At 68.8% G+C, this 56292-nt stretch carries 51 protein-coding genes and 1 pseudogene (1 of these 52 only partly in view); 31 read left to right on the top strand and 21 right to left on the bottom strand.

Annotation, left to right across the window (positions count from 1 at the left end; all coding sequences use genetic code 11):
- The 3 genes in view from IV088_RS04945 to IV088_RS04935 are tightly spaced (at most 32 nt apart) and all read right to left on the bottom strand, a layout consistent with a single transcriptional unit that may run on beyond the window.
- Positions 1-356 carry the 5' portion of a zinc ribbon domain-containing protein gene (locus IV088_RS04945; protein ID WP_291098541.1) on the bottom strand. 712 nt of this gene lie to the left of the window's left edge, so only the first 356 of its 1068 coding nucleotides appear in the window; its start codon is at positions 354-356; its stop codon lies off the left edge, out of view.
- 13 nt (positions 357-369) lie between these two features.
- Positions 370-1449, bottom strand: a complete 1080-nt coding sequence (locus tag IV088_RS04940) for an SPFH and helix-turn-helix domain-containing protein (protein WP_291098539.1) — start codon at positions 1447-1449, stop codon at positions 370-372.
- Positions 1450-1481: 32 nt separating this feature from the next.
- A complete protein-coding gene (locus IV088_RS04935; RefSeq protein WP_291098536.1) occupies positions 1482-2822 on the bottom strand; it encodes an aspartate aminotransferase family protein in 1341 nt (446 codons plus the stop codon).
- Between the two features lie 122 nt (positions 2823-2944).
- Here IV088_RS04935 and purU point away from each other — a divergent pair, with 122 nt between their 5' ends.
- Positions 2945-3793: a formyltetrahydrofolate deformylase gene (purU, locus tag IV088_RS04930; RefSeq protein ID WP_291098533.1), complete on the top strand. Its 849-nt coding sequence runs from the start codon at positions 2945-2947 to the stop codon at positions 3791-3793.
- A gap of 30 nt (positions 3794-3823) precedes the next feature.
- Positions 3824-4693, top strand: a complete 870-nt coding sequence (locus IV088_RS04925) for a LysR substrate-binding domain-containing protein (RefSeq protein WP_291098530.1) — start codon at positions 3824-3826, stop codon at positions 4691-4693.
- A gap of 137 nt (positions 4694-4830) precedes the next feature.
- Here the strand turns inward: IV088_RS04925 and IV088_RS04920 are convergent, their stop codons facing one another.
- Positions 4831-5259, bottom strand: coding sequence for an Hsp20/alpha crystallin family protein (locus IV088_RS04920; RefSeq protein WP_291098527.1), 429 nt, complete (start codon positions 5257-5259; stop codon positions 4831-4833).
- 184 nt (positions 5260-5443) lie between these two features.
- Between IV088_RS04920 and IV088_RS04915 the strand changes: the two genes are divergently transcribed.
- The 3 genes from IV088_RS04915 to IV088_RS04905 are packed head-to-tail and all read left to right on the top strand — an operon-like array spanning position 5444 to position 11295.
- Positions 5444-6946, top strand: coding sequence for an FAD-linked oxidase C-terminal domain-containing protein (locus tag IV088_RS04915; protein ID WP_291098524.1), 1503 nt, complete (start codon positions 5444-5446; stop codon positions 6944-6946).
- Positions 6947-6997: 51 nt separating this feature from the next.
- A complete protein-coding gene (locus IV088_RS04910; protein WP_291098521.1) occupies positions 6998-10813 on the top strand; it encodes a PAS domain S-box protein in 3816 nt (1271 codons plus the stop codon).
- Positions 10810-11295: a response regulator gene (locus IV088_RS04905; protein WP_291098519.1), complete on the top strand. Its 486-nt coding sequence runs from the start codon at positions 10810-10812 to the stop codon at positions 11293-11295. Before IV088_RS04910 ends, IV088_RS04905 begins: the two co-directional genes overlap by 4 nt.
- A gap of 32 nt (positions 11296-11327) precedes the next feature.
- Here IV088_RS04905 and IV088_RS04900 read toward each other — a convergent pair.
- Both IV088_RS04900 and IV088_RS04895 read right to left on the bottom strand, forming a co-directional pair.
- Positions 11328-13145: pseudogene (locus IV088_RS04900) on the bottom strand (carboxyl transferase domain-containing protein); the annotation flags it as partial.
- Positions 13146-13209: 64 nt separating this feature from the next.
- Positions 13210-16185 carry an L-glutamate gamma-semialdehyde dehydrogenase gene (locus IV088_RS04895; RefSeq protein WP_291098513.1) on the bottom strand — a complete coding sequence of 992 codons (2976 nt, stop codon included), beginning with the start codon at positions 16183-16185 and terminating at the stop codon, positions 13210-13212.
- Positions 16186-16290: 105 nt separating this feature from the next.
- Here IV088_RS04895 and IV088_RS04890 point away from each other — a divergent pair, with 105 nt between their 5' ends.
- The gene (locus tag IV088_RS04890) at positions 16291-16764 is read left to right on the top strand and encodes an Lrp/AsnC ligand binding domain-containing protein (protein ID WP_291098510.1); all 474 of its coding nucleotides are present in this window, start codon (positions 16291-16293) and stop codon (positions 16762-16764) included.
- 53 nt (positions 16765-16817) lie between these two features.
- Positions 16818-17372 carry a DUF3617 domain-containing protein gene (locus tag IV088_RS04885; protein ID WP_291098507.1) on the top strand — a complete coding sequence of 185 codons (555 nt, stop codon included), beginning with the start codon at positions 16818-16820 and terminating at the stop codon, positions 17370-17372.
- Positions 17373-17375: 3 nt separating this feature from the next.
- On the opposite strand, the gene IV088_RS04880 is transcribed toward IV088_RS04885, so the two are convergent.
- Positions 17376-18077: a YggS family pyridoxal phosphate-dependent enzyme gene (locus IV088_RS04880; protein ID WP_291098505.1), complete on the bottom strand. Its 702-nt coding sequence runs from the start codon at positions 18075-18077 to the stop codon at positions 17376-17378.
- A gap of 38 nt (positions 18078-18115) precedes the next feature.
- On the opposite strand from IV088_RS04880, the gene IV088_RS04875 reads away from it, so the two are divergent.
- From IV088_RS04875 to IV088_RS04865, 3 genes are all read left to right on the top strand, one after another.
- Positions 18116-19159 carry a type IV pilus twitching motility protein PilT gene (locus IV088_RS04875; RefSeq protein ID WP_291098502.1) on the top strand — a complete coding sequence of 348 codons (1044 nt, stop codon included), beginning with the start codon at positions 18116-18118 and terminating at the stop codon, positions 19157-19159.
- 155 nt (positions 19160-19314) lie between these two features.
- Entirely contained in the window at positions 19315-20451 is a 1137-nt protein-coding gene (locus tag IV088_RS04870; protein WP_291098498.1) for a PilT/PilU family type 4a pilus ATPase, read from the top strand.
- 150 nt (positions 20452-20601) lie between these two features.
- Complete coding sequence (locus IV088_RS04865) at positions 20602-21504, top strand: NAD(P)-dependent oxidoreductase (RefSeq protein ID WP_291098495.1); 903 nt, start codon at positions 20602-20604, stop codon at positions 21502-21504.
- Positions 21505-21655: 151 nt separating this feature from the next.
- On the opposite strand, the gene IV088_RS04860 is transcribed toward IV088_RS04865, so the two are convergent.
- Genes IV088_RS04860 through IV088_RS04850 form a run of 3 tightly spaced genes read right to left on the bottom strand, consistent with a single transcriptional unit; the run spans position 21656 to position 23346 of the window.
- Complete coding sequence (locus IV088_RS04860; RefSeq protein ID WP_236963428.1) at positions 21656-22273, bottom strand: BON domain-containing protein; 618 nt, start codon at positions 22271-22273, stop codon at positions 21656-21658.
- Complete coding sequence (locus tag IV088_RS04855) at positions 22270-22890, bottom strand: SIS domain-containing protein (RefSeq protein WP_291098489.1); 621 nt, start codon at positions 22888-22890, stop codon at positions 22270-22272. The genes IV088_RS04860 and IV088_RS04855 overlap by 4 nt, the downstream gene beginning before the upstream one ends.
- A gap of 27 nt (positions 22891-22917) precedes the next feature.
- Entirely contained in the window at positions 22918-23346 is a 429-nt protein-coding gene (locus IV088_RS04850; protein ID WP_291098486.1) for a YraN family protein, read from the bottom strand.
- Here IV088_RS04850 and rsmI point away from each other — a divergent pair.
- Complete coding sequence (rsmI, locus tag IV088_RS04845; protein WP_291098484.1) at positions 23346-24260, top strand: 16S rRNA (cytidine(1402)-2'-O)-methyltransferase; 915 nt, start codon at positions 23346-23348, stop codon at positions 24258-24260. The genes IV088_RS04850 and rsmI overlap by 1 nt on opposite strands.
- A gap of 4 nt (positions 24261-24264) precedes the next feature.
- On the opposite strand, the gene IV088_RS04840 is transcribed toward rsmI, so the two are convergent.
- Entirely contained in the window at positions 24265-24591 is a 327-nt protein-coding gene (locus IV088_RS04840; protein ID WP_291098481.1) for a hypothetical protein, read from the bottom strand.
- Between the two features lie 160 nt (positions 24592-24751).
- On the opposite strand from IV088_RS04840, the gene IV088_RS04835 reads away from it, so the two are divergent.
- From IV088_RS04835 to IV088_RS04815, 5 genes are all read left to right on the top strand, one after another.
- Positions 24752-25360, top strand: a complete 609-nt coding sequence (locus tag IV088_RS04835) for a DUF502 domain-containing protein (RefSeq protein ID WP_291098560.1) — start codon at positions 24752-24754, stop codon at positions 25358-25360.
- Positions 25357-28032 (top strand): bifunctional acetate--CoA ligase family protein/GNAT family N-acetyltransferase, encoded by a 2676-nt coding sequence (locus IV088_RS04830; RefSeq protein WP_291098478.1) that lies wholly within the window; start codon positions 25357-25359, stop codon positions 28030-28032. The genes IV088_RS04835 and IV088_RS04830 overlap by 4 nt, the downstream gene beginning before the upstream one ends.
- Before the next feature lie 38 nt (positions 28033-28070).
- Positions 28071-28712, top strand: a complete 642-nt coding sequence (locus IV088_RS04825; protein WP_291098475.1) for a protocatechuate 3,4-dioxygenase — start codon at positions 28071-28073, stop codon at positions 28710-28712.
- Positions 28713-28719: 7 nt separating this feature from the next.
- Entirely contained in the window at positions 28720-29829 is a 1110-nt protein-coding gene (locus IV088_RS04820; protein ID WP_291098472.1) for a metal-dependent hydrolase, read from the top strand.
- Positions 29830-29924: 95 nt separating this feature from the next.
- The gene (locus IV088_RS04815; protein ID WP_291098469.1) at positions 29925-30245 is read left to right on the top strand and encodes an EthD family reductase; all 321 of its coding nucleotides are present in this window, start codon (positions 29925-29927) and stop codon (positions 30243-30245) included.
- A 27-nt stretch (positions 30246-30272) separates the two neighbouring features.
- Here the strand turns inward: IV088_RS04815 and IV088_RS04810 are convergent, their stop codons facing one another.
- From IV088_RS04810 to dinG, 3 genes are read right to left on the bottom strand one after another with little or no spacing between them, the layout of a single operon-like run.
- On the bottom strand, positions 30273-30566 hold the full coding sequence (locus IV088_RS04810) for a YciI family protein (protein WP_291098467.1): 294 nt from the start codon (positions 30564-30566) through the stop codon (positions 30273-30275).
- A gap of 7 nt (positions 30567-30573) precedes the next feature.
- Positions 30574-31044, bottom strand: a complete 471-nt coding sequence (locus IV088_RS04805; RefSeq protein WP_291098465.1) for a CopD family protein — start codon at positions 31042-31044, stop codon at positions 30574-30576.
- A gap of 58 nt (positions 31045-31102) precedes the next feature.
- Positions 31103-33442: an ATP-dependent DNA helicase DinG gene (gene dinG, locus IV088_RS04800; protein WP_291098463.1), complete on the bottom strand. Its 2340-nt coding sequence runs from the start codon at positions 33440-33442 to the stop codon at positions 31103-31105.
- Between the two features lie 119 nt (positions 33443-33561).
- Here dinG and IV088_RS04795 point away from each other — a divergent pair, with 119 nt between their 5' ends.
- The 3 genes from IV088_RS04795 to IV088_RS04785 are packed head-to-tail and all read left to right on the top strand — an operon-like array spanning position 33562 to position 37208.
- Positions 33562-34680 carry a patatin-like phospholipase family protein gene (locus tag IV088_RS04795; RefSeq protein WP_291098461.1) on the top strand — a complete coding sequence of 373 codons (1119 nt, stop codon included), beginning with the start codon at positions 33562-33564 and terminating at the stop codon, positions 34678-34680.
- A 60-nt stretch (positions 34681-34740) separates the two neighbouring features.
- Positions 34741-35097: a hypothetical protein gene (locus tag IV088_RS04790; protein ID WP_291098459.1), complete on the top strand. Its 357-nt coding sequence runs from the start codon at positions 34741-34743 to the stop codon at positions 35095-35097.
- Complete coding sequence (locus IV088_RS04785) at positions 35094-37208, top strand: hypothetical protein (protein WP_291098456.1); 2115 nt, start codon at positions 35094-35096, stop codon at positions 37206-37208. The genes IV088_RS04790 and IV088_RS04785 overlap by 4 nt, the downstream gene beginning before the upstream one ends.
- 3 nt (positions 37209-37211) lie before the next feature.
- Here the strand turns inward: IV088_RS04785 and IV088_RS04780 are convergent, their stop codons facing one another.
- Complete coding sequence (locus tag IV088_RS04780; protein ID WP_291098454.1) at positions 37212-39296, bottom strand: ATP-binding protein; 2085 nt, start codon at positions 39294-39296, stop codon at positions 37212-37214.
- Between the two features lie 410 nt (positions 39297-39706).
- Here IV088_RS04780 and IV088_RS04775 point away from each other — a divergent pair, with 410 nt between their 5' ends.
- A complete protein-coding gene (locus IV088_RS04775) occupies positions 39707-40885 on the top strand; it encodes an MFS transporter (RefSeq protein ID WP_291098451.1) in 1179 nt (392 codons plus the stop codon).
- Positions 40886-40894: 9 nt separating this feature from the next.
- Here the strand turns inward: IV088_RS04775 and IV088_RS04770 are convergent, their stop codons facing one another.
- The 5 genes from IV088_RS04770 to IV088_RS04750 all read right to left on the bottom strand — a co-directional run bounded on the left by IV088_RS04770 (position 40895) and on the right by IV088_RS04750 (position 45801).
- Positions 40895-41935: an EamA family transporter gene (locus IV088_RS04770; RefSeq protein ID WP_291098448.1), complete on the bottom strand. Its 1041-nt coding sequence runs from the start codon at positions 41933-41935 to the stop codon at positions 40895-40897.
- Positions 41936-41940: 5 nt separating this feature from the next.
- Entirely contained in the window at positions 41941-42291 is a 351-nt protein-coding gene (locus IV088_RS04765) for a DUF6488 family protein (RefSeq protein WP_291098445.1), read from the bottom strand.
- 50 nt (positions 42292-42341) lie between these two features.
- The gene (locus IV088_RS04760; protein ID WP_291098442.1) at positions 42342-43136 is read right to left on the bottom strand and encodes a HupE/UreJ family protein; all 795 of its coding nucleotides are present in this window, start codon (positions 43134-43136) and stop codon (positions 42342-42344) included.
- Between the two features lie 108 nt (positions 43137-43244).
- A complete protein-coding gene (locus tag IV088_RS04755) occupies positions 43245-43640 on the bottom strand; it encodes a hypothetical protein (RefSeq protein WP_291098439.1) in 396 nt (131 codons plus the stop codon).
- A 73-nt stretch (positions 43641-43713) separates the two neighbouring features.
- Positions 43714-45801: an ATP-binding protein gene (locus IV088_RS04750; protein ID WP_291098437.1), complete on the bottom strand. Its 2088-nt coding sequence runs from the start codon at positions 45799-45801 to the stop codon at positions 43714-43716.
- Between the two features lie 309 nt (positions 45802-46110).
- On the opposite strand from IV088_RS04750, the gene IV088_RS04745 reads away from it, so the two are divergent.
- The 8 genes from IV088_RS04745 to IV088_RS04710 all read left to right on the top strand — a co-directional run bounded on the left by IV088_RS04745 (position 46111) and on the right by IV088_RS04710 (position 52977).
- A complete protein-coding gene (locus IV088_RS04745; protein WP_291098434.1) occupies positions 46111-46743 on the top strand; it encodes a TetR family transcriptional regulator in 633 nt (210 codons plus the stop codon).
- Complete coding sequence (locus IV088_RS04740; protein WP_291098431.1) at positions 46740-47948, top strand: efflux RND transporter periplasmic adaptor subunit; 1209 nt, start codon at positions 46740-46742, stop codon at positions 47946-47948. The genes IV088_RS04745 and IV088_RS04740 overlap by 4 nt, the downstream gene beginning before the upstream one ends.
- On the top strand, positions 47945-49135 hold the full coding sequence (locus tag IV088_RS04735; RefSeq protein ID WP_291098428.1) for an ABC transporter permease: 1191 nt from the start codon (positions 47945-47947) through the stop codon (positions 49133-49135). Before IV088_RS04740 ends, IV088_RS04735 begins: the two co-directional genes overlap by 4 nt.
- A 5-nt stretch (positions 49136-49140) precedes the next feature.
- Positions 49141-49902 carry an ABC transporter ATP-binding protein gene (locus IV088_RS04730; protein WP_367171568.1) on the top strand — a complete coding sequence of 254 codons (762 nt, stop codon included), beginning with the start codon at positions 49141-49143 and terminating at the stop codon, positions 49900-49902.
- Positions 49899-50279, top strand: coding sequence for a hypothetical protein (locus IV088_RS04725; protein ID WP_291098423.1), 381 nt, complete (start codon positions 49899-49901; stop codon positions 50277-50279). The genes IV088_RS04730 and IV088_RS04725 overlap by 4 nt, the downstream gene beginning before the upstream one ends.
- 34 nt (positions 50280-50313) lie before the next feature.
- Entirely contained in the window at positions 50314-51123 is an 810-nt protein-coding gene (locus tag IV088_RS04720) for a MipA/OmpV family protein (RefSeq protein WP_291098421.1), read from the top strand.
- A 138-nt stretch (positions 51124-51261) separates the two neighbouring features.
- Positions 51262-52215 carry an ornithine cyclodeaminase family protein gene (locus tag IV088_RS04715; protein ID WP_291098418.1) on the top strand — a complete coding sequence of 318 codons (954 nt, stop codon included), beginning with the start codon at positions 51262-51264 and terminating at the stop codon, positions 52213-52215.
- Positions 52216-52395: 180 nt separating this feature from the next.
- Complete coding sequence (locus IV088_RS04710; protein ID WP_291098415.1) at positions 52396-52977, top strand: glutathione peroxidase; 582 nt, start codon at positions 52396-52398, stop codon at positions 52975-52977.
- Between the two features lie 71 nt (positions 52978-53048).
- On the opposite strand, the gene IV088_RS04705 is transcribed toward IV088_RS04710, so the two are convergent.
- Positions 53049-53558, bottom strand: coding sequence for a MarR family winged helix-turn-helix transcriptional regulator (locus tag IV088_RS04705; RefSeq protein WP_291098412.1), 510 nt, complete (start codon positions 53556-53558; stop codon positions 53049-53051).
- Between the two features lie 114 nt (positions 53559-53672).
- On the opposite strand from IV088_RS04705, the gene IV088_RS04700 reads away from it, so the two are divergent.
- The 3 genes from IV088_RS04700 to IV088_RS04690 all read left to right on the top strand — a co-directional run.
- On the top strand, positions 53673-54641 hold the full coding sequence (locus IV088_RS04700; protein ID WP_291098409.1) for a tripartite tricarboxylate transporter substrate binding protein: 969 nt from the start codon (positions 53673-53675) through the stop codon (positions 54639-54641).
- A gap of 32 nt (positions 54642-54673) precedes the next feature.
- Positions 54674-55666, top strand: coding sequence for a tripartite tricarboxylate transporter substrate binding protein (locus IV088_RS04695; RefSeq protein ID WP_291098406.1), 993 nt, complete (start codon positions 54674-54676; stop codon positions 55664-55666).
- 2 nt (positions 55667-55668) lie between these two features.
- Positions 55669-56292 (top strand): sulfatase-like hydrolase/transferase (locus IV088_RS04690; RefSeq protein ID WP_291098404.1); only part of this gene is annotated, 624 nt, incomplete at its 3' end.

Genomic DNA, 56292 nt, shown 5'->3' with positions numbered 1-56292 from the left:
AACAGGCTCTCGGGCCGGATGATGTCGCCGGTTTCTTCAAACGGCACCAGCGACGACGAGCCGCAGAAATCGCAGGCCTTGGCCTGGTGCGCACCCGAGAACACGCTGATGGCCTGGCAGTGCTGGCACTTCACCGCGCGCTTCTGGTCCTGCCAGCCACGCGCGCTCTGGGGAATGGCCTGCAGCGCGGCCACCAGATCGTGCTCGACGATCTCGCCGCTGTCTTTCACCTCGTAGGGCGACTCCGTGCCGCAATAGGCGCAGATCAGCGCCTTCTTCGTCGGGTGCCACTGCGCCTCGCCCCCGCAGGCCGGGCACGCCAGCTTTTGCTGGGCGGAGACTTCGCTCAGTTGCATGGGTCGGCGCGCCTCAGCCCTTCAAGAACTCGTCCAAAGACGCCTGCGGCACACGCCACTGGCTGCCGATCTTGCGGCCCTTGAGGTTGCCGGCCTCCAGCTCCTGCAACACGTCGGCCGGGCTCACGCCCAGCGCTTCGGCGACCTGCTCGGGCGTCATCAGCACGATGGTCGGCGCAGCGGGTGCGGTGGCGGCCACCGGCGCCTGGGGCACCATGCCGGGCTGCGAAGCCGCCGGTGCGCCGCCCATGCCGCCCTGCATCATCGACTGCCCCATGGCCAGACCGGCGGCCAGCTCGGCGCCGATGCCCGCGGTGCCGGCCTTGCCCTCGGCCAGCGCGTTGCCCATGTTGTATTTGACGTAATCGTTGAGGTTGCCGATGGCCGTCATGGCGCCGCGCTTGTCGATGGCCTGCTCCAGCTCGGGCGGCACCGACACGTTCTCAACCACGAAGGACGTCATCTCCAGGCCGTATTTCTCGCGCATGGCCTCGTTGAGCGGCGCCAGCAGGGCGTCGCCCAGCTCGCTGTAGCGCGTGGCCACGTCGAGCGCGGGCACCTTGGCTTGGGCCAGGGTTTCGCTGAACACGCTGACGATGCGCGAGCGCATCACGTCGTTGAACTCGTCGAGCCGGAAATGGTGGTCGGTGCCCGCCACCTCTTTCAGGAACTTGACCGTGTCCACGATCTTGAAATCGTAGGTGCCGAAGGCGCGCACGCGCACCACGCCGAAGTCGGCGTCGCGCAGCATCACCGGGTTGGAGGTGCCCCACTTGTTGCCGGTGAAGACACGGGTGATGACGTAATAGACATCGGCCTTGAACGGCGTCTGGAACTTGTATTTCCAGCCCAGCAGATCGCCCAGGATCGGGATGTTCTCGGTCTTGAGCGTGTGTTTGCCAGGGCCCAGCGTGTCGGCGAACTGGCCCACATAGACGAACTGCGCGATCTGGCTCTCGCGCACGATCAGCTGGGCCTCGTTCTTGATCTGCTTGTCGTCGTCGGGAAAGCGGTACGACAAGGTGTCGCGCGAATCGTCCACCCACTCGATGACGTCGATGAACTGGCGGTTCAGGAAATCCATGATGGCCATGAGGTGCTCCGGTGGGTGGTGATGAAACGGCTTCAGGCGTGGCGCCGGATGGCGTCGGCCAGCACGTTGACCATGGTATCAATCTGCTCGCGCTCCACGATGAACGGCGGCGCAAACACCAGGTTTTCGCCCGCGTTGCGCACCAGCACGCCGTGCTTGTAGCAGTCCATGAAGATGTCGAACGCGCGCTTGCCCGGCAGGCCGGGCATCGACGACAGCTCCACCGCCGCCGCCAGCCCCAGGCTGCGGATGCCGATCACATTCGGCAGGCCCTTCAAGGCGCTGTGCATCGCGTCGCCCAGCACCGGCGCCATCTGGCCCGCGCGCTCAAACAGCTGTTCTTCGCGGAACAGATCCAGCGTGGCGATGGCCGCCGCGCAGGCCACCGGGTGGCCCGAGTAGGTGTAGCCGTGGAAGAACTCGATGGCGTGCTCCGGCGCACTGCCGTGCGCGCCCATCATGGCGTCATAGATGCGGTCGGTGCAGATCACGCCACCGAGCGGGAACACGCCGTTGGTCACGGCCTTGGCGAAGTTCAACATGTCGGGCTGCACGCCGTAGTAGTCCGACGCGAAGGCGGTACCGAGGCGGCCGAAGCCGGTGATGACCTCGTCGAAGATCAGCAGGATGCCGTGCTTGTCGCAAATCTCGCGCAGCCGCTTCAGGTAGCCCTGCGGTGGGATGTACCAGCCCGCGCTGCCGGCCACGGGCTCGACGATCACCGCCGCCACATTGCTGGCGTCGTGCAGCGGCAGGATGCGGTTTTCCAGCTCCAGCAGGATGTCTTCGTTCCAGACCGGTTCCTGGTTGTGGATGTAGGCGTGGTTCACCGGGTCGTGGATGAAGCGCAGGTGGTCCACGCGCGGCAGCAGGGCCGGGCCGTAGACCTTGCGGTTGGCCGGGATGCCACCCACGCTCATGCCACCGAAGTTGACGCCGTGGTAACCACGCTCGCGGCCGATGAACAGGTTGCGGTGGCCCTCGCCGCGCGCGCGGTGGTAGGCCAGCGCGACCTTGAGCGAGGTGTCGGCCGCTTCCGAGCCGGAGTTGCAGAACAGCACCTTGTTCAGGTCGCCGGGCGCCATGGCCGCGATCATCTCGGCCGCGCGGAAGGCCTTGTCGTTGCTCACGCTGAACGCGGTGGCGTAGTCCAGCGTGTCGAGCTGCTGCTTGATGGCTTCGTTGATGGATTTCCTGTTGTGGCCCGCGCCCACGCACCAGAGGCTGGAGATGCCGTCGATGACCTGCTTGCCGTCGTGCGTGGTGAAGTGCATGCCGTCGGCGGCGACGAAGATGCGCGGGTCCTGCTGGAAGCTGCGGTTGGGGGTGAAGGGCAACCACTGGTTGTCCATGCGGAATGGATTGAAGGCCATGGGGGGCGTCTCCGGCGAATGGGGATCGCCAGATTCTGGCACCCCGCACCAGGGTCGGTGGCGCCACTGCCCGAACGCCGGGCAGGCCCACCGGCGACGGGCCTGCGACAATCGGCTCCGCCATGAACCACACCTACGTCCTCACCCTTTCCTGCCAGGACCGCCCTGGCATCGTGCACGCCGTTTCGGGCTTTCTGCTGGAGCGCGGCGGCAACATCGAAGAAGCCGCCCAGTACAACGACCACGGCACCGGCCTGTTTTTCATGCGGGTCCAGTTCACCTGCGGCCAGCTCACGCAGGACGACCTGCGCTTGCACCTGAAGCTGTTCGCCGAGCCCTTCGCGATGCAGTGGAGCCTGCACCCGCTGGCCGAGCCGATGAAGACCGTGATCTTCGTCAGCAAGGAAGGCCACTGCCTGAACGACCTGATGTTCCGCTGGAAGAGCGGCCTGCTGCGGCTGGACATCCGCGCCATCGTGAGCAACCACCGCGAGTTCTACCAGCTCGCCGCCGGCTACAACGTGCCCTTCCACCACATCCCGGTGACCGGCACGACCAAGGCCCAGGCCGAGGCCAGGCAGCTGGAGGTGATCCGCAGCGAAGGCGCCGAACTCGTGGTGCTGGCGCGCTACATGCAGATCCTGAGCAACGACCTGTGCCGCGAACTCTCGGGCAAGGCGATCAACATCCACCACAGCTTCCTGCCCAGCTTCAAAGGCGCCAAGCCCTACTACCAGGCGCACGACCGCGGCGTGAAGCTGATCGGCGCGACCGCCCACTACGTGACGGCCGACCTGGACGAAGGCCCGATCATCGAGCAGGACGTGGCCCGCGTGGACCACACCGACGACGTGGAAGACCTCACCGCGCGGGGCCGGGACACCGAAAGCCAGGTGCTGGCGCGGGCGGTGAAGTGGCACAGCGAACACCGTGTGCTGCTGAACGGCCACAAGACCGTCGTCTTCAAATAACAAGACGCACAAAGGCACGGAGGCTCCAGCATGACGATCAGGATCCCGCCGATTCAGTGCCTGCTGACCTTCGAGGCGCTCGCCAGACTCCGCAGCGTCACGCAGACCAGCGAGGAGCTGTGCGTCACGCCCAGCGCGGTCAGCCACCGCATCAAGCAGCTGGAGCAGATCCTCGGGACCAAGCTGTTCGGGCGGGCCGATTTTTCGCTCACCACCGAAGGCAGCGAGTACCTGGCACACGTGCGCGAGGGCCTGGCGATCCTGCAGAAATTTCCCAGCAACGCGGTCACGCCCGGGCGGCGCAAGCTGCGGCTGGCGGTCACGCCCACGTTCGCGCGCTCCATCCTGCTGCCGCGCCTGAAGCAGTTCAGCGAGGCCTACCCGGAGATCGACCTCACGCTGCAGGTCAGCATCCCGCTGCTCGACGTCGTGGCCGAAGACGCCGACCTGATGGTCCGCTTTGGCACCGGCCGCTACGCCGACGTGGAACACGTCTGCCTGATGAAAGACGACGTCACACCGCTGGCCTCACCCGCGTTCGCGCGCGAACACGGCCCGTTCGACACACCGGAAGACCTGGAAGGCGTGCCCCTGCTGCGCAGCCCGCTAGAGCCCTGGCGCACCTGGTTCGCTGCGCACGACCTGGACTGGCCCGAGCCGGTGGACGGCTCGCAGTTCAACGACATCGGCCTCATGTGCGACGGCGCCGCCGCCGGCATGGGTGTGGCGCTGGTGAGGCTCAAACTCGCCGCGCCCTGGCTGGAGCACGGCACGCTGGTGCCGCTGTACGAGCGCCACGTGCCCAGCCCGCACGCCCACTACCTGTGCTGGCGGACGGGCACGATGGATCGCTGGGAGTGCGCGGCGTTCGCCGAGTGGCTCAAGAAAAGCCTGAGCTGAACAGCGCGGGGGTGCAAGAACCTCCACCCCCTTCGGCCCTCGGCGTGAAGTGCCTTCGCCAAAGATGCGGTGGAACCGGCTTCGCCGGGCCACTCGCATCGCCCCTTGGGGGGTGACGCCGCAGGCGGCGCGGGGGGTTACTCAATGGTCAGCCGCTGGCCGGCCACCGCCATTTTTTTCGGCAGCGTCAGCGTCAACACCCCGTTGTCGTACTTCGCCTTGGCGCGCTCGTTGTCGATGTCGGCCGCCAGCTGGAAACTGCGCGCCACGGCACCGTAGTAGCGCTCGGTGCGCAGCACCTTCTCGTCCTGGTTCTGGCTGTCTTCCTGCTTGATCTCGGCGCGCAGGGTCACCACACCGCCTTCGACGGTGACGTGGATGTCCTCTTTGGCCACCCCCGGCACCTCGGCGACCACGGTGTAGGCCGTCGGCGTTTCCTTCACGTCGATCTTGATCTGCGAGGGCGATGGCAGCGAGTCACCGTGCAGCGGGCGGACATAAAACCCGGGCGCAACGTCCTTGAAGAAATCGTCGAACAGACCGGAACGGGCGATCAGATGGTTCATGGCATTCACTCCTGGATGAGGGGACGGTTGACGGGGTGGCGACCGCGCAACCCCTTGCACAAAAAGTAGGGATGGCCGGTGTGGTTTTCAAGCCCCCCGAGCCGGGTCGGGCATCAAAACGCCTCACGGAGCGCTGCAAGTTTCTTCAATACGGCCGAGCCGGATTGGCCTAAACTGGTTCGCCATGAACGCCCCTCTCGCCCCCGCCGAAGTCACCCGCGCCGAGCGCACCGCCCGCCAGACCGAGGTGGTGCGAGCGCTGCTGGCCGTGCTGCCGGCCCACGCCCTGCTCTGGCAAACCGAAGACACCGTGCCCTACGAGTGCGATGGTCTGACCGCCTACCGCGAGCGCCCGCTGGTGGTGGCGCTGCCCGAGACCGAAGCCCAGGTGGCGGCCACGCTCAAGGCCTGCCACGCGCTGGGCGTGCCGGTGGTGGCGCGCGGTGCCGGCACCGGGCTCTCCGGCGGCGCCATGCCGCATGCCATGGGGGTGACGCTGTCGCTGGCCAAGTTCAACCGCATCCTGTCCATCGACCCGCGCTCGCGCACAGCGGTCGTGCAAGGCGGCGTGCGCAACCTCGCCATCAGCGAAGCGGCCGCACCCCACGGCCTGTACTACGCGCCCGACCCCAGCAGCCAGATCGCCTGCACCATCGGTGGCAACGTGGCCGAAAACTCGGGCGGCGTGCACTGTCTGAAATACGGCCTGACGGTGCACAACGTGCTGCAGGTGCGTGGCTTCACCATCGAAGGCGCCGCCGTCACCTTCGGCGGCGAAGCGCTGGACACCCCGGGGCTGGACCTGCTCTCGCTGATCATCGGCAGCGAAGGCATGCTGGCCGTCACCACCGAGGTCACGGTGAAGCTGGTGCCCAAGCCCCTGCTGGCGCGCTGCATCATGGCCAGCTTCGACGACATCCAGAAGGCGGGTGACGCGGTGGCATCGGTGATCGCGGCCGGCATCATCCCGGCCGGGCTGGAGATGATGGACAAGCCCATGACCGCCGCGGTGGAAGATTTCGTGCACGCGGGCTACGACCTGAACGCCGCCGCCATCCTGCTGTGCGAGAGCGACGGCACGCCCGAAGAGGTGGAAGAAGAAATCGGCCGCATGAGCGATGTGCTGCGCCGCTGCGGCGCCACCGCCATCGCCGTGAGCCAGGACGAGGCCGAGCGCCTGCGCTTCTGGAGCGGGCGCAAGAACGCCTTTCCGGCCAGCGGGCGCATCAGCCCCGACTACATGTGCATGGACTCGACCATCCCGCGCAAGCGCCTGGCCGACATCCTGATCGCCATCGGCGAGATGGAGCAGAAGTACGGCCTGCGCTGCGCCAACGTGTTCCATGCGGGTGATGGCAACCTGCACCCGCTGATCCTGTTCGACGCCAACGATGCCGACCAGCTGCACCGCTGCGAACTGTTTGGCGCCGACATCCTGGAGACCAGCGTCGCCATGGGCGGCACCGTCACGGGCGAGCACGGCGTGGGCGTGGAGAAACTCAACAGCATGTGCGTGCAGTTCTCCCCGGAGGAGAACGCCCAGATGTTCGGCGTGAAGCGGGCTTTTGATACAAAAGAGCTACTCAACCCGGGGAAAGTGATTCCCACACTGCAGCGTTGCGCTGAGTACGGAAAGATGCTCGTGCGCGGCGGGCGCCTGCAACACCCCGATTTGCCCCGCTTCTGACTGTCAGATTTTGCACTTGGGTCGCGACCCACTGAGGTAAAGTGGAACGACATGAGCGCCATTCACCCCACCGCAGGGTCCAAGCCCAAGCAGGCACCTCCGGACGGGTCGGTGTCGGAGCGGGAGCGTGCGCTGCTCGACGAAATTGCCGCCCTGCGCGCCGAGTTGAGCCACTGGCGCCAGCCGCCTTTCACCGAACAGGCGCCGGCATCACACCCTTTCAACGGTCTGCCCAGGGCCTTCGGCAGCGACGCGGCCACGGCGTCGTTTGAACATGACGCGCTGTTCACCACGCTGGGCACCGTGTTCCCCATCGGCGTGTTTCGCACCGAGCGCGACGGCACACTGACCCACGTGGACGCCATGCTGCAACAGATCTTCGGGCTGGAGCAGAAGGACTTCCCCGATTTTGGGTGGTTCCGCCATGTGCATCCCGACGACCTGGAGCGGGTGAGGGAACACTGGGCCAACGGCATCGTGCGGGGCGACAGCCTGAGCCTGGAGTTCCGCATCGTGCGCCCCGGCACGGAGCAGGTCACCCATGTGATCGCCCGCAACATCCCCCAGACCAACGAGAGTGGTCAGATCGTCAGCCATCTGGGCTTCGTGCAGGACATCAGCCACCTGCGCAAGCTGGAAGCCGAGGCGCGCATCAAGGACGAGCTCAACCGCCAGATCATTGCCAGCAGCGCGGACTGCACCAAGGTGCTGGATCTGGAAGGGCATGTGCTGCAGATGACGGCACAAGGCTGCCGGCTGGTGGAGGTCGACGACTTTGAACAGGTGCGGGGATCGGACTGGACCCAATGGTGGCCGGACGAGGGCCGGCAGAGTGCGCAGGCTGCGTTGACGCGCGCGAGGTCGGGTGTGAGCTCGCGTCACATCGCCTTCGCCCGCACCTTCAAGGGCACCCCGAAGTGGTTTGACACGGTGGTCTCGCCCATCACCGACACGCAGGGCAAGCCGGTCATGTTGCTGGTGGTGTCGCGTGACATCACCGAAGCGCACGAACAGCAAGAGCAGATCCGCCGACTCAACGCAGACCTTGAAACGCGGGTGCAGGAGCGCACCGCCGAACTGGCCGCGGTCAACGCCCGGATGCGCATCACCCTCCAGGACGCCCAAGCCCTGTACGACCAGGCACCCTGTGGCTACCACTCGGTGGATGCCACAGGCACCTACGTCTCGATCAACCGCACCGAGCTGCGGTGGCTGGGTTACACGCGCGAAGAGGTTGTCGGGAAAATGCATTTTCGCGACCACGTGCTGCAGGGCGACCTGATCCGGATCAAGGACCGCCTGCAAAGGCTGATTCGAAACGAAAAGCTGGATGCGGCCGAACTGGTCATGCGCCGACGCGACGGCTCCACGTTTGTGGCGCTGCTCAGCAGCACCGCGGTGGTGGACAGCGAAGGTCGCTTTGTCCGCACCAACAACACGCTGGTGGACATCACGGAGCGCAAAGCCGCCGAACAGGCGCTGCAGGCTCAGCGCAACTTCCTGCAGACCATCACCAACAGCGTGCCGGTCCAGCTGGCGTTCTTCGACCCCCAGCTGATCTGTCGCTTTGCGAACGCCAGCTACGCCCGCTGGCACGACGGCGCGCCCGACCGCCTGCTGGGCTTGCACCTGCGCGAGATCGCCCGACCCGAAGACTTCGAGGGCTCGCTGCCGCTGCTGCAGGCCGCACTGGCCGGAGAGGCGCAGCATCTTGAAGGCCCCCGCAGGTTCCCCGACGGCCACAGTTTCTACGCCAGCATCGAATACACGCCCTACTGGAGCGACGGACAGGTTCAGGGCCTGTTCATCCAGATGCTGGACATCACCGAGCGCAAGGCGTCGGAAGACCAGGTGCAGCGGGCCAACGGTCAGCTCAACGAGGCCTTGCTGCAGGCCCAGACGCTCTACAACCAGGCCCCCTGCGGTTACCACTCCCTGGACCCCCTTGGCGTCTACGTGTCGGTCAACGACACCGAACTGCGGTGGCTGGGGTACCAGCGCGAGGAAGTGGTCGGGATCAAGAGCTTCCGCGATTTCATCCTGCCCTCACGCACCGCGGTGCTGGAAGACCGCCTGCAGCGGCTGGTGCGCGGCGAAGTGCTGGAAGGGTCGGAGCACGAGATCCGCCGCCGTGACGGCACGGTGTTTTATGCGTTGCTGTCCTCGTCGGCCGAGCGCGACGCCGAAGGTCGCTTCCTGCGCAGCAACACCTCGGTCGTGGACATCTCGCAGCGCAAATCGGCGGAGATTGCCCTGCGCGAAAACCAGCGCTTCCTGCAGACCGTGACCAACCACGTGCCCGGGCTGATCGCCTACGTCGATGCGATGCTCCGCTACCGCTTTGCCAACGACGAGCACCGCCACCAATATGGTCTGGCGCCTGAAAGCATGCTGGGCCTGCATGTCAGCGAGTGCCTGCCCCCTGCGGTGTGGCACGAAGACCACCCGCGGCTGCAAGGGGCACTCGATGGCCAGGTGCAGCACCACGAGGCCTGGCGCACCACGGCCGATGGCACGCCGGTCTACCTCAGCGCGACCTACCTCCCGGACATCCACGAAGGCCTGGTGCAAGGTGTGATCGTGCAGGCCATCGACATCACCGAGCGCAAGCGCGTCGAGGAGCGGGTGAGTCAGCTCAACGACGAACTGGAGACCCGCATCCAGGAGCGCTCCCTGGAGCTGCTGGAGAGCGAACAGCGGTTCCGCCTGATGGTCGACAACCTGCGCGAGTACTGCATCTTTTTCCTGGACTCGCAAGGTTGCATCACCGACTGGACCGACAGCGCCCAGCGCATGGAAGGCTATTCACCGACCGAGATGCTGGGCAAGCACTACGCCATGCTGTTTCAGCAGAGTGAACCGGGTGAGGCCGTGGCCAACGCCAACCAGATGCTGCGCATGGCCGCGTCGCGCGGCCAGCATGAACTGCACAGCTGGCAATCCCGCAAGGACGGCACCCAGTACTGGTCTCACTCGGTGTTGATCGCGCTGCGCGATGACAGCGGCGAATTGCGCGGTTTTGCCAAGATCAACCGCGACATGACCGACGCCAAGCGGCTCGACGACCTGATGCGCAACATCAACGACGAGCTGGAGAACCGCGTGGTCGAGCGCACCGAGCAGCTGCTCGCGGCCAACAAGGACCTGGAATCGTTCTCGTATTCGGTGTCGCACGACCTGCGCTCGCCCCTGCGCCACATCTCCAGCTTCGTCAGCCTGCTGGAAGAGCACCTGGGCGACCAGGGTGACGAGACCACCCAGCGCTACCTCGGCACCATCGGCAATTCGGCGCGCCACATGAGCCAGCTCATCGATGGCCTGCTCGCGTTCTCGCGCCTGGGCCGCTCGGCGGTCAACGTCACCGCGGTGGATTTCGCGATGCTGGTGGAAGCCGTGGTGAGCCAGATCGCCCACGACACCGAAGGCCGTGTGGTCGACTGGGTGGTCGCCCCCGATATGCCGGTGGTGCAGGGCGACGCGCTGTTGTTGCGCGAGGTCTGGGCCAACATCCTGGGCAATGCCTTCAAATACACACGCCCTCGCGAGCGGGCCCGCATCGAGATCGGCTGGAGCGTCGATCCGGCCGTGGGTTACACCTTCTACGTCCGTGACAACGGCGTGGGGTTCGACACCAAATACGCGCAGAAACTGTTTGGGGTGTTTCAGCGCCTGCACCGGGCATCCGATTTCGAAGGAACGGGCATCGGACTGGCGCTGACGCGTCGCATTCTGGAGCGTCACGGTGGTAGCATCTGGGCAGAAAGCCAGCAGGGGGAAGGCAGCGTTTTCCATTTTTCGCTGCCTTTTGAAGGCTGCAGCCCTTCAGAATCTTCAAACGACTCCTTCCCTTCCGTCCTGGAACCATGAACAAGAACGCTGAAGCCATCCTGCTCGTTGAGGACAACCCCGACGACGCCGAGCTCACCAAGCTGGCCCTTGCGCGCCACGGACTCGATGGGCGGGTGACCCATGTGTCCGACGGCATGCAGGCGCTGGACTACCTCTACCGACGTGACGGCTTCGCGGACCGCTCTGGCGGCAACCCGGTGCTGGTGTTGCTCGATCTGAAGATGCCGCTGCTCGACGGCATCGGCGTGCTCAAGGAAATCAAGACCTCGGACGCCCTGCGCAACATCCCGGTGGTGGTGCTGACCTCGTCCACCGAGCCCAGCGACCTGCAGCGCGCCTACGAGGCGGGCACCAACGCCTACATCGCCAAGCCCACCGAGTTTGCGCAGTTCCTGAGCGCCATGAAACACGTGTGCGAGTTCTGGATCAACATCAACCAGACCGCGCCCCAGTCGCCCAGCGCGGGCGTTCGCTCCACGGCCTTCGGCGAACTCGCCTGAACGTCGCGCCCCGCTGACGGCGGGGTGGGTCGTCACCAGGTGTCGATGAAGCGGTCCGCCGGGAGCGCCGCGGGCTTCATCCCCGCCAAGCCCTGAGACAACCAGCGCCGTGTGTCGGCCGGATCGATCACCGCGTCGATCTCCAGCGTGGTGGCCATGGGGATGGCCGAACCGTTCTCATGCTGGCGCGCCAGCAGCTGCTGGAACAGCGCGTCCCGCTGCCCGCCTTCGGGCACCGCTTCCAACTCCTTGCGGTAACCCAGCCGCACCGCCCCCTCCAGTCCCATGGCACCGAATTCGGCCGAAGGCCAGGCCACGGTGAACACCGGTGCGTGAAAGCCGCCGGCCGTCATGCCCATGGCGCCGAGCCCGTAGCCTTTGCGCAGCACCACCGAAAACACCGGCACCCGCAGCTTGGCCGAGACCACGAACAGGCGGCTGACGTGCCGCACCTGGGCCGTGGCCTCGGTGTCGGGACCGACCATGAAACCCGGCGTGTCCACCAGACTGACCAGCGGCAGGCCGTGCGCGTTGCAGAGTTGCAGGAAGCGCGCCGCCTTGTCGGCCGCACCGGCGTCGATCGCGCCACCCAGATGCTGCGGGTTGTTGGCCAGCAACCCCACCGGGCGGCCTTCGATGCGCGCCAGCGCGGTGTGGATGCCCAGGCCAAAACCGGTGCGCAGGTGCAGCAGGCTGCCCTGGTCCACCAGACCTTCCATCGCGCGGCGGCTGTCGTAGACGCGCAGGCGGTTCTGTGGCACCACATTCCGCAGCGCCGCGGGCTCGGGCGAGATCCAGTCGCGCACGCGGCCCTGAAAGTACGACAGGTAGCGGCGCGCCACCGACACGGCCTGAGCCTCGTCGTCCACCAGCACGTCGATCACGCCGTTGGCGTGTTGCACGGATGAGGGCCCGATGTCCTCTGGCCGGAACCGGCCCAGCCCGCCGCCCTCCACCATGGCCGGGCCGCCCATGCCGATGTGGCTGCCGCGGGTGGCGATGATCACGTCGCTGCAGCCCAGCAAGGCCGCGTTGCCGGCGAAACAGCGTCCGGCCGCGATGCCCACCACCGGCACCAGCCCCGACAGGCGCGCAAACGCCGCGAAGGTGCCCACGTGCAGGCCCGCGACGATGGGCATGTCGGTGTCGCCCGGTCGGCCCCCGCCGCCTTCGGCGAACAGCACCACCGGCAGGCGCTGCGCCAGCGCGATGCCCAGCAGCCGGTCGGTCTTGGCGTGGTTGCGCATGCCTTGTGTGCCGGCCAGCACCGTGGCGTCGTAGGCCATGACCACGGTGCGCGAGGCTTCGGCACCAAAGATCGGGCCGTTGACCGAGCCGATGCCGGCGACCATGCCGTCGGCCGGTGTGTTCGCGATCAGGTCTTCTTCGCTGCGGCGGCTGCGCTGGGCGGCCACGGCCAGGGCGCCGTATTCGATGAAGGAGGCTTCATCGCACAGGTCGGCGATGTTCTCGCGCGCGGTGCGCAGGCCCAGCGCATGGCGCCTGGCCACCGCCTCGGGTCGAGCCTTGTCGGACAGGAAGCGCTCGCGGTCGCGCAGGCGTTGCAGGTCGGCCCGCACACCGCCCTTCCCTTCGCCCACAGGCGCTTCAGGAATCGGCACCGCGCCGCTCGCCGAGCTGGGGCGTTCGGCGAGCACCAGCAACACGTCGCCCGGTTGAACGGTCTCGCCCGCCGCACAACACCGCTCGGCGACCACCCCATCGGTGTCCGCCCGCAGCTCGTGCTCCATCTTCATCGCTTCGAGGATGAGCAGCACGTCACCCGCCCGAACCGCGTCGCCCACGGCCACGGTGCATTCAACGACCTGGGCCTGGAGCGGCGAGCGAAGGAGTGTCATGCCGGCATTGTTCCGCCCCCGACGGGCTCACCCGGTCAAGCGCGCGACATGGCCCTCACCCCGTGAACAGGGCCACGTTGCCACCGGCGGCCGTGGTGTTGATGGTCAGCGTTTGCTCGGCACAGAAGCGCAGCAGGTAGTTCGGTCCACCCGCCTTCGGACCGGTGCCGGAGAGGCCTTCGCCACCGAAGGGCTGCACGCCCACCACGGCGCCGATCATGTTGCGGTTCACGTAGACGTTGCCCACCCGCGCCGCCGTGGCCAGCGCCTGGGCCCGGCTGTCGATGCGGGTCTGGATGCCCAGCGTGAGGCCATAGCCCAGCGCGTTGATCTGGCGGATCACGTCCATCGGGTCGCCGCCCCAGCGCACCACCTGCAGCACCGGGCCGAAAATCTCGGCTTTGACGTCGGCGATGGCGTTCACTTCGAACATCTGCGGCGGGATCAGGTTGGGCATCGTGGTGACCGGCGCCGCGCCCGGCAGCAAGGGCTTCGCTTCCGCGTGCAGGCGCTGCAGGTGGCGGGTGATGCCACCAAACGCTTCGGCGTCGATCACCGGGCCGAGGTCGGTCGCCAGCTCGGCGGGTTGCCCCACCACCAGTTCTTTCGCCGCGCCCTGGATCATTTCGATCACGTGATCCGCAATGCCTTCGTGCAAGCACAGCAAGCGCAGGGCCGAACAACGCTGGCCCGCGCTGCGGAAGGCGCTCTGCACCACCGCGTCGGCCACCTGCTCGGGCAGGGCCGTGCTGTCCACCAGCATGGCGTTGATGCCGCCGGTCTCGGCGATCAGCGGCACGATGGCGCCGTCTTTGGCGGCCAGCGCGCGCTGGATGATCTTGGCCACCTGGGTGGAGCCGGTGAACACCACACCGGCGATGCCCGGTTGTGCCACGAGCGATGCGCCCACGGTCTCGCCCGGGCCATGCAGCAGTTGCAATGCGCCGGCGGGCACGCCGGCGGCGTGCAGCAGCTTCACCGCTTCGAGCGCAATGGCTGGCGTCTGCTCGGCCGGTTTGGCCAGCACGGTGTTGCCGGTGGCCAGGGCGGCGGCCACCTGGCCCGCGAAGATGGCCAACGGGAAGTTCCAGGGGCTGATGCAGACCCACGCGCCCCGGCCTTCCATGCGCAGCGTGTTGCTCTCGCCTGTGGGGCCGGGCAGCGTCTGCGGCGCCATCACGCGCTCGGCGTCGTTCGCGTAATAGCGCAAGAAATCGATGGCTTCGCGCACCTCCGACACCGCGTCGCCCCAGCCTTTGTGCGCTTCCTTCACCAGCAACGCACACAGGCGCGGCAGTTGCTGCTGCATGGCGTCGGCCGCGCGGCGCAGTGTGGCGGCGCGCTCGGCCACCGGCGTGTGGTTCCAGCCCGCGAAGGCCTGCACAGCCTTGCCCACAGCGGCCTGCGCTTCTGCGGCGGAGGCTTCGGGCACGGTGGGTACCACCAGCGCGGCGTGCGCGGCCAGCAGTGGGTCGCGGTGCACGACCACGGCCAGGTCCAGACCCAGGCTGTTGGGGCGCTTCAGGCCGTACAGGTCGGGGGGCAGCGGCAGGGTTGATGACATCGCCTCGGGCTTCGACTGCTCCAGCGGCGAGAGCAACAGCTCGTCCATGCCCACCGATTCGTCGGCGAGCTGGTGCACGAAGGAGGAGTTGGCGCCGTTCTCCAGCAGGCGGCGCACCAGGTAGGCCAGCAGGTCGCGGTGCGCGCCCACCGGGGCGTAGACGCGGCAGGCCACCAGCGGGTTCTTCAGCACCTCGCGGTAGATGCCCTCGCCCATGCCGTGCAGGCGCTGCAGCTCAAACGGCACGCCGTGGCGGGAGGCCATCTGCAGGAGAGCGGAAATGGTGCCGGCGTTGTGCGTGGCGAACTGCGGAAAGATCGCGTCCGGCGCATCCAGCAAGGCCCTTGCACACGCGAGGTAGCTCACGTCGGTGTGGTGCTTGTGGGTGAACACCGGGTAGGTCGGCAGGCCCTGCTCCTGTGCGCGCTTGATCTCGGCGTCCCAGTACGCACCCTTGACCAGGCGGCACATGAATTTGATCTTGTGCTGCCGGGCCAGCGCGGCCACGTGTTCGATCAATTCCACCGCGCGGCTCTGGTAGGCCTGCATCGCCAGGCCGAGGCCGGCCCACTGCGGGCAGTGTTCGGCCACCAGCTGCGCCAGCGCTTCGAACACATCGAGCGAAAGCTCCAGCCGGTCCACCTCTTCGGCATCGATGGTGAGGTTGAGGTTGGCCGCCGCCGCCGCGCGGCACAGCGTCCACACGCGCGGCACCAGCTCGTCCATCACGCGCCCGTGCTGCACGTCTTCGTAACGCGGGTGCAGGGCGCTGAGCTTGATGGAGATGCCGTCGTTGTGCGCGGGCGAGCGTTTCGGGTCGGCGGTGCGTGCGATCGCGGCGATGGCGTTTTCATAGCTCGCGAGGTAACGCAGCGCATCCGCGTCGGTGCGCGCGCCTTCGCCCAGCATGTCGAAGCTGAAGCGCAGCTGGTCCAGCTTCTTGCGTGCCGAAGCGGCTTCCTTCATGCCCTCTTCGATGGTCTGTCCCAGCACGAACTGGCGGCCCAGCAGCTGCACCGCGCGCAACGTGGCCGCGACCACGGTTTTGGCGCCGAGCTTGGCCATGAGGCCGGGCTCTTGTCCCGCGCCCGGCAGGAAGTGTTTGGACATCGCAATCGCCGTGGACGAGAGCCGCGCCAGTGTCGAGTCGGCCGCCCCGTCAAAGTCGGCCCGGCCCAGCTGGTCTGCCGTCAAGGCGATGGCGGTTTCGGCATCGGGCACGCGCAGCAGCGCCTCTGCCAGCCGCATCAGGGCCAGGCCCTCGGCGCTGGAGATCGGGTACTCCTTCAAGAGGCTTTCCATGGCCCAGAACGGTGGCGGGTTCTCGCGCACGGCGCGCACCCAGGGCGCGGCCACGTGGGCCGCGGCCGCCCAGTCCAGCGCGCCCTGCAAGGCGGCAAGGCGCTGGGCGACGATGGCGACTTCGGGCCGGTAGGGGAAAGGCAGGCGGTCGGTGGTGCGGGGCATGGCGGTCTCCGGAAATCGGCTCGGTTGGTGAATCCCGTGATGGTGCCGGTTCGTTTGGTGAATTTCTGGTGGTTTTTTTGTCATTCACCGGATAATTCACCATCCATGACCGAAACCACCCACGACCTCGACCGCATCGACCTGCGCATCCTGAACGTCCTGCAGGCCGACGGGCGCATCGCCAACCTCAAGCTCGCCGAGGCCGTGGCGCTCTCGCCCACGGCCGTGCTCGCGCGCACCCAGCGCCTGCAGCGCGACGGCTACATCCTGGGCTATGAGGCGCGGCTGAACCCGCTCAAGCTCGGGCGCGGCATGATGGTTTTCGTCGAGGTGCTTCTGGACCGCACCACGCCCAACGTCTTCAACGAATTCAAGGCCGCGGTGCAGGTGCGCGACGAGATCATGGAATGCCACATGGTGGCCGGCGGCTTCGACTACCTGCTCAAGACCCGCATGGCCGACATGGCCGCCTACCGCGACTTCGCGGGCAGCGTGCTCTGGCAGCTGCCCGGCGTGCGCGAGACGCGCACCTACGCGGTGATGGAAGAGGTGAAGAACTGCAGCCGTTTGCCCCTTTGACAAGCGCCATCGCCCAGCGACAATCCCCAGCACCTTTTCTTCAGGAGCCCTCCATGCCCAAAGCCCCCCGCCTGCTGTCCTGTCTGTTGCTGTGCTCAGCGAGCGCCTTCGCACAAACCCAGGCACCCGGCCTGTGGGCCGTCCAGAGCAAGATGGGTGGCAACCCCGAGATGGACAAGGCCATGGCCGAGATGCAGAAGCAGCTGGCCAGCATGCCACCGGCCCAGCGCAAACAGATGGAAGCCATGATGGGGAAAAACGGCATGGGCGTGGCCCCGGGTGGCGGCTTCTCGCTCAAGGTCTGCATCACGCCCGAGATGGCCGCCCGCGCCGAGATGCCGTCCCAGACCGAGGGCAACTGCACCAACACCATCACCTCCCGCAGCGCCAGCGCACTCAAGATGAAGTTCGTCTGCACCAACCCGCCGTCGTCGGGCGAGGGCACCTACACCTTCAATGGCGACAAGGCCTACACCATGAAGATGGTGATGCAGTCGGTGCGCAACGGCAAGCCGGAGAGCATGACCATCGACGGCCAGGGACAGTGGCTGGCCGCCGACTGCGGGGCGGTCAAACCGATCCAGATGCCCGCGGCGCCCGCGAAGTAAGTCTCAGCCCCTGGGCCGGCTGCCGAAGATGGCCCGGCCGACACGAACCATGGTCGAGCCCGCCGCCACAGCGGCATCCAGGTCGTCGCTCATGCCCAGCGACAGGGTGTCCAGGTTCAGGCCCTGGGCGTTGAGGTCGTCGAACAAGCCGCGCGCCCGCAGGAACAACCCACGCTGGCTGTCAAAGTCCGGCGCCGGCTCGGGAATGCACATGAGGCCACGCAGCCGCAAACCAGGCAACCCGGCGACCGCATGGGCCAGCGCGGGCAGCGCATCGGGCGCGACCCCTGACTTGTTGGCGCCACCGTCCACGTTCACCTGGAGGCAGACCTGCAGGGGCAGCAAGCCTTCCGGACGCTGCTCGCTCAGCCGCTCGGCGATCTTGAGCCGGTCCACCGACTGCACCCAGTCGAAATGGGCCGCGACCAGCCGGGTCTTGTTGCTCTGCACCGGGCCGATGCAATGCCACTGCAACCCGGCGTCGGCGTGGGTGGCGCGCAAAGCCAACACCTTCTCCACGCCCTCCTGGACGTAGTTTTCGCCAAAGGCCCGCTGCCCGGCCGCGATCGCCTCGGCCACTTCCTCGGGGCCAAATGTCTTGGAGACGGCCAACAACGTGACGGCGTTCACATCGCGTCCCACCGTGTTGCACGCCTGCGCGATGCGCTCCCGAACCCCTTGGAGATTGTCTGAAATGGTCGTCATAATCAGTCTGTAACACCAACACTGCACGGGACCCCGGGATGGACATCACCCAACTGCTCGCCTTCAGCGTCAAGAACAAAGCCTCCGATTTGCACTTGTCTGCCGGGCTCCCGCCCATGATACGGGTGCACGGGGACGTGCGCCGCATCAACGTCGAACCGCTGGACCACAAGATGGTCCACAGCATGGTGTACGACATCATGAACGACGCGCAGCGCAAGCAGTACGAGGAGTTCATGGAGTGCGACTTCTCGTTCGAGATCGAAGGTCTGGCCCGTTTTCGCGTCAACGCCTTCAACCACAACCGGGGCGCCGGCGCCGTGTTCCGGACCATCCCGAGCAAGATCCTGACGCTGGAACAGCTCAACGCGCCCAAGATCTTCGGTGATCTCGCGCTGCGCCCGCGCGGCCTGGTGCTGGTCACCGGCCCGACCGGCTCGGGCAAGTCGACCACGCTGGCCGGCATGGTGAACCACCTGAACGAAACCGAGTACGGCCACATCCTCACGGTCGAGGACCCGGTGGAATTCGTGCACGAATCCAAGAAGTGCCTGATCAACCAGCGCGAGGTCGGCCCGCACACGCTGAGTTTCTCCAACGCCCTGCGCTCGGCCCTGCGTGAAGACCCGGACGCCATCCTGGTCGGTGAAATGCGCGACCTGGAAACCATCCGCCTGGCCATGACCGCCGCCGAAACCGGCCACTTGGTGTTCGGCACGCTGCACACCTCCAGCGCCGCCAAGACCATCGACCGCATCATCGACGTGTTCCCGGCTGAAGAAAAAGACATGGTGCGAGCCATGTTGTCCGAGTCACTGGTCGCTGTCATTTCGCAGACCCTGTGCAAGGTGAAAGACGGCAGCGGCCGGGTGGCGGCGCACGAAATCATGATCGGCACCAGCGCCATCCGCAACCTGATCCGCGAGGCCAAAGTGGCCCAGATGTACTCGGCGATCCAGACCGGTCAGGGTGTGGGCATGCAGACGCTGGACCAGAACCTGTCCGAGCTGGTGAAGCGCAACGTCATCAGCCCGGCCGAAGCGCGCAGCAAAGCCAAGATCCCCGAGAATTTCCCAGGGTAGGTGGCTCCCCCCGTTGCTTGCTCGCTGCGCGTAGCCGCATACCCCCCAGGGGGCAACGCGAGTGGCCCGGCGAAGCCGGTTCCACCGCGTTCACGGCTCAAGGCATCGCCAAGTTGGCAGATTTGAACAGTCGGAAAACAAAAGGGTAAGACCTCATGGAACGCGATCAGGCATCCAAATTCATCAACGACCTGCTCAAGCTGATGCTCAGCCGGGGAGGCAGCGACCTGTTCATCACAGCCGACTTTCCGCCCGCCATCAAGGTGGATGGCAAGGTGGTGAAGGTGTCGCCGCAGCCGCTCAACCCGGTGCACACACTGGCCCTGGCCCGCGCCATCATGAACGACAAGCAGTCGGCCGAATTCGAGCGCACCAAGGAGTGCAATTTCGCGATTTCGCCCCCGGCCATCGGTCGCTTCCGCGTGAGCGCCTTCATCCAGCAAGGCAAGGTCGGCATGGTGATGAGGACCATCCCCGCCGTGCTGCCCACCATCGACAAGCTTGGCCTGCCCCAGGTGCTGAAAGACGTGGTGCTCTCCAAGCGCGGTCTGTGCATCCTGGTGGGTGCCACGGGTTCGGGCAAGTCCACCTCGCTCGCCGCGATGGTGGACTGGCGCAACGAGAACACCCACGGTCACATCATCACCATCGAGGACCCGGTGGAGTTCGTGCATGCCCACAAGAACTGCGTGATCACCCAGCGCGAGGTGGGGCTGGACACCGACAGCTGGGAGGCGGCCCTGAAGAACACGCTGCGCCAGGCGCCCGACGTGATCCTGATGGGCGAGATCCGCGACCGCGAGACCATGGAACACGCGATCCAGTTCTCGGAGACCGGTCACCTGTGCCTGGCCACCCTGCACGCCAACAGCGCCAACCAGGCGCTGGACCGCATCATCAACTTCTTCCCCGAAGAGCGGCGCGCGCAGTTGCTGATGGACCTGTCGCTCAACCTGCGCGCACTCATCTCGCAACGGCTGGTGCCCCGGCAAGACAACAAGGGTCGTCACGCGGCGGTCGAGATCATGCTGAACTCGCCCCTGATCTCCGACCTGATCTTCAAGGGTGAGGTGGCCGAGATCAAGGAAGTGATGAAGAAGAGCACCAACATGGGCATGCAGACCTTTGACCAGGCGCTGTTCCACGCCTTCGAAGCCAACCTCATCACCTTTGAAGACGCCCTGCGCAACGCCGACTCGCTCAACGACCTGCGCCTGCAGATCAAGCTCAACAGCCAGCGTGCGAAGACGGTGGACCTGGCGGCCGGCACCGAGCACATGACGATCATCTAGAGAAGCACCCCCGCGCCGCGCCTAAGGGCGCGTCACCCCCTCAAGGGGGCAACGCGAGTGGACCGGCGAAGCCGGTTCCGCCGCGTTCTCGGTTTCGGTCACGTCGCTCCGGCTGCACCTGTTCCTAAGCATTTTCCGAAAGACATTCCCATGAGCAGCATTGCCTCCAAAACCTACGAACCTGTGGCCGCCAAGAAGGTCGCGTTTCTTGGCCTGGGTGTCATGGGTTTTCCCATGGCCGGGCACCTGGCCAAGGCCGGGCACTCGGTGACGGTCTACAACCGCTCACCCGCCAAGTCACAGGCCTGGGTGGCGGAGTTCGGGGGCACCGCCACAACCACGCCACGCGAAGCGGCGGTGGGGGCTGACATCGTGTTCTCGTGCGTGGGCAACGACGACGACCTGCGCTCGATCACGCTGGGGGCCGACGGCGCTTTCGCCGGCATGGCGCCGGGCGCCGTGTTTGTGGACCACACCACCGCGTCGGCCGACGTGGCGCGCGAGCTGTACACCGCCGCAAAGGCCCTGGGCCTGGCGTTTGTCGATGCCCCGGTCTCGGGCGGCCAGGCGGGCGCGCAGAACGGCCTGCTGACGGTCATGTGCGGCGGCGATGCCCCCGCGTTCGACGCGGTGCAACCGGTCGGCATGGCGTTCTCGCGCGCCTTCACGCTGCTGGGCGCCAGCGGCGCGGGCCAGCTCGCCAAAATGGTCAACCAGATCTGCATCGCAGGGATGGTGCAAGGCCTCTCGGAAGCCATCGCCTTCGGCCAGAAAGCCGGCCTGGACATGAACCAAGTGCTGGACGTGATCGGCAAAGGCGCGGCCCAGAGCTGGCAGCTCGACAACCGAGGCAAAACCATGGTGGCCGACAAGTTCGATTTCGGCTTCGCCGTGGACTGGATGCGCAAGGACCTTGGCCTGGTGCTGGACGAAGCCCGTCGCAACGGCGCCCGCCTGCCGGTCACCGCGTTGGTGGACCAGTTCTACGCCGACGTGCAGGCCGCCGGCGGCAACCGGCTGGACACGTCGAGCCTGATCAAACGGTTGAAGTAGCCTCCCCTGCGCGGCAGGAAAAGGCTGACACCGGCGCGCGTGCGCCAACCCGAGGATGCGGTGGAACCGGCTTCGCCGGGCCACTCGCATCGCCCCCTTGAGGGGGTCGCGCGCAGCGCGGCGGGGGTGGACCGTACCTGCGGCGCGGGGGTCACTTGATCTTCGCCAGCTCTTCTTCCGAGATGATTTCCAGCACGCGCACGACGCGCTGGGCGCCTTTGGTGGTGCGGGCCACCTGGGTGGCGATGTCGGCCTCGCGCTGCGTGACGCGGCCCATCAGGTACACCGTGCCGCGCTCGGAGACCACCTTGAACGAGTTGGTCGAGATCTGCTTGGTGTCGAGCAGGCCGGCCTTGACCTTGCCGGTCAGCAGCGAGTCTTCGGCCTTTTCGGTGAAGCTCGGGCTGTTGGCGATGCCCAGCTCGTTGTAGACCATCAGCACGTTGTCGACCTGCTTGCCCACGGTCTCGGCCAGCGCCTTGTCATTGGCGTTGCCCACCTCGCCGGTCAACAGCAGGCGGCGGTTGTAGCTGGTGACGTTGATGCGGGCGCGCGTGCCCATCTGGTCGCGCAGGCGGTTGGCGGCGCGCAGTTCGATGCCCTGATCGTCGAGCTGGGCGCCCGAACTGCGGCGGTCGCCGACCACCATGGCACCGGTGAGGGCGGCGCCGCCCACGGCCAGGGGCGCGCAGGCCGACAGGGTGGCGGCAGCGGCGGCCAGGCTCAGGACGGCGACCGTCAGGCGGCCCGGGAAGCGTGAATGTGTCATGCGGGGTTCTCCATTTCGTTGGACAAGGTTTCGGGCAGGCCCAGCAGCTGGGCATCCACACCGTCGCAAATGCAGTGCAGCACCAGGTGCTGCACTTCGAGGATCCGTGCCGGCACGTCGTTCGGCACACAGATGTGCACGTCGGTGTCGCGCAGCTGCTGCGCCAGGCGACCACCGCGCGCGCCGGTCAGCGCCACCACGGTCATGTCGCGTTCGTGAGCGGCCTCGACGGCCGCCACCACGTTGGGCGAATTTCCGGTGGTCGACAGCACGAGCAGCACGTCGCCGGCCTGACCGAGCGCACGCACCTGCCGAGCGAACACCACGCGGGCGTCAAAATCGTTGGTGAGACCGGTGATCACCGAGGCGTCCGCCGACAGCGAAAACGCCGCCAGCTCGGGGCGCTCGCGCTCGTGGCGACCGATGAAGCTGGCCGCAAAGTGCTGGGCGGCCGCCGCCGAAGCGCCGTTGCCGCAGGACAGCACCTTGCCGCCGCCCGTGACGCTGGCCAGCACGGCCGTGGTGGCCGCTTCGACGACCGGCGCGAGCGACTGCGCGCACTGGTACTTCAGGTCGGCGCTGTCGATGAATTGTTGCTGTATCCGTTGCAGAAGCATGGGGCGATGATAGCGGCGGGCAGGGTATCAAAAGGTTGCGGGTGCATCAAAGGCCCCGCGCAGCCATTCCGGGGCGATGCGATCGTCCGGGCCACCTTGGATCAGCACCACATCGAAGCGGCATGGGGGCTCTGACCCCAGCCGCATCAGAAAGTGCCGCGCGGCGAACACGATGCGCCGCTGCTTCACCGGCGTGATGCTTCCGCCGGCCCCGCCGTGGCTCGCGCTGGCGCGCTGCCGCACCTCGACAAACACCAGCGTGCCGTCGCGCTCGCGCATAATCAAATCGACCTCGCCACCGCCGCGACCGGGTGTCTTGAAGTTGCGCTGCACCAGCCTGAGCCCTTGCCGCTGCAAATGGTCCAGCGCCGCGTCCTCGGCCGCATCGCCCCGGCGTTTGGTGGTGACAGCGCCCGTCGGAGCCGACGGATTCACCGGTTTTCTGGATAACCACATTGTCTGTTTCTCCCTCCCTGTTGGCCGCCGCCAGCGACGCCGCAGCGCACCAGCATTATCCGCAAGGCACGCTCTACATGGTCGCCACGCCGATCGGCAACCTGGCCGACATCGCCCTGCGCGCCCTGCACGTGCTGTCGCTGGTGGACACCGTGGCCTGCGAGGACACGCGCCACACCGCCGGCCTGCTGCAGGGCTACGGCCTGCACAAACCGCTGCTGGCGCTGCACGAACACAACGAGGCCGAAGCCGCGCAGACCGTGATCCAGCGGCTGCGCGAGGGCCAGCGCGTGGCCTACGTGAGCGATGCCGGCACACCGGGCGTGAGCGACCCGGGCGCGCGCCTGTGTGCGGCCGTGGTCGCGGCCGGTTTGCGCTGCGTGCCGCTGCCCGGTGCGAGCAGCATCACCGCGCTCATGAGCGTGGCCGGCACCGGCGGGCACGACGGGCGTTTTGTCTTCACCGGTTTTCTCTCGCCCAAGGCCACCGAGCGCCAGCGCGAGGTGCAGGCCATCGCCGCCGACGACCGCGCCTGTGTGCTGCTGGAGGCACCGCACCGCATCGAGGCGCTGGCCAAGGACCTGGCCGCGCTCGGCGACCGTCCGATCACGGTGGGCCGTGAACTCACCAAACAGTTTGAAGAAATCGCCCAGATGCCCGCCGCCGGTTTCCCGGACTGGCTGCAGGGCGGCGCGCACCGCACGCGGGGCGAATTCGTGTTGCTGGTGCACCCGCAGGTCGCCGCCGACAGCGGGGCGTTCGACGCCACCACGCTGCGCACGCTGGACCTGCTGCTGGCCGAGCTGCCGGTGAAAACCGCCGTGAAGCTCTGCGCCGACATCACCGGCGCGCCGCGCAACGCGCTCTACCAGGCCGCGCTGGCGCGGCGGCAGACGAGCGCCGAGGAAGACTGAGCGCTCAGCGCAGGCGCTGCAACGGCTGCTCGGTCGCGGGCCGGGCAGCGCCCTCGGACACCTCGGTGGCGTCCACGTCCACCACCTCGCCCACGGGCGCACGCCCGGGCCACACACCCTGCGTGTAGCGCTGCGACTGTTCGCGCATGCGGCTGAACATCACCACCGGCGCGGGCTTGCGCCCGGTGATCAGCGACCACAGCGAGACCAGCACCACCACGACGATGGCCGCCAGCAGAAAGCTGACAACGAACACGCCCGCGGCCAGCACCAGCATCAGTTTGATCAGGCCGCGCAACACGCGGCCCACGAAATCGGTCAGTTCATTCATGGTGTGAGGGAGTCGGGCGTGAGCCCTTCGTTCCCTGAAGCGACAACAAGACGTTCAGATGGGGCCATTGTGGGCCAATACAAGCCTGCCGGGTCGTGCGCCGGGCACACCCGGCTGCTATGCTGGAAACATGACACCGCCCACCCCGCCCGAGCCCCCCATGAAGCGCCTCTCGCAGTACTTCTTTCGCGGCCTGATCACCTTCCTGCCGCTGGCCATCACGGTGTACGTGCTGGTGCTGTTCGTCACCTGGACCGAGCGCACCGCCATGCAGCTGCTGCGCCCCCTCACCGGCGACTTCTACCTGCCGGGCCTGGGCATCGCGCTGGGCGCCGCGCTGATTCTCGCGCTGGGCTTTCTCATGTCGCAGCGGATCACGGGCAAGCTGCTGTCGTTCATCGAACTGCCCTTCACCAACCTGCCGGTGGTGAAAAGCATCTACTCCTCATTGAAGAATTTCGCCGACTACTTCGCGCCCCATGAACAGGACGCTCAGCAGGTCGTGTTGCTCAAGATGCCGGGCCACGAACTGAGCACCGTCGGCCTGGTGACGCGCCAGAGCATGAACGGCCTGCCCAGGGGCCTGGCCGAGCTGGAAGACCAAGTGGCCGTCTACCTGCCCATGGGCTACATGATCGGCGGCTACACCGTGTTCGTGCCGCGCAGCTGGACCACGCCGGTGGACATGACGGTCGAAGAGGCGATGCGCATGGCGCTGATCGCGTTCATGTCCTCCAACAAGAACGGCAAGACCGATCCCCAAAGATGAGCATCCGCCACCTCGACGCCCTTTTCGCCCCCGGCTCGGTCGCTGTCTTCGGCGCGTCCGAGCGCCCGGCCAGCGTGGGGGGCACGGTGTGGCACAACCTGCACCAGCAGTTCACCGGGCGGCTCTACCCCGTCAACCCCAAACACGCCACGCTCGGCGGCGTGACGGCCTACCCCGATGTGGACGCCCTGCCCGAGACGCCCGATCTCGCCGTGATCTGCACGCCCGCCACCACCGTGGTGAAGCTGATCGAACAACTGGGCCAGCGCGGCACGCGCGCGGCCATCGTGGTCACGGCGGGGCTGGACAAGGCCACCAAGCAGGCCATGCTCGACGCGGCCAGGGTGCACACGCTGCGCATCCTCGGGCCCAACTGCATCGGCCTGCTGGTGCCGCACCTGGGCCTGAACGCCAGCTTCGCGCACATCGGCGCGCTGCCCGGCGAGCTCGCTTTCGTCTCGCAATCGGGCGCGCTCGTCACCGCCATGCTCGACTGGGCGGCGTCGCGCGGGATCGGTTTTTCGCACTTTGTCTCGCTCGGTGAACACGCCGACGTGGACTTTGGCGACATGCTCGACTTCCTCGGCAGCGATCCCAAGACACGGGCCATCCTGCTGTACATCGAGTCCATCGACGAGAGCCGCAAGTTCATGTCGGCCGCGCGCGCCGCCGCGCGCAACAAGCCGGTGATCGTGGTCAAGGCCGGGCGCTCCAGCGCGGGCCAGGCCGCCGCCGCCTCGCACACCGGCGCGCTCGCGGGCTCCGACGCGGTGTTCGACGCGGCCATCGCCCGCTCGGGCATGTTGCGTGTGCTCACCCTGCCCGACCTGTTCCTCGCGGCCGAAACGCTGGCGCGCTTTCGCGACGGACCGTCGGGCGGCCTCACGGTGCTCACCAACGGCGGCGGCGCCGGCGTGATGGCAGCCGACGAGGCCTCGGCGCTGGGCGTGCCGCTCACGGCGCTGAACGACGCCATGCTCGCGCGACTGGACACCGTGCTGCCCGGCAACTGGTCGCGCGCCAACCCGGTGGACATCATTGGCGACGCGCCCGCCGCGCGCTACGTGGCCGCGCTCGACGCGCTCTCGCACGACACCGACAGCGCCGTGCTTTTCATCCACGCGCCCACCGCCATCGTGCCCAGCGCCGAGATCGCCCAGGCCCTGCTGCCGCAGGTGACGGCGCAGCCGAAGCGCGTGCTCGGCTGCTGGCTCGGTGACCAGGCGGTGGCCCAGGCGCGCCAGACCTTCCGCGACGCGGGCGTGCCCGACTTCAACACGCCCGAAGACGCGGTGCGCGCCTTCTCGTTCCTGCGCAGCTACCGCCTGCACCAGGAGGAACTGCTGCAGACGCCGCCCGCGCGCAGCGCCGCGCACGCGCCCGACCTGCCCGCCATCCGCGCCATCGTGGATGCGGTGCTGGCCGATGGCCGCGAGCTGCTCACCGAGCCCGAAGCCAAGGCGCTGCTCGGCGCCGCCGGCCTGCCGGTCGTGCCCACGCGCGTGGTCGGCGCCAGTGCCGACGAGGCCCTGGCCGCCGCCGACGCGCTGGGCTATCCGGTCGTGGTGAAAATCCTCTCGCACGCCATCAGCCACAAGAGCGACGTGGGCGGCGTGCGGCTGAACATCGGCAACGCGAGCGAGCTGCGCGAGGTCTGCACCAGCATGCTGGCGCGCGTGCGCGAGCTGCGGCCCGACGCCGACGTGCAGGGCTTCACCGTGCAGCCCATGGTGCGCCTGAAACACGCCCACGAGCTCATCGTCGGCGCCAGTGTCGATCCGACCTTCGGCCCGGTCATCCTGTTCGGCGCGGGGGGCACGGCGGTGGAGGTGCTGGCCGACCGCGCACTCTCCCTGCCGCCGCTCAACACCCCGCTGGCGCTGGCGCAGATTCAGCGCACGCGCATCGCCAAGCTGCTGAAAGGCTACCGCGACGAACCCCCCGCCGACATCGACGCCATCGCCCAGGTGCTGGTGAGCGTGTCGCAACTGCTGGCCGAGGTGCCAGAGATCGCCGAGCTGGACATCAACCCCCTGCTGGTCAACCACGAGCGCGCGGTGGCGCTGGATGCGCGCGTGCGCGTCTCGGCGAAAAAACCGGCCGGCGCGGCGAACTTCGCCATCCAGCCCTACCCGGCCGAGCTGAGCGAAACCTGGCAGTGGAAGGCCCAGCCGGTCACGCTGCGCCCCATCCGCCCGGAAGACGAAGCGCAGCACCGCGCCTTCCTGGAAAAGCTCGACCCGGAAGACGTCCGCCTGCGCGTGTTCTACAGCCGGCGCAGCATCGAACACAGCGAGCTCGCTCGGCTGACGCAGATCGACTACGCGCGCGAGATGGCCTTCATCGCCACCCGCCACATCGCCGGGGACGGCGAAGAAACCCTGGGCACGGTGCGCGCCACCGTGGACCCGGACAACCACACCGCCGAGTTCGGCGTGATCGTGCGCTCCGACCTCAAGGGCTCGGGCCTGGGCCACAAGCTGATGCACAAGATGATGGACCACCTGCGCGCGCGCGGCACGCAGCGCCTGGTGGGCAACGTGCTGCGCGAAAACCGCGCCATGCTGGAACTTGCGCACGCGCTCGGCTTCCAAGAAAGCGCCAACCCCAGCGATCCGGACGACCACAGCGTGCGCTTCGTGTCGCTGGCGCTTCAACCGCCCGGCGCCTGATCGGCCGCGGGCCGCCCTTTCAGAGACAGGAGCCCGCCATGACCGCCCACCGCCTCCCCTCCCGCCGTTCCCTGCTCGTGCGCGGCGCGGGCGTGATCGCCGCCACCGCCGCGCCCGCTTGGCTCACCCCCGCGCTGGCGCAGGGCACGCCCCTGCGACCCACGCCCGGCCAGACCGAGGGCCCGTTCTACCCCGTGACCCTGCCCGCCGACACCGATTTCGACCTGTTGCGCAACGGCGCCGCGAGCTACCGCAAGGGGGAGATGGCCTGGGTGCAGGGGGTGGTGACCGACACGCGCGGGGTGCCGGTTTCAGGCGCGGTGGTCGAAATCTGGCAGTGCGACCAGGACGGCCACTACCACCACCCGGGTGACGGCGGCAAAGCCGACCCGTCCTTCCAGGGCTTCGGGCGGATCACCGTCGGCAAGGACGGCGCCTACCGCTTCCGCACCCTCCGGCCCGCGCCCTACAGCGGGCGCACGCCGCACATCCACGTCAAGGTCAGGCTCGACCGCCAGGAACTGCTGACCACCCAGTTCTATGTCGCCGGCGACCCGGGCAATGCGCGCGACGGACTCTGGCGCCGCCTGGGTGAACAGGGGCAGGCCGCGCTCACGCGCCCGTTCGTGCCCGGCGCCGATGGCCTGCGGGCCGAGTTTCCCCTCGTTGTCCAGGCATAGCGCCTGCATGGATTCACTGACCCAGATCGCGCTCGGCTCCGCTGTCGCCGTGGCCACGATGGGACGGCGCACCGCCGTCTGGAAGGCGGCGATGTGGGGCGCGGTGGCCGGCACCCTGCCCGACCTCGACGCCTTCATCGACCATGGCGACGACATGCTCAACATGGTGCTGCACCGCGCCGAGAGCCACGCCCTGTTCTACCTCACGCTGTTCGCGCCGCTGCTGGCGTGGCTGGTTTCGCGCATCCACGGCGAAACCACCGGGTTCAAGCGCCGGGCCGCCCCAAGCTTGGACCGCACCCTCTCGGGGGGCAGCGACCCGCGCAGCGGCGGAGCCCCGGATTCCCGCGCAAAGCGGGAAGACGCTTGGGGGCGTTGGACACTCGCGCTCTGGCTGGTGCTGATCACCCACCCGCTGCTGGACGCCATGACCGTCTACGGCACGCAGCTGCTGCTGCCGTTCACCAACCACCCCTACGGCGTGGGCAGCGTGTTCATCATCGACCTCGCCTACACCCTGCCGTTGATCGTGGGCACGGTCGCGGCGCTGCGCATGAAAGACCTCGCGCGCGGCCTGCGCTGGAACGCGGCGGGCCTGGTGCTCAGCACGGCCTACCTGGCCTGGGGCGTGGGCGCGCAGTGGCAGGTGGAACGCATCGCCCGCGCGTCGCTGCAACAGGCGGGCATAGAGGCCGAGGGCCTGCTGGTCACGCCCACACCCTTCAACACCGTGCTCTGGCGGCTCGTGGCCACCACGCCCACGGAGTGCCACGAGGGCTTCTACTCGTTCATGGACGCCACGCCCACGGTGCGCTGGACCGCCCACCCGCGCGGCGCAGAGCTCATGGCCGCCCACGGCCAGGCCGAGCCGGTGGCGCGGCTGGCCGCGTTCACCCACGGCTTCTACCGCCTGGCCACGACGGCCGACGGGCAGTTGCGCATCACCGACCTGCGCATGGGTCAGGAGCCCGACTACACCTTCAATTTCGACCTCGGCCCGCTCAACGCCGTGGGCTCGGTGCCGGCCCGGCACATGAGCCAGCGGCCCGATGTCGGTGCCGCCCTGTCCCAATTGTGGACGCGCCTGAAAGGCCAGCCAGCGCCATCGCCCCGGTAGCCGGGTCGCCTGCCAAGGGCGTGCTTGCCGGAAAGCGCCGTCGGGTGCACGATGCGCCGACCCGGCGACGTGACCGGGCAACCCTGGAGACAACCATGATCAAAGTCAGCGTGATGTACCCCACCGGCCCCGGCACCCACTTCGACCACGGCTATTACCGCGACAAGCACATGCCGCTGGTGAAGGCCCGGCTGGGCGCGCCGCTGAAGTACTACACGGTAGACAAAGGGATGGCCGGCGGCTCTCCCGGCTCGGCGCCGACCTACGCCGCCAGCGGCCACCTGTTCTTCGACAGCGTCGAAGACTTCCAGACCTCATTCGGCCCGCACACCCAGGAAATCATGGGCGACATCCCCAACTACACCGACATCACGCCGGTGATCCAGATCAGCGAAGTGGTGGTCGGCAAGCCCTGAGCGGCTGAGCACCCTTCGCCCGGGGCGTCAAAGCACCACGGCCTGGTCGGCGAGGGCTTTGCCCCAGGTCAACAGCCGGTAACGGCGGTGTTCGGGCACGAAATACGGGTCACCTTCAATGAGTGCCACCGCGCGCTCCCGACTGTCCACCTCCAGCACCCAGAGCCCGCCCACGAAAGGCTCGCCGGGCGCTTCGCGCAGACCGCCACCGATCAGTATCTCGCTGTCGTGCTCGCGCAGGTAGGCCAGGTGCAGCGGCTCGCGCTCTCGGCGCACGGCCAGCATCGCTGGGGCATCGTCAAACAGGGCGATCCAGCGCATCCCTGCCTCACGCCATCAGCAGCGTGATCACGATGATCAGCACCCCGATGGCGAGGTTGACGCTCACCCAGGTGCGGATGCCCGCGAGCGCAGCGCCACCGGCAGGCCAGTCGCTCGACGCGACCGCTGCCGACAGGCGTTTGAACAGCGCGAAGCGGATGTGGCCGAAGATGGCCATCATCACGATGCCGAGCGTGGCCATGATGGTCCAGTCCAGCGGCATGTTGAAACCGAGCCCCGCCTGCACCGAGTCTTTGGCGGCGCGGCCGATCATCCACAGGCCGGTGGCGAGCACGACCCCGATGGCCAGCAGCACGGCGCCGAAGAAGCGCTGCAGTGCGCCGTGCATCAGCCGGATGCGTTGCGGCGGCTCCAGCGGCATGACCGCCGGGCGCAGAAAGAACTGGGCGAAAACCATGCCGCCGATCCAGACGACGATGGCCAGGATGTGCAGCAGTTTGAGGGTGGCGTAGAGCATGGTGTGGGACCGGGTGGGGCTTCGACAGGCTCGGCCTGAACGGAGCGATGCGAACCGTTCAGCGAGCCACCTCGGTGACCATACCACCCGCGTCGCGCCGCTGCAGCCGGTACGGCGGCAGGCCCTTGAGCATGCGCCGGCCATAGCTCTGCCGCAGCAGCCGCGCGTCGTAACACACCACCACCGCCTCGTCGGTCTCGGTGCGCAACGCGCGGCCGGACCACTGCAGCAGGCGCGCGCCGGTGGCGGGCACCACCAGTTCGCTGAACGGGTCGCGGCCCTGGGCCTTGAGCCAGTCGGCCCGCGCTTGGCCCACCGGGTCGCTGGGCGAGGCGAACGGCAGCTTGGTGATGAACACCCACTCGCAGAGTTCGCCCGGCAGATCCAGCCCCTCGCCGAAGGACTGCAGGCCGAACAGGATCGAGGCCTGGCCGTCGGCCACGCGCTCGGCGTGGCGCTTGAGCAGCTGGGTGCGAGAGGCCTCGCCCTGCACCAGCACCTGGCCGCGCAGGTCGCTGTGCAGGCCACGCTCCAGCAGCTCCTGCGCGCGCTTCATCTGCGCCTTCGAGGTGAACAGCACCAGCGCGCCGCGCCGCACCTCGGCGAGGTCGGTCATCAAGAGGTCGAGCATCTCGCGGGTGTAGCCCTCCACATCTTTCGGGTCGGCCTGGGTCTGCACCACCACCAGGCGGCCCTGGTTGGCGTGGTCGAACGGGCTTTGCACCTCGCGGGCTTTCACGTCGTCGTCGAACGCGAGGCCGCTTTCGTGCAGGAAGTGGTCGAACGAACCGCAGGTGACGAGCGAGGCCGAGGTGGCCACGGCCGCGCGCACCTTGCTCCACAAGTGGGCGCGCAGCAAGCTGCCGGGCTGCAGCGGGCAGGCGTGCGCGCTGAGCGTGACTGTGCCGTGCATCACCCCGGCCTCCAGCCACTTGGCCAGCGGCGGCTGGCCCTGCGCCGGCTCCTGCAGCCACAGCTCGGCCGTGGCCTGCAGGTGCTGCAGGCGCGGCGCCTGGCTGCCGATGCGGCTGTAGAGCTGGGCGCAGCGCGGCGCGTCGGCCGGGTTGTCGCGGGCGTTGGCCTTGAGCTGGTTGGCGATGGCCTCGAACACCTTGAGCAGCGCGGTCGCGCGGCTCTCGATCTGGCCCAGGGTCTCCATCCAGTCGGGCGGGATCGCGCCGCCTTCGAAGCGCTCGGTCACGCTGGGCGCGGTGGATTCAAAGCCGCCAGCGCGCGGGCGTTGGCCCGCCTGCCGGCCGGTGAGCGCCAGCCACTCGGGCGACTCGCTGACCCGCGCCATTGCGCGGCGCGCCAGGTCGGCCTGCGCGGCCTTCAGCTCGCGCGCCAGCGTGGCCACGTCTTCGGTCGGCGTGTGGGCGATGGCGCCGGCCACATCGCTCACCGCGCGCGGCAGCTTGTCGAGCCAGCCGCCGCGCATGAGGTCCATGCTCTCGGTGAACTGGCCCTGCGCCACGGCGCCGAGGTGGTGGGCCTCGTCGAACACGATGTAGCAGTCCGACGGGTCGGGCAGCGCGTGCAGGCCCAGCGTGGCGAGCAGCAGGTCGTGGTTGACCACGATCACCTGCGACTGCGCCAGCCGCGCGCGTGCCTGGTAGTAGCTGCAGCTGTTGTAGCTGGGGCAGTGGCGCGCGGTGCAGGTGTGGCGTTCGGCGGCCACCGGGCCCCAGAGCTCGGGCTCGGGCGGCTCGTCGAGCCGGTCGCGGTCGCCGTCCCAGGCCCCGCCATCCAGTTGCTGCGCCCACACGGTGTAGGTCTTGGCGCGCTCGACCCAGCGCTCGGCTTCGCGCGCCGTCGCCGCCGCGTTGGCGACCACGGTCGCGGCGGCGGCCTCGGGGCTAGCGGGCAGCTCCTCGGTCTCGAACAGGTCGGCGCTGGCCGCGTCACCACCGGCCAGCTGGTCGAGCTTGAGGCGGCACACATAACGCCCGCGGCCTTTGGCCAGCGAGAAAGTGAAGGGCTGCGGCAGCGCGGCCGAGAGCGCCGGCAGGTCCTTGGCCATGAGCTGCTCCTGCAGCGCCACGGTGGCGGTGGAGATCAGCACGCGCTTCTGCTGCGCAATCGCCAGCGGGATCACGGTGGACGCGTACGCCGCCGACTTGCCCACGCCCGTGCCGGCCTGCACCACGGCGATGGCGCGCGGCCCGTTGTACGGCACGGCCTCGGCGCCCTTCTCGGCCCCTTTTTCAGGTTTGGGCGGCCAGTCCACCGGGCTCAGCGTCTCGGCGATGTGCGCCGCCATCTCGCGCTGGCCCGCGCGGGGGCGAAAGCCGTCGAGCCGGCCGACCACGTGATCGAACGCGCCCAGGGCCAGGGCCTCGCGCGCCAGAGGGCCGCGGGGCGGGCTGAAAACGTCGGGGGATTCGGGGGCGTCGGACATCGGGGGGCGGCAGGCAAAGCGTGATTGTCCCAGAGCGCAAGACCTCTCGTGAGGGATGGCTCCGGCCCCTGCTGCGCTGCACAATCTTTGTTCCAGATCACAGAGAGGACCGCACCCCCATGGCCACACCACCCCGCGCCACAACCCGCCGCGCCGCGCCCGCCCGCCCACCGAAGCGCGCGCCCGGCACCCACCTGCTCATCGACCTCGCGCTGCAGGGCGGTGGTTCGCACGGCGCCTTCACCTGGGGCGTGCTCGATCGCCTGCTGGACGACGAGCGGCTCGAAATCTCGGGCATCAGCGGCACCAGCGCGGGGGCGATGAACGCCGTGGCGCTGGCCGCCGGCTTGATGGAAGGGGGCCGCGTGGGCGCGCAGGCCTGCCTGGCCCGCTTCTGGAAAAGCGTGGCCGAATCCTCGCCCTTTCACCACCTGGAGGCCAGCCCGCTGGGCGCGCTCTTCGGCACGCACAACCCCTGGCTGCAGGCGGCGATGACCCCCTGGCAACAGGCGGCGAAGTTCATCGGCGGTCAGTTCTCGCCCTACCAGCTCAACCCGCTCAACCTCAACCCGCTGCGCCGGATCCTGGAAGACACCGTGAACTTCGAGCACGTGCGCGCCTGCCACCGCACGCAGCTGTTCATCGCGGCCACGCACGTCGCCACCGGCGAGCTGCACGTGTTCCGCCAGGATGAACTCACCGCCGACATGGTGCTCGCCTCGGCCTGCCTGCCGCTGCTGTTCCAGGCGATCGAAGTCAAGGGTGAGGCCTACTGGGACGGCGGCTACGCCGGCAACCCCACGCTGATGCCGCTGATCAGCGAAACGCCGGCCGACGACCTGATGCTGGTGCAGATCAACCCCGACCGGCGGGACGCGATTCCCACACGGGCCAGCGACATCCTCGACCGCGCGAGCGAGGTCACTTTCAACGCCAGCCTGCAGAAAGAGCTGCGCACCATCGGCCTCATCAAGGAGCTGCTGGAAGACGCGGGCCGGCCCGACGCCTGCTTCCAGCGCCCGCTGTTCCGGCGCGTGGACGACCTGCGCCTGCACAAGATCAGCGCCGAAGCAGACCTCTCGCCGTTCGGCGCATCGAGCAAGACCGAAACCGGCTGGTCCTTTCTCTCCCAGCTGCATGGCATTGGCCGGCGCGCGGCCGACGACTGGCTGCACGAACACGGCAAGCACCTCGGCCAGCGCTCGACGTATGCGCTGCCGGAGGTGTACACGGGCTGACCAGATGGTGTGAGAACATCTCGCGCTGTCACACACACATCGTTTTCCTGGGGAATTTCCATGACGCAAAAAATTGATCCGATCAAGCTCAAAGCCACTGCCGAACACCTGGAGTGGGTGTGTCAGCAATACCCGAATGAAGAACGGGTTCAGGGCCTGCTGGAGAGCATGCGCTCCTTGATCGACGCAGCCAAGACTGGCAAGGTCGCTCAACCCTTTGCAGACGAGCACCGCTTTCCGGCTCAGTGGGCGGTCTTTTCGGAAGGCCTCTATCGCGATTACCGAGATCCCAACGTGGAAGGGGCCTACGGTGATTTCACAGATGAATTGAGGGGCGGCTTGACCGAGCAGGACCTGCGGATCCATGCCGACATGGAGGCCCAGCGGGCAGCGATTCTGAAAGGAACTCAGTCATGAGTGACCTGGGTCTGACTCCCGAAGAGCTCAAGCGGCAATACAACGAAAAGACACTCAAAGAAGCGCTGACCTTCAAGACCCAAGGCGTCAGCCGGCAGGCGGCCCTTGACTACCTGGAAACACCCGAAGGACAGTTGTATCGACAACGACTTATTGAAGCGGCTCCCGACAAGCCCGTCTCCGAAATCCGGCGCCGGGCCATCGACCAGATCACCTCTGGCCGCGAGCTCCCCCGGATGGAGATCCTCAACGAGCCCTTGGTCAAGATCGTCCCCAACGGCCAGCAGCCTTCGCCCTTCTCCCCCTTCTGGGCCAAAGAGGCCGATCTCGATGCGGCGGTGAAAGAAGGCAAAAACCTCTCCCAACACTTCGCGCTGCCCATCGCCAGCGAATCGACGCAATACGACGTCTACAAGATCACCCCGAAGGCCCCCACTGAAGCCTTCGTCAACACCGTCGCACCCACCAGTGAACTCGGCGGGCAGGTCACCAAACCCGGCGGTGCGACCCAATACCTGACGCCCAATCGACAGCTCTATGAACCCGCAGAGTTCGTCAAAACCGTCGACAACCACCTGCACATCCCGCTTCAGAAGTCCCCAGCCTCACCATCGCCCGTGCCCGACGCTGTGGGCGGTGGTCCAGAAAGGCCGAAAGCGCCTGGCATGCACGGCCTTGCCAAAGCCACTGGCATTGCCGGCGCCGCCTACGGCGTCTACCAGGGCGTCAACGACACCCGCGACGCCATCGACACCGCGCGCAGCAACCGAGAGCAGTGGGTGCGCGGTGCCGAAGCAGGTGCTGATGTGGCGACACGCGGCGCGGTGACGGGCGTTGCTGGTGCGGGGGGCGGTGCACTGGGCGCTGCCGGCGGGGCACTGACCAGCCCCGTCACCGGCCCGGTCGGCCCCGTGGTCGGCGGCCTGGCCACCGGCGGTGCCGCGGCCTACGGCGCGGAGAAGCTCTACGAAGACTCGCGCCTGCAGCAGTGGAGCAAGGCCCTGGGGCGCGAGGTCGGCGAGCTGGGCTACGACCACGTGTCCAAAGAAGGCCGCCTGCTGCGCCAGGTCAACGGCCTGAAGGAAGACCTGCAGAACGAAACCGACCCCGCGAAACGCGCCCAGCTGCAGACCCGCCTGAACGCCACCAGCGAGACATTCGCCACCGAGGCCGAGCGCAACGGCCGCTATTTCGAAGGCCGCGCGGGCATCGACAAGGCCTGGGAGCAGACCCACGCGACCTACCCCAAGGTCGACAAGGACGACGTCAACGGCGCCCTGGCCCGACACATCGACGCCGGCAAGCGCCCGGCCGACGCGGTGCGCGGCGCGCTCAGCGACGCCGTGCACGAGAAATACCCGCGCGCCTTGCCCCACCAGCCGGTGGAGAACCACCGGGCACTGAGCAATGAGCAACTGGCCACGAAACACGGCCAGTACGCGGGTGAGGTGGCCCAGGGCCGGAAAGACGTTTTGGCGCTGGCGGCCAACAAGGACTCGCACAACAACCTCGATCAGGGTTGGCCCAAAGCCCTGGCGCAGGAGCGACAGGCTGGGCGGGTGAAGGACGGGCTCAACGAACTGTGGCGGGACACCGGCCACCTGGGCGCCGTGCGCGAAAGCATGCAAGAGCGCGGCATGAAGCTGCCCGAGCTGCCGGCGGAGCTGCGGCCGAAAGACACGTCAACGAGCCCCCGGTCGGCGCTCTCACCGCAGCAGGCGCGCCACCACCAGCTCGCGCAAACCCAGCTCGGCCCGGCCCTGAGCGCGCGGGGCCACAGCCCTGAACAGATCGAACGTGTCAGCGCCGCGGCCGTGGGTCACGCGCAGCAACATGCGCACCGGGGCGACGTGCGGGCGTTTCACCTGAGCAAGGACGGCGAGCGCGTGGCGGTGGTGCAGGAGAGCGCACCCGTCAGCGAGTTCAGCGTGAAGGCCGCGCAGGGCCAGACCGCCGACCAGCACCTGGAGCGCGCGCACGCCCTGGCGCAGGCTCAGGCGCGAGGACACACCGAGGAACGGAGCCCGGGCCGGGAGACCTCGCTGGCGGCGGCGTCGCAAACCAACGCGGGTACGCCGCAGCACGAAGCCCCGCAGCGCGCCATGGCCTGAGGCTCAGGGCTGCGCCGGGTCCCGCACCTGTGGTTCGTCGGGGACCGTGAAATAGAAGGCCGCGCCGTGGCCGACCGCGCCCTCGCCGCGCACCGTGCCCCCGTGGCGCTGCACCACGCGCAGCACCGAGGCCAGCCCCACGCCCGAGCCTTCGAAGGCCTGGTGGGTGTGCAGGCGTTTGAACGGCTGGAACAGCTGCGCGGCGTAGGCCATGTCAAAGCCCGCGCCGTTGTCCCGCACGCAGAACGTCTGCAGGCCGTTGGCGTGTCCTGTGCGAGCGAACCCGATGCGCGGTTGCGCCGTCTGGCTGGTGTACTTCCAGGCGTTGCCCAGCAGGTTCTGCAGCACCACGCCCATCAGCGTCGGGTCGGCCTGCACCACCAGGCCGTCCTCAATGTCCCACCGCACCCGCGCGCCGGGCTGCGCCTGCTCCAGCTCGGCCACCACCCGGCGCGCCATCGCGCTCAGGTCCACCCGCTCGTGCCGGATCACCGCGCGGCTGTGTTGCGCCATGGTGAGCAGATCGGTGATGAGCTGGCCCATGCGCTTGGCCGCCTCCTGGATGCGCCGCAGGTGCATGCGCCCCGACTCGGACTGTGCCACCCCTTCTTCTTCCAGCAGGCTCGCAAACCCGTGGATCGTGCGCAGCGGCGTGCGCAGGTCGTGCGACACGCTGTAGGCGAACGTCTCCAGCTCGTGGTTCACCTCGCCCAGCTCGCGCGTGCGCACCTCGACCCGCTGTTCCAGCCCTTCGTTGAGCTGCTGCAGCGCGAGCTGCGCCGTGCGCATCTCGGTGATGTCCTGGACCGTGCCCTGGCTGCGCAGGGGCCGGTCGCCCTCGTGCTCGGTGATGGCCAGCGCGTGCACGTACTTGAGCGTGCCGTCGGGCAGCAGCAGGCGGTGGACCACGTCGCAGGGCTGGCGCCCCTGCTGCGCCGCCTTGAACGCCGCCGTCACGCCCTGTCGATCATCGGGATGGACCGCGTCGAGGAAGCCCTGGTAGGTCGGTGTGTGCACCGCCGGGTCCAGCCCGATCATGCGAAACACCTCGTCGGACCAGGTCAACCGCCCGGTCCGGTGATCGTGCTCCCAGTGGCCCACGCGCGCCATGCGTTGCGCCTCCTTCAGGCGCGCCTCACTCGCCACGGCCGCCGCCCGGCTGCGCGACACCCGCCACAGCAGCACGGCAATCAGCCCCCCGGCCGCCAGGATCAGCAGCGACAGCGCCGCCGTCATCCACTGGTCGCGGCGCTGCACCGGCGCCAGCGGGCCCAGCACCGAGGCATCGGCCAGGCCAATGGCCACCAGCGCGCCCGACTGCGGCAGCCGATGCCAGCCGTAGGTGCGGTGCACGCCGTCCACCTTGCCCGGCACGCGGTACACCCCGCTGTGCGCGTCCGGCTGGGCCATGTACGGCCGGTTGTCCGGCATCCGCTGCCCCATCGACCCCTCGTTGTCCTTGCTGCGGGCCAGCACGCTGCCACCGGGGTGGATCAGGGCCACCACGTCCTGCTCGGAGAGCGCCAGTCCCGCCAGCTTGCGCGCCATCGGCTCGGTGCCCAGCGTCAGGTGCACCGTGCCGGCGAAGCGGCCACCTTGCAGCAGCGGCCGGCTGACGGCGAACACCCAGCGCCCGTTCAGCCTCGAACGCACCGGCACCCCTATCGACAGGTGGTCACCTCCCGCCAGGTGCGCGCGGAAATAGTCGCGGTCGGCGATGTTCACGCCCTGGCCCAGCCCCAGGCTGTTGTAGACCACGAGACCCTCGGCGTTGGCCACCACCGCGTGGGACACAAAACCCTCGGGCAAGGCCTGCAGCGTCTCCTGCACCCGCTGCCCGAAAGCGGCGGTGTTGCCCCGGGGCCACTCGGTGCGCAGCTGCTTGAGCGCGAGATCCACCGCGCTGAACACCCCCTGCACCTGCCCCGCCATCGCGTCCGCCAGGTGCAGGCTGCGCTGCTCGGCCTGCAACAGCACCTGCGCCTCCAGTTCCGACCGGGAGTGGCTGCTCTGCCACCACAGAACGCCCATCGCCAGGGCGGTGAACAGCAACACCAAGGTCACCAGCGAACGGGTCCGATCGGTCATGCCGTCAACTCCAGCGCCCTCGGCGACACGGGCGAGGCCCGCCCGGGCGGCGGGTGCGCCCGCACGTCCCTGGCCAGCGGGTCACCACGGGCGCAAGAAGCCATCGCGCAGCGGCAACAGCTCGGCTTGTGCCATCTCGCGCGTGGCCAGGCTGACGCAGATGATTTCGTGAAGTGCCATGGGTGAGCCAAGCGGCAAGCGGTTTGTACCGGTATCGGCGGATTTCAGCTCACATTGAGCCACGGACTGGCCACCGTGTCACGCCGCCCTGCCCCTCACCCCCGCCAGCCGGCGCCGTTGGGGTTCCCTGAGGTGTTTGGGTGCTGCATGGCCGGGATGATAGAAGCATGGTTCTGCCTGGCGTTTCTGCCCCGCTGACACCAACCATCAACCGCCCCTTCCACCGCGCCATGAAAAAGCAAGACCCGTCCCAACCCCGGCTGCCCGCCGCCATCTGGGTGCTGGGCTTCGTGAGCCTGCTGATGGACATTTCGTCCGAGATGGTGCACAGCCTGCTGCCGCTGTTCATGGTGGGCACCCTGGGCGCGAGCGCCCTGGTGGTGGGCGTGATCGAGGGGCTGGCCGAGGCCACGGCGCTGATCGTCAAGGTGTTCTCGGGCGTGCTGAGCGACTGGTGGGGCCAGCGCAAGCGGCTGGCGGTGTTCGGCTACGCCCTGGGCGCGCTGACCAAGCCGCTGTTTGCGCTGGCGCCGGGCATCGGCACCGTACTGACCGCGCGCCTGCTTGACCGCGTGGGCAAGGGGATTCGCGGCGCGCCGCGCGATGCGCTGGTGGCCGACATCGCGCCGCCCGACATGCGCGGGGCGGCCTTCGGCCTGCGCCAGTCGCTCGACACGGTGGGCGCCTTCCTCGGCCCGTTGCTGGCGGTGGGCCTGATGCTGCTCTGGGCCAACGACTTCCGCGCGGTGTTCTGGGTGGCGGTGGTGCCGGGCCTGCTCTCGGTGGGGCTGCTGGTGGCGGGCGTGCGCGAGCCCGACCGGCCCGCGGGCCAGCGGCGCAGCAACCCGATCCGGCGCGAGAACCTGCGCCGCCTGGGCGGCGCCTACTGGTGGGTGGTGGGCCTGGGCGCTGTGTTCACGCTGGCGCGCTTCAGCGAGGCGTTTCTGGTGCTGCGTGCGGCGCAGAGCGGCGTGCCGGTGGCGCTGGTCCCGCTGGTGATGGTGGCGATGAACCTGGTGTACGCGGCATCGGCCTACCCCTTTGGGCGCTTGTCCGACCGCATGGACCACCGGACGCTGCTGGCCCTGGGCCTGGCGGTGCTGATCGCGGCCGACCTGGTGCTGGCGGCCCAGGCGCACTGGGCCGCGGTGCTGGCCGGTGTGGCGTTGTGGGGCCTGCACATGGGCATGACGCAGGGCCTGCTGGCGACCATGGTGGCGGACACCGCGCCGGCCGACCTGCGCGGCACGGCCTTCGGCTTCTTCAACCTGGTCAGCGGCGTGGCGCTGCTGCTGTCCAGCGCCATCGCCGGCCTGCTGTGGGACCGGCTGGGCGCCTCGTTCACGTTCTACGCCGGGGCCGGGTTCAGCGGCCTGGCCTTGCTGGGGCTGGCGCTGCGGCGGCGCTGAGCGACCCGCTCAGTGCCCATGCCGGTGGTGCACGTCGGGCGCGTGCGGGTGGGCGTGGTGCAGCGGACTGTGGTGGTGCGGGTGGCTGTGCGGGCCGGCGGGCATGGGGGTGTGGCGGTGCAGGTGGTGGCCGTCGTCGTGGGTGTGGGCGTGTTCGTGGTCCATGGCCTCGTGATCGTGGTCGTGGCCGTGGTCTTCGGCCAGGTGGATCAGCACCCCGGCCACCATGAGCACGCCGCCCGCCAGCAGCAGCCCGCTGGCCGAACGCTCGCCCAGGGCGAACGCGCCCAGGGCGCCGATGAAGGGTGCGAACGCGAACACCGAGCCGGTGCGCGCCGCGCCAAAGTGCCGTTGCGCCAGCAGGTAGAAGCGCAGGCTCAGTCCATACCCGGTGGCGCCCACGGCGAGCAGGGCCAGCGCCGCCCGCCACGCCGGCATCGGCTCGCCCCAGGCCAGCGCCAGCGCGGTGGTGACGCTGGCCCCCAGCGCGGCCTTGGCGAGCACCACCTGCCCGGGGTCGCGCTCGGCCACGCCGCGCGAGAGCGTGTTGTCCACCCCCCAGGCCACGGTGGCCACCGCCACCGCGAGCAGGCCGAGCAGTTGCACCTGGCCCGAGAGGCCCTGGTCGATCACCAGCAGGGCGCCACCGGCCAGCAGCAGCGCCACCGCGGCCTTGACCCGGCCGTCCAGCACCTCGCCGTACCAGCGCCAGGCCAGCACCGCGGTGAACACGGCTTCGAGCGTGAGCAGCAGCGAGGCGCTGGCGCCGCTGGTGCGCTGCAGGCCCCAGGCCAGCGCCACGGGGCCGATGACGGCGCCCGCCGCCACCATGGCGAGCAGGCGCGGGGCGTCGCTGCGGCGCAGCGGTGCTTCGGCCGTGGCGCCACGGCGCTGCCACAGCGCCACCACCGCCGCGCCGGCGTAGAGCAGCGCGGCGGTGCTGAAGGCCCCAAGGCCCTGGCCGAAACGCTGCACCAGCGGCGTGCTCAGGCCAAACAGCGCCGCGGCCAGCAGGGCGAGCCCACCACCGCGCAAAACGGGCGAGGCCATGGCGCTCACCGCCCGGTGTGGTTGGCGGCGATGAAGTTGCCGGTCGGCGAGAAGAAGAGGTAGAGCGTCTGCTTGGCCGTGTCGGGCGCGGCGGGGTTCTTGAACGACAGCTTCCACTCCTGGCCCTTCTGGCCGTCCACCAGCTCGGCCTTGTCGAGCGCCACGGCCTGCCAGGAGGGGTCGAGCTTGCCGGCCTTGACCAGCGCGGCCTTGCGCCTGGCGCCGCAGTCGGTGACCACGGTTTCGGTGGCCGGTTTGTTGCCGTGGAAGTGGCAGCTGCCCCCCGCATCGGCGAGCGCGACGGGCGCGGCGGACAGGGACATGAGCAGGGCGGCGACGGTGGTGAGGGTTTTCATGGTGGGTCCTTTCGGAAAGTGTCGGTCAGAAAGCAGGAGAGGGGAAAGGTTCACAGGCCGTCGCGGCTGGTGTCGCGGGTGTCTTCCACGGCCATGTCCTCGTGCGCGTGGCGGTGTTCGGCGGCGGGGAAGCGGAAGCTGTCGGGCGCCACGTCGTGCTGGTGGCCGTGCAGCTGGGTGAACAGCAGGTAGACACCGGCGTAGAACAGGGCCGTGTTGGCCAAGACGCTGAAGCGCTGGAACGAGGGGCGGTGCCGCCACAGCGAGAGCGCGCCCACCATCACCACCAGCCCGGCGATCTGGCCCAGCTCGACACCGACGTTGAAGCTGAGGATGCGCCCGAGCATGGCGGCGGTGCCGTCGCCCAGCGGCAGCTGCTGCAGCCGGGTCGACAGACCGAAGCCGTGCAGCAGGCCGAAGCCGAACACCATCCACAACAGGTTGGGCGAGGCCATCTGGAAGTGCTTCTGGAAGCCGCCGTTGTTGTCGAAGGACTTGTACATCACGCTCAGGGCAATGATGGCGTCGACCAGGTAGTAGCTCCAGGTGATCTGGAGCAGCGTGGCGAAGACCAGCGTGAGGCTGTGCCCCAGGGTGAAGACGGTGACGAACTTGACCACGTCCTTGAACGAGGCGAGGAAGAACACCACGCCGAAGAGGAACAGCAGGTGGTCGTAGCCCGTGAGCATGTGGCTGGCGCCCAGGCCCACGTATTGCAGATAGCCGCCGTCAAGCATGCGCTGACGGTCGGCCTCGGAGATGCCGTGGGCCAGCGCGGCCAGCGGCGCGAGGGCCAGGGCGAGCGACAGCCAGGCGGCCGCGCTTCGGAAGCGGAAATACAACATGTGCGTCCTGTGTCTGATGGAGCAACCGGCCGCCGGGCCGGCGGCACGGGCCACCTCACGCGAGCGTTGCCGCGCGAGGCTGGGCGCCGCGCAGGCGCCCGGGAGGTGTCAGACCGGGAACCGGGGAGGCCGGAGCAGACCCTCGGGATCGGCCGAGGGTGGCTGAACCGGGGTCCATGCCCTAGGGACGCAGCGCGACGGGATCAGCGCAGGCGGGGCCGACGCCACGGGCAGGCCCTGGCACTGCACGCCCTCGCTGGCGTGGGCGTGGTGGGGGCCGTGATCGTCGCCGTCCGGGGTGTCGTCCATCAGCAGCGTGGCGTCGAGGTCGTGGCCCAGGCCCCCGTTCGGGTCGGGGTGCTGGTGGTGCCCGTGATCGATCGCATGCGCCAGCTCGTGCGCCAGGCGCTCGGCCGGCCCGGTCCGCTGCGTGGGCAGCGCCCAGGCCACGGATTGCAGCAGCAGGCCGAACAGCAGGAGCCAGGTGGTGAGGGCGGGTTTCACAGGGCCGGATTTTATCGGCGACTTCCCGGCCCGCGCGCGAAGACAGGGCTCCAGCCCCCGTCGCGCCCCGGGCTCACCAGGTCGACAGGTCCGAGGTTACCGCCACCTCGGGCAGGGTGAAGTGGAAGGCCGCGCCCTCACCGACGGCGCCCTCGCCGCGCACCTCGCCGCCGTGGCGGCGGATCACCCGGCTGACCGTCGCCAGGCCCACACCCGACCCCTCGAACTCGTGGTGCGCGTGCAGCCGCTTGAACGGCTGGAACAGCTGCCCGGCGTAGGCCATGTCGAAGCCCGCGCCGTTGTCGCGCACGCAGAAGGTGGTCATCCCGTCCGCGCGCCGCTCCTGGGTGAATGCAATCCGGCCCTGCGGCGTCTGGCCGGTGTATTTCCAGGCGTTGCCCAGCAGGTTCTGCAGCACCACCCGCATCAGGCCGGGGTCGGCCATCGCCTGCAGCCCGACCTCGATGTCCCAGTCCACCTCCCGCTGCGGCTCGGAGCGCTGCAGATCGCCCGCGATCGACAGCGCCAGCTCGCTCAGGTTCACCGGTTCATGCCGCATCCCGGCGCGGTTCAGGTGCGTCAGCGACAGCAGGTCCGTGATCAGCTGCCCCATGCGGCGCGAGCCATCCTGGATGCGCTGCAGGTGCCTGCGGCCCGCGTCGGAGAGATGGTCGACCTCCTCTTCCTCCAGCACGCAGGCAAAGCCGTGGATGCTGCGCAGCGGCGTGCGCAGGTCGTGCGAGACGCTGTAGGCAAAGGCCTCCAGCTCCCGGTTGGCCTGCGCCAGTTCGCGCGTGCGCTCGGCCACGCGCGACTCCAGTTCGTCGTTGAGCTGCTGCAGCGCCAGCTGCGCCGTGCGCACCTCGGTGATGTCCAGCACCGTGCCCATGCTGCGCACCGGCCGGTCACCCTCGTACTCGGTCACGCCCCGCTCGCGCACATACTTCACCCGCCCGCCGGGCAACAGCACCCGGTGCACCACGTTGTAGGTCCGGCGATCCCGGATGGAGGCGTCGAGGGCCTGCTGCACCAGAGCCCGGTCCTCCGGGTGCACCCACCTCAGGAAGTGCTCGAACGACGGGTGCACCAGCCCCGGATCGACCTCGAAGATGCGGTACACCTCGTCGGACCACCGCAGCTGGCCCGAGCCCAGGTCGTGCTCCCAGCTGCCCAGGCCCGCCAGCTGCTGCGCCTCTTTCAGCCCCGCCTCGCTGCGCGCCAGCGCCCGCTGGCTGCGCGCCATGCGCCACTGGTCGCGCACGATCACGCCGCCAAAGCCCAGCAACAGCAGCGACAGCACCCCCGTCACCAGCAGGTTGCGCCGCAGCGCGGGCGCCAGCGGCGCCAGCACCGAGTCGTCGGCCAGCCCGATCGACACCACCAGGCCCGAATCGGCCAGGCGGTGCCAGCCGTAGGTGCGCGGCGCGTGGTCGACCACGTCGTCCACGCGGTAGGTGCCGTGCATCAGATTCGGGTCGGTCCGGAACGGCCGGTCGGCGGGCGCCTTTCGGCCCATCGACGTCTCGTTGCCCTCGCTGCGGGCCAGGTAATGGCCGTCCGGGTGCACCAGCGAGACCACGTCCAGGTCCGACAGCTCCACCGTGCCCAGTTCGCGGGCGATGTACGCCGACTCCACCACCATGTAGATCACCCCGTCGAAAAGCCCCTGGCGCAGCACGGGTCGATCCACCACAAACACCCAGCGCCCGGTCAGGCGCGAACGCACGGTCGCCGACACCCGCATCGCGTCGGGGTCCTGGCGCGCCACCCGGAAGCTGTTGCGGTCGCCCACGTACACACCGGTGTCCAGGCCCAGGCTGTTGTAGACCAGATACCCGTTGGCGTCGGCCACCGACACGTGCGAGACCAGGCCCGGCGGCAGGCTGGCCAGGGCGTTCTTGGCCAGCACGTCGAAACGTTCCCGCGGCTCGCGCACCCAGTGGTCGCGCAGCGTCCGAAGCGTGACGTCCATCGTGTTGAGCTGCGCCTGCACCTGCCCGGCCATGGCATCGGCCAGGTGCAGGCTGCGCTGCTCGGACTGCAGCAGCACCTGCTCGCGCAGCTGCGACTGCGCGTGCAGCGACTGCCACCACAGCACCCCCGCCGCGACCATGGTGAACACCGCCGCCAGCAGGGCAAAGGAACGGGGAAACGGTTTCACCGGGGAACCTCTCCCCCAGGGGTGGGCCCCGATACGGGGCGATCGGCTGCAATGCTCACAACGACGGTCTCTTTTGGATGGGGCCTGACGGCAGGCCCGGCTGGCTGGCCCCGATTCTGGCGCGTGGACCTTACGCGAGGCGGATACGGTGACCCGCATTCCCTTCATTTCGTCACGGAGGGCCACAAGTTGAGGGTTCGGCCCGGCCGTCCGGCCCAGGGCGCCACCGCGGCGGATGGACGCCCCTGGACGGTCGGTCGGTGGGGTTCAGGCTTGAATATAAGTAATTACTCAATTACATTTGACCCCATGCCCAGCAAACAACCCACACGCACCCGCCAGGCCGAACTGGTGGCCGCCGCGCTGGCACTGGCGGCCGAGCGGAGCCCGGCCGCCGTGACCACCGCCGACCTGGCGCAGGCGGTGGGCATCACGCAGGGCGCGGTGTTCCGCCACTTCGAGAGCAAGGACGCGATCTGGCTCGCGGTGATCGACTTCGCCCACCAGGCGCTGCTGGCCCGACTGCACGCGGCCGCCGCCGCGCAGACCTTGCCGCTGGCGGCGCTGCGCGCGGTGTTCATGGCGCACGTGGGCTTTGTGGTGGAGCAGCCGGGCGTGCCCCGGGTGATTTTTCAGGAGCTGCAGCACCCCGAGGACACGCCGCTCAAAGCGCGCGTGCGTGGGCTGATGCAGGACTACCGCAGCCTGATCACCGGCCTGCTGCAACGGGCTCAGGCGGCCAAGCAGCTGGCACCGGGCACCGACCTGCAGGCGGCGGCGGTGCTGTTCATCGGCTCGGTGCAGGGGCTGGTGATGCAGTCGCTGCTGAGCGGCCAGGTGGGCGCGATGCGCGCGCTGGCACCCGCCGTGTTCGACCTTTTTCAACAGGCGATTGCCGCGCCGGCCACCCGCGCACGCAGCCCTCAGGAGACCCTCGCATGACGATGAAACCCCAAAACACACGCCGCCTGCTGCTGGGCGGCCTGGCGCTCGCGCTGGTGGCGGCACTGGCGTTTGTGGCGCTGCGCACCGGGCCGCTGGCGCCGGTGAAGGTGCAGGTGACGCAGGTGGCCAAAGGCCGCGTGGCGCCCGAGATTTTTGGCATCGGCCAGGTGGAGGCGCGGCGCAGCTGGATGGTGGGGCCGACCGTGGCCGGGCGCGTGCTGGCCGTGCAGGTGGACGTGGGCCAGGCGGTGCAGCCGGGCCAACCGCTGGCCGAGATGGACCCGGTGGACCTGGACCAGCGGCTGGCGGCGCTGGACGCCTCGCTGGCCCGCGCGCAGAGCGCGCAGCAGGCGGCGGGCGCACAGGTCAACGACGCGCAGGCGCGGCGCGCGCTGGCGGCGGCGAATCTGAAACGCAATGAAGACCTGGCACGGCAGGCCTTCATCAGCGCCGGGGCGCTGGAAGCGCGGTCGCAGGAAGTGGCTTCGGCCAGCGCGGGCGTGGCGGCGGCTCAAGCCAACCTGGGCGGCAGCGCGCAGGACATCACCCGGCTGCGCGCCGAGCGCGCGGGGCTGGCGCAGCAGCGCGGCAACCTGAAACTGGTCGCGCCCGCGGCGGCGGTGGTGACCGCGCGCGAGGCCGAGGCCGGCACCACGGTGGTGGCCGGCCAGGCCGTGCTGCGGCTGATGGACCCGGCCAGCCTGTGGGTGAAGCTGCGGGTGGACCAGGGCCGCAGCGCCGGACTGGCGCCGGGGCTGGTGGCGCGCATCACCCTGCGCTCGCGACCCGGTGAAACGCTGGCCGGCAAGGTCACGCGGGTCGAGGCGCTGGCCGACGCCGTGACCGAAGAGCGGCTGGCGATGGTGGCGTTTGACGCGCCGCCCGCGGGCGCGTCGCTGGGCGCTTCGGTGGGCGAGATGGCCGAGGTGACACTGCAGCTGCCGCCCACGGCCGAACGCCCGCTGCTGCCCAACGCGGCGGTGGTGCAGCACGAGGGCCGCACCGGCGTGTGGCGGCTCCAGGACGGCGCGCTCAGCTTCGCGCCAGTGACGCTGGGCGTGCAGGGCCTGGACGGCCAGGTGCAGGTGCTGGACGGCCTGAACGTGGGCGACACGGTGGTGCTCTACAGCCAGAGCGCGCTGAAAGCCAACGCGCGCATCGCGGTGGTGGCGCAGCTGGTGCCGGCGGGGGCCAACAAGTGATCAGCCTCGCGGGCCGCGACATCCTGCACGGCTGGAGCAAGTACGTGCTGACCGGGCTGGGCCTGGGGCTGCTGATCGGCGTGACGCTGACCATGGCGGGCGTGTACCGCGGCATGGTGGACGATGCACACGCGCTGCTCGCCAACAGCCGCGCCGACCTGTGGGTGGTGCAGAAGGACACGCAGGGGCCGTACGCCGAATCGTCGAGCCTCAAGGACGACGTGGTGCGCAGCGTGCGCGGCATGCCGGGCGTGGCGGCGGCGGCCAACGTGGCCTACCTCACCATGCAGGTGCAGCAAGGCGGCCGGGACAGCCGCGTGATGGTGGTCGGCATGGAGCCGGGCATGCCCGGCGCGCCCGGTTACCTGGTGGCGGGGCGGCACATCACGCGCAACCACTACGAGGCGGTGGCCGATGTGAAGACCGGCTTTGCGCTGGGCGATGTGGTGCGCATCCGCCGCCATGAGTACACGGTGGTGGGGCTGACGCGGCGCATGGTGTCGTCGGGCGGCGACCCGATGCTGTTCGTGCCCATGAAGGACGCGCAGGAAACGCAGTTTCTGAAAGACAACGACGCCATCGTCAACGACCGCGCGCGCACCGCCGCCAACCCGGCCTTCAACCGCCCGGGCAGCCCCGGCCTGCTCGAAGCGGTGCAGGCCCTTCAGACCAGCAGCCGCAGCGTGAACGCGGTGCTGGTGCAGGCCGCGCCCGGCTTCACCGCCGAACAGGTGGCCGAGCCGATCCGGCGCTGGAAACACCTGAGCGTGCACACCCGCGACCAGATGGAAGACATCCTGATCGTCAAGCTGATCGCCAATTCGGCCAAACAGATCGGCATGTTCCTGGTCATCCTGGCGGTCGTGAGCGCGGCCATCGTCGCCTTCATCATCTACACCATGACCATGGGCAAGCTGCGCGAGATCGCGGTGCTCAAGCTCATCGGCACGCGCGACCGCACCATCGCCGGCATGATCCTGCAGCAGGCGCTGGGCCTGGGCCTGATCGGCTTTGCGGTGGGCAAGGTGGCGGCCACGCTCTGGGCGCCGGCCTTCCCCAAATTCGTGCTGCTGCTGCCGGGCGATTCGGTCACCGGCCTGGTGCTCACGCTGGTGATCTGCGCGCTGGCCAGCACGCTGGCGATCCGGGTGGCGCTCAAGGTCGATCCGGGCGCGGCGATCGGATGAACCCCATGAACACCCCATCCCCCGGCGGCATCCTGATCGAAGGCCTGCGCAAGGTCTATGGCCACGGCGACACGGCCGTGGAAGCCCTGAAACACGTGAACATGCAGGTGGCGCCCGGCGAGGTGGTCGGCCTGGTCGGCCCCTCGGGCTCGGGCAAGAGCACGCTGCTCAAATGCCTGGGCGCCATCATCGAACCCACCAGCGGCAAGATGACGCTGGGCACCGAGGTGATCTACGACAACGGCTGGACCGTGAACGACCTGCGCGCGTTGCGGCGCGACCGCATCGGCTTCGTCTTCCAGGCGCCCTACCTGATCCCGTTTCTGGACGTGACCGACAACGTGGCCCTGCTGCCCATGCTGGCGGGCCAGCCGAACGCACAGGCGCGCGAACGCGCGCTGGAACTGCTGACCGCGCTGGACGTGCAGCACCGCGCCCAGGCCGAGCCCTCGCAACTCTCGGGCGGTGAGCAGCAGCGGGTGTCCATCGCCCGTGCGCTGGCCAACAGGCCGCCGGTCATATTGGCCGACGAGCCCACCGCGCCGCTGGACAGCGAGCGCGCGCTGGCCGTGATGCGCATCCTCAACCAGATGGCGCGGCAGGCGCAGACCGCCATCATCGTGGTGACGCACGACGAAAAGATCATCCCGACCTTCAAGCGGATCTACCACATCCGCGACGGCCAGACGGTGGAAGAAGCCGGCGAAGGGCGGGCGCTGGAAGACACCGCCACCCCCGCCCACCCTGGAGCGAAGGCGCCTCCATGACCACGTCCCGTCCCCTGAAAATCCTGGCCGGCATCGCCGTGGTGTTCGGCGCGCTCACGGTGTTCAGCGGCTGGCAGGGCCTGTTTGGCGACGCCGCCACCCGCGCGGCCCTGGGGCACACCGTGGGCTACGTGTTGTGGTTCAACTTTCTGGCGGGTTTCGCCTATGTGGCGGCCGGGCTGGGGCTGTGGCGCGGTGAACGCTGGGGTCTGTGGCTCGCGACGGCGCTGGCGCTGGGCACCGCGCTGGTGGCCGCGGCCTTCGGCCTGCATGTGCTGGGTGGTGGCGCCTTCGAGATGCGCACCGTGGGCGCGCTGGCGCTGCGCCTCGGGTTCTGGGCGGCCGTGGCCGCCGTGGGCTGGCGCCAACCGTCGTAGCATCGGCGCTTCGCCACTTGAACCGCCGCCCGCCATGACGACGCCCGCACCCCACCGCCGCCCCGTGTCCATTGCCCTGTCCATCGCCTTGAGCCTCGCCGCTGCCAGCGCCTGGGCGCAAGCCGCCCCACCCGCGCCGGCCGCTGTGGCACCTGCGGCCCCCGAAGCGACCACCGCCACCTGGGGCGCCGGGCTGCTGCTGAGCGCCGAGGTGTCGCCCTATCGGGGCGTGGGCAGCGAAGTGCGCTTGCTGCCGGTGCTGCAGTTCGAGAACCCCTGGGTCCGGGTCTTCGGCCCGGTGATCGACCTCAAGCTGCACGACGCCGAAAGCCGCCACCTCGCTCTGCGCCTGCGCTACGCCGACACCGGTTACGAGGCCAAGGATTCGGCCTTTCTGGCGGGCATGGCGGAGCGCAAGAACAGCGTGTGGCTGGGCGCGAAGGGGGAGTGGCGCAACGGCATCGGGCAGCTGTCGGGCGAGTGGCTGGCCGACGCCTCGGGCCACAGCAAAGGGCAGCAGCTGAAGGTGGTGGCAGAGACACTGAAGCACGTGGGTCCGGTCGGCATCGTGCCGCGCCTGGGCCTGGTCTGGCAGGACCGCAAGTATGTGGACTACCACTTCGGCGTGGACGCCTCAGAGGCCCGCGCCGGGCGTGAGGTCCACGCGGGCAAGGCCGCGCTGAGCACCGAAATCGGGGTGCGCCTGCTGCACCGGCTGGCCCCGCAGCAATCGGTGTTCCTGGACCTGAGCGCCACCGCGCTGGGCTCGGCCATCCAGGACAGCCCGCTGGTGGACCGCCGCTGGGTGTCGGCCGCGCGGCTGGGCTACGTTTACCGCTTCTGAATCTGAAGAAAGACACCCCCCGCGCCGCTTTGCGTCACCCCCCTCTCTCGCCTTCGGCGGGAGGGTGCGCGCTCCGGCGACATGTAAAACTGCGCATACAACGCCGTGAGCGGTCTGACGGGCGGCTACCATCGAACGATGCACTTCTTCGATGCCGACGCCACCCGAACCGCACTGCCCTTTGACCGCCTGATCCCCGCCCTGCGCGAGCGCTTCGCGGGCGGTTGTGAAACCCCTCCCCGCCACGTCCACGAGATCATCAGCCCCATCGGCGAGGCCGGCGGCGACCCCGCCGCGCGGCGCATGACCTCGCTGATCATGCCGGCCTGGATCGCCGGCAGGTACTACGGCGTGAAGATCGTCAACATCGCACCCGGCAACGCCAAGCGCGGCCTGCCCGGGCTGCACGCCACCTACATGCTGTTCGACGCGCGCACCGGCGCACCGCTGGCGCAGATGGACGGCGACGTGGTCACGGCGCGGCGCACGGCGGCGGCCTCGGCGCTGGCGGCCTCGTACATGGCGCGGGCCAACGCCAGCCACCTGCTGCTGGTCGGCGCCGGGCGCGTGGCGCGGCTGCTGCCCGAGGCCCACCGCACGGTGCGGCCCATCGATCGCGTGACGGTCTGGGCGCGGCGCGAGAGCGAGGCGCAGGCGCTGGCCGATCAGCTGCGCGGCCAGGGCTTCAACGCCAGCGCCACCAGCCAGCTCGCGGCGGCCTGCGGCGAGGCCGACATCGTGAGCTGCGCGACGCTCTCGACCGAGGCGCTGGTGCGCGGCGCCTGGCTCGCGCCGGGCTCGCACCTCGACCTGATCGGCAGCTTCACGCCCGCGATGCGCGAGGCCGACGACGCCTGCTTCGAGGGCGCGCGCCTGTTCCTCGACACCGACGAGGCGTTGCAAAAAAGCGGCGACCTGCTGATCCCGATGCAACACGGCGCGCTGCGCGCCGAAGATGTGCGCGGCACGCTGACCACGCTCTCCAAGGGGGTGGCCACCGGGCGCAAGAACGACACCGAGCGCACGGTGTTCAAGTCGGTCGGCACGGCGCTGGAAGACCTGGCGGCGGCGATCCTGGTGCACGAACAGTAAACACACCCCCGCCGCGCTGCGCGCGACCCCCTCCAGGGGGCGATGCGCGTGGCCCGGCGAAGCCGGTTCCACCGCATCCTGGGTTGGGTCATTTCGCGTCGGAGAATCCCCCGCGCACACCGCGCTTCCGGCGGCACCCTTTCATTCGCAGGGTTGAAGCCACCCGCCGACAATGGCGCGATGAACCGCCCACGCACGCTCTTCGCCCTGTCGGGTCTGATCACGGCGCTCCTGCCGCTGACCACGGCGGCCCAGACCGCCAAGCCGCCCACCACCTGCCCCGCCCTGCTCTCGCACAGCTTTGCCCGCCTGCAGGACGAGGCGCCCCAGAACCTGTGCCAGTACGCGGGCAAGGTGCTGCTGGTGGTGAACACGGCGAGCTACTGCGGCTTCACCCGCCAGTACGAGGGGCTGGAGGCGCTGCACGCCAGGTACGAAAAACGCGGCCTGGTGATCCTCGGTTTCCCGGCCAACGACTTCGGCCAGCAGGAGCCGGGCAACACCCAGGCCATCGCCGACCTGTGTTTCAACACCTATGGCGTGAAGTTCCCGATGTTCAGCAAGACGGCCGTGGTGGGCCCGCAGCGCAACGCCTTCTACACGCAGCTGTTCCAGGCGACGAAGGCCGCGCCGCAGTGGAACTTCCACAAGTACCTGATCGCCCGCGACGGCCAGACGGTGAGCAGTTTCCAGAGCGCGGTGGAGCCGGGCAGCGCGGCGCTGACGGCGGCCATCGAGAGCGCCTTGAAGGCAACGCCCTGATCCACAGGATGAAGTACCTCCGCCCTTCGGGCTGCGGTGCGAGCTGGCTTGGGAGCGACCCGGCGCGGCGCTCAAACGTCGTCGCCAGCGTCTTCCAGCGGCGGCAACAACCCACCCTCCGTGTTCAGCGCGCGGGCCTGGGCCAGCAGCAGGTCCATCAGCTCGCTCAGGCGCTCGCGCTGCTCGGGTGAAAAAGGCGCCAGCAACTCGCGCTGGATGACCGCGATGCGCGGGAACACCTCGGCGTAGACCCGCCGCCCCTCGTCCGTCAGGAACACGTGCACCTCGCGCCGGTCGGAGGGCCTGGGCTCGCGGCGCACCAGCTTCTTGTCGACCAGCCGCGTGAGCGTGCGCGAGGTGCGCGCGCGGTCGAGCATGGCGCGCTCGGCCAGCTCGGAACTGAGCACGCCCTCGTCGTCGGCCAGGCAGGACAACACGCGCCACTCGCGCCGCGTGATGCCGTAGTCGCGCTCGCACATGCGCACCACCAGCGGGCCCGCGGTGGCGTGGATGCGGTAGAGCCGGTAGAGCAGCAGGTCGTTCTGCCCCTGCGGGTCGGTCATGCGGTCGTGGGCGGGCATCGGGTGGAAGGGTCTCAGGGAAAACACCGGGAACGATTGATTTCTGCAATTGATTGTGAATGCCTAGCATGGCCGGTTCCAGCGGGGAAACACCCGCGCCCACCGGAGACCACCATGCACACACGCGCTTTCATGATCCGCACCCTGGCCCTGGCCGCCGCCGGTGCCCTGCTCCCCGCCCTGGCCCTGTCGCAGGACAAACCGCCTTTGAAAATCGTGGTGGGCTTCCCACCCGGCGGCTCAGCCGATTTGCTGGCGCGGCTGATGGCTGAGGGGCTGAAGAACGACTTCTCGCAGGTGATCGTGGAGAACAAGCCGGGCGCGGCCGGCCGCATCGCGCTGGGCCTGGTCAAGCGCGCGCCGGCCGACGGCCAGACCGTGGTGCTGCTGCCCAGCGGGCCGATGGTGCTGTTCCCCCACGTCTACAAGAAGCTGGAGTACGACGCGGTGAGCGATTTCACGCCCATCTCGCTGCTGGCCCACTTCCAGTTCAGCGTGGTCGCCGGCGCCGGGGTGCCGGTGAAGAACGTGAAGGACATGATCGCGCGCGCCAAGGCCGAGCCGGGCAAAGGCACCTACGGCACGCCGGGCCTGGGGTCGCTGCCGCACTTCATGGGCGTGATGTTCGGCCAGAAGGCCGGCGCCGAGCTGAACCACGTGCCGTTCCAGGGCGGCGGCCCGGCCAACACGGCGCTGCTGGGCGGCCACATCGACTACAAGTTCGACGTGGTGACCGAAACCGCCGAGCTGCACCGCGCCGGCAAGGTGCGCATCATCGGCGTGACCGGCCGTCAGCGCGACCCGCAGGTGCCCGAGGTGCCCACGCTCCAGGAACAGGGCGTGGACATGGTGGCCACCGCCTGGTTCGGCATGTACGGCCCGGCCGGCCTCAAGCCCGAGGTGCGCGACATGCTGAGCGCCGCTGTGGCCAAAGCCATCAAGACCCCCGCCCTGCGCGCCAAGCTGATCGAGCAGGGCTACGAGCCCGTGGGCTCCACGCCCGCCGAACTGGCCACCGCGCAGGCCGCCGACCTGAAACGCTGGGAGGCCCCGATCAAGGCCACCGGCGTGCAGATGGACTGACCCTTTTCTCCCCTCCCCCGCAAAGACCTCACATGAACCCGATCCGCCGCAACGCCATGGTCGCCCTGGGCGCCATTTCCCTGGCCACCACCTTCTGTGCCCCTGCGCTGGCCCAGGCGCCCGCCTGGCCCACCAAGCCGGTGCGCATCGTCAACAACTTCCCGGCGGGCGGGCCGGCGGACATCATCGCGCGCGCGGTCGCCGAGGCGCTGCAGAAGAGCAGTGGCCAGAGCGTGATCGTGGAGAACAAACCCGGCGCGGGCGGCAACATCGGCGCGGCCGAGGTGGCCAGGGCCGCCGCCGACGGGAACACCGTGTTCTTCGGCATCGACACGGCCTTCACCGTGAACCCGCACATCTTCCCCAGCATGCCCTTCAAGCTGGGCAACAAGGTGGGTGACTTGCGGCCGCTGGTGGTGATTTCGTCCAACGGCCTGCTGCTCGGCACCTCGGCGGCCAAGGGCATCCGATCCATGCCGGAGCTGATCGGCGCAGGCAAGTCGCGCGGGGTGAACTTCAGCTCCGGCGGGCCAGGCAGCCCCGGCCACCTGGGCGTGGCCATCTTCTCGCAGGCGGCCCACATCAAGATCACCCACGTGCCCTACAAAGGCAACTCACCGGCGGTGCTGGCGCTGCTGTCGGGCGAGGTGGACGGTGGCATCCTCTCCAGCACCGGCATGCTGCCGCACGTGAAGTCGGGCAAGGTGGTGCCGATCGCCATCACCAGCCGCCAGCGCAGCGGCCTGCTGCCCGAGGTGCCCACCGTGGCCGAGCTGGGCTACCCCGATCTGGAAAACGAGGTGATCACGCTGTGCATGGTGCCCGGCGCCACGCCCGAGCCGCTGGTGGCCGCGATGCAGAAGGCCGTGCTGGACTTGGTCGGCTCGACCGCGCTGAAGGAGCGCATGGCCTCGATGGACATGCGTTACGAGGGCCTCACCGGCGCCGCCGCGACCCAGCGCCTGGCCAAGCTCTCGACGCGCTACGCCAAGATCGTCAAGGCGACCGACATGAAGGTGGAGTGAACGTGACCCGCCCCAACATCCTCTACATCGTCAGCGACGACCTGGGCTACGCCGACCTGGGCTGCTACGGCGGCCGCCAGGCGGGCTTCGGCGCCGTGTCGCCGAACATCGACGCGCTGGCCGCCGGTGGCCTGAAGCTCACCGAGGGCTACAGCAACTCGCCGGTGTGTTCGCCCACGCGCTTCGCGATGGCCACCATGCGCTACCAGTACCGCCTGCGCGGCGCGCTGGACGAGCCCATCAACAGCCGCAGCAAGGGCAGCGCCACGCTGGGCCTGCCGCCCGAGATGCCCACCCTGCCCTCGCTGCTGAAAGACGCGGGCTACCGCACCGCACTGATCGGCAAGTGGCACCTGGGCTACCCGCCGCACTTCGGCCCGCTGCGCTCGGGCTACGAAGAGTTCTTCGGCATCATGGCCGGCGGCGTGGACTACTTCACCCACTGCTCGTCCAGCGGCGACCACGACCTGTACATCAATGACGAGACGCACAAGGAAGTGGGCTACCTGACCGACGTGTTCTCGAACAAGGCGGTGGCGCACGTGAGGGAGCGTGCGGCCGAGGCGCGCAGCGGCACGCCCTTCTTCCTGAGCCTGCACTACACCGCGCCGCACTGGCCCTGGGAA

It is taken from the genome of Hydrogenophaga sp. (genome assembly GCF_018780075.1).
Taxonomy (GTDB): Bacteria; Pseudomonadota; Gammaproteobacteria; order Burkholderiales; family Burkholderiaceae_C; genus Hydrogenophaga.
Note: the sequence above shows the minus strand (reverse complement) of the source record. Positions and strands in the feature narration are given on the sequence as shown.

Excerpts from the sequence above, each read along its gene's own strand:
- IV088_RS04810 (WP_291098467.1), bottom strand. The coding sequence starts at position 30,566 with ATGCGCTGGATCGCCCTGTTTGACGATGCCCCAGCGATGCTGGCCGTG.
- IV088_RS04730 (WP_367171568.1), top strand. The coding sequence starts at position 49,141 with ATGAACACCCCATCCCCCGGCGGCATCCTGATCGAAGGCCTGCGCAAG.
- IV088_RS04875 (WP_291098502.1), top strand. The coding sequence starts at position 18,116 with ATGGACATCACCCAACTGCTCGCCTTCAGCGTCAAGAACAAAGCCTCC.
- IV088_RS04895 (WP_291098513.1), bottom strand. The coding sequence starts at position 16,185 with ATGCCCCGCACCACCGACCGCCTGCCTTTCCCCTACCGGCCCGAAGTC.
- IV088_RS04910 (WP_291098521.1), top strand. The coding sequence starts at position 6,998 with ATGAGCGCCATTCACCCCACCGCAGGGTCCAAGCCCAAGCAGGCACCT.
- IV088_RS04830 (WP_291098478.1), top strand. The coding sequence starts at position 25,357 with ATGAGCATCCGCCACCTCGACGCCCTTTTCGCCCCCGGCTCGGTCGCT.
- IV088_RS04740 (WP_291098431.1), top strand. The coding sequence starts at position 46,740 with ATGACGATGAAACCCCAAAACACACGCCGCCTGCTGCTGGGCGGCCTG.
- IV088_RS04905 (WP_291098519.1), top strand. The coding sequence starts at position 10,810 with ATGAACAAGAACGCTGAAGCCATCCTGCTCGTTGAGGACAACCCCGAC.
- IV088_RS04820 (WP_291098472.1), top strand. The coding sequence starts at position 28,720 with ATGGATTCACTGACCCAGATCGCGCTCGGCTCCGCTGTCGCCGTGGCC.
- IV088_RS04855 (WP_291098489.1), bottom strand. The coding sequence starts at position 22,890 with ATGCTTCTGCAACGGATACAGCAACAATTCATCGACAGCGCCGACCTG.
- IV088_RS04715 (WP_291098418.1), top strand. The coding sequence starts at position 51,262 with ATGCACTTCTTCGATGCCGACGCCACCCGAACCGCACTGCCCTTTGAC.
- IV088_RS04920 (WP_291098527.1), bottom strand. The coding sequence starts at position 5,259 with ATGAACCATCTGATCGCCCGTTCCGGTCTGTTCGACGATTTCTTCAAG.
- IV088_RS04765 (WP_291098445.1), bottom strand. The coding sequence starts at position 42,291 with ATGAAAACCCTCACCACCGTCGCCGCCCTGCTCATGTCCCTGTCCGCC.
- purU (WP_291098533.1), top strand. The coding sequence starts at position 2,945 with ATGAACCACACCTACGTCCTCACCCTTTCCTGCCAGGACCGCCCTGGC.
- IV088_RS04775 (WP_291098451.1), top strand. The coding sequence starts at position 39,707 with ATGAAAAAGCAAGACCCGTCCCAACCCCGGCTGCCCGCCGCCATCTGG.
- IV088_RS04780 (WP_291098454.1), bottom strand. The coding sequence starts at position 39,296 with ATGACCGATCGGACCCGTTCGCTGGTGACCTTGGTGTTGCTGTTCACC.
- IV088_RS04720 (WP_291098421.1), top strand. The coding sequence starts at position 50,314 with ATGACGACGCCCGCACCCCACCGCCGCCCCGTGTCCATTGCCCTGTCC.
- IV088_RS04850 (WP_291098486.1), bottom strand. The coding sequence starts at position 23,346 with ATGTGGTTATCCAGAAAACCGGTGAATCCGTCGGCTCCGACGGGCGCT.
- IV088_RS04885 (WP_291098507.1), top strand. The coding sequence starts at position 16,818 with ATGCCCAAAGCCCCCCGCCTGCTGTCCTGTCTGTTGCTGTGCTCAGCG.
- IV088_RS04700 (WP_291098409.1), top strand. The coding sequence starts at position 53,673 with ATGCACACACGCGCTTTCATGATCCGCACCCTGGCCCTGGCCGCCGCC.
- IV088_RS04785 (WP_291098456.1), top strand. The coding sequence starts at position 35,094 with ATGAGTGACCTGGGTCTGACTCCCGAAGAGCTCAAGCGGCAATACAAC.
- IV088_RS04705 (WP_291098412.1), bottom strand. The coding sequence starts at position 53,558 with ATGCCCGCCCACGACCGCATGACCGACCCGCAGGGGCAGAACGACCTG.
- IV088_RS04795 (WP_291098461.1), top strand. The coding sequence starts at position 33,562 with ATGGCCACACCACCCCGCGCCACAACCCGCCGCGCCGCGCCCGCCCGC.
- IV088_RS04870 (WP_291098498.1), top strand. The coding sequence starts at position 19,315 with ATGGAACGCGATCAGGCATCCAAATTCATCAACGACCTGCTCAAGCTG.
- IV088_RS04860 (WP_236963428.1), bottom strand. The coding sequence starts at position 22,273 with ATGACACATTCACGCTTCCCGGGCCGCCTGACGGTCGCCGTCCTGAGC.
- IV088_RS04805 (WP_291098465.1), bottom strand. The coding sequence starts at position 31,044 with ATGCTCTACGCCACCCTCAAACTGCTGCACATCCTGGCCATCGTCGTC.
- IV088_RS04745 (WP_291098434.1), top strand. The coding sequence starts at position 46,111 with ATGCCCAGCAAACAACCCACACGCACCCGCCAGGCCGAACTGGTGGCC.
- IV088_RS04925 (WP_291098530.1), top strand. The coding sequence starts at position 3,824 with ATGACGATCAGGATCCCGCCGATTCAGTGCCTGCTGACCTTCGAGGCG.
- IV088_RS04935 (WP_291098536.1), bottom strand. The coding sequence starts at position 2,822 with ATGGCCTTCAATCCATTCCGCATGGACAACCAGTGGTTGCCCTTCACC.
- IV088_RS04840 (WP_291098481.1), bottom strand. The coding sequence starts at position 24,591 with ATGAATGAACTGACCGATTTCGTGGGCCGCGTGTTGCGCGGCCTGATC.
- IV088_RS04760 (WP_291098442.1), bottom strand. The coding sequence starts at position 43,136 with ATGTTGTATTTCCGCTTCCGAAGCGCGGCCGCCTGGCTGTCGCTCGCC.
- IV088_RS04725 (WP_291098423.1), top strand. The coding sequence starts at position 49,899 with ATGACCACGTCCCGTCCCCTGAAAATCCTGGCCGGCATCGCCGTGGTG.
- IV088_RS04940 (WP_291098539.1), bottom strand. The coding sequence starts at position 1,449 with ATGGCCATCATGGATTTCCTGAACCGCCAGTTCATCGACGTCATCGAG.
- IV088_RS04890 (WP_291098510.1), top strand. The coding sequence starts at position 16,291 with ATGACCGAAACCACCCACGACCTCGACCGCATCGACCTGCGCATCCTG.
- IV088_RS04790 (WP_291098459.1), top strand. The coding sequence starts at position 34,741 with ATGACGCAAAAAATTGATCCGATCAAGCTCAAAGCCACTGCCGAACAC.
- IV088_RS04710 (WP_291098415.1), top strand. The coding sequence starts at position 52,396 with ATGAACCGCCCACGCACGCTCTTCGCCCTGTCGGGTCTGATCACGGCG.
- IV088_RS04915 (WP_291098524.1), top strand. The coding sequence starts at position 5,444 with ATGAACGCCCCTCTCGCCCCCGCCGAAGTCACCCGCGCCGAGCGCACC.
- IV088_RS04825 (WP_291098475.1), top strand. The coding sequence starts at position 28,071 with ATGACCGCCCACCGCCTCCCCTCCCGCCGTTCCCTGCTCGTGCGCGGC.
- IV088_RS04695 (WP_291098406.1), top strand. The coding sequence starts at position 54,674 with ATGAACCCGATCCGCCGCAACGCCATGGTCGCCCTGGGCGCCATTTCC.
- IV088_RS04835 (WP_291098560.1), top strand. The coding sequence starts at position 24,752 with ATGAAGCGCCTCTCGCAGTACTTCTTTCGCGGCCTGATCACCTTCCTG.
- dinG (WP_291098463.1), bottom strand. The coding sequence starts at position 33,442 with ATGTCCGACGCCCCCGAATCCCCCGACGTTTTCAGCCCGCCCCGCGGC.
- IV088_RS04815 (WP_291098469.1), top strand. The coding sequence starts at position 29,925 with ATGATCAAAGTCAGCGTGATGTACCCCACCGGCCCCGGCACCCACTTC.
- IV088_RS04865 (WP_291098495.1), top strand. The coding sequence starts at position 20,602 with ATGAGCAGCATTGCCTCCAAAACCTACGAACCTGTGGCCGCCAAGAAG.
- IV088_RS04770 (WP_291098448.1), bottom strand. The coding sequence starts at position 41,935 with ATGGCCTCGCCCGTTTTGCGCGGTGGTGGGCTCGCCCTGCTGGCCGCG.
- IV088_RS04880 (WP_291098505.1), bottom strand. The coding sequence starts at position 18,077 with ATGACGACCATTTCAGACAATCTCCAAGGGGTTCGGGAGCGCATCGCG.